This window comes from Actinoallomurus sp. NPDC050550, from assembly GCF_040655075.1.
Lineage (GTDB): Bacteria > Actinomycetota > Actinomycetes > Streptosporangiales > Streptosporangiaceae > Actinoallomurus.
The window spans coordinates 340,887-398,557 of sequence record NZ_JBFAJC010000003.1 but is presented as its reverse complement, the minus strand read 5'-3'; the positions used below and the strand labels follow the sequence as shown (position 1 = coordinate 398,557).

At 69.4% G+C, this 57,671-nt stretch carries 45 protein-coding genes (1 of these 45 only partly in view); 25 read left to right on the top strand and 20 right to left on the bottom strand.

Annotation, left to right across the window (positions count from 1 at the left end; genetic code table 11):
• Nucleotides 1–404, bottom strand: the 5' portion of a protein-coding gene (locus AB0I04_RS06275) for a sugar ABC transporter ATP-binding protein (RefSeq protein WP_360879865.1). It extends 1,213 nt beyond the left edge of the window; only the first 404 of its 1,617 coding nucleotides appear in the window; it begins with the start codon at nucleotides 402–404; the stop codon falls past the left edge of the window.
• Nucleotides 405–417: 13 nt separating this feature from the next.
• A complete protein-coding gene (locus AB0I04_RS06270; protein ID WP_360879862.1) occupies nucleotides 418–1,611 on the bottom strand; it encodes an ROK family protein in 1,194 nt (397 codons plus the stop codon).
• An 809-nt stretch (nucleotides 1,612–2,420) separates the two neighbouring features.
• Between AB0I04_RS06270 and AB0I04_RS06265 the strand changes: the two genes are divergently transcribed.
• Nucleotides 2,421–4,013, top strand: coding sequence for a sigma-70 family RNA polymerase sigma factor (locus tag AB0I04_RS06265; protein ID WP_360879859.1), 1,593 nt, complete (start codon nucleotides 2,421–2,423; stop codon nucleotides 4,011–4,013).
• Nucleotides 4,014–4,110: 97 nt separating this feature from the next.
• Here the strand turns inward: AB0I04_RS06265 and AB0I04_RS06260 are convergent, their stop codons facing one another.
• Complete coding sequence (locus tag AB0I04_RS06260; RefSeq protein ID WP_360879856.1) at nucleotides 4,111–5,067, bottom strand: LysR family transcriptional regulator; 957 nt, start codon at nucleotides 5,065–5,067, stop codon at nucleotides 4,111–4,113.
• Nucleotides 5,068–5,333: 266 nt separating this feature from the next.
• Between AB0I04_RS06260 and AB0I04_RS06255 the strand changes: the two genes are divergently transcribed.
• The 3 genes from AB0I04_RS06255 (at nucleotide 5,334) to AB0I04_RS06245 (ending at nucleotide 10,362) form a co-directional block, all read left to right on the top strand.
• On the top strand, nucleotides 5,334–6,296 hold the full coding sequence (locus AB0I04_RS06255; protein ID WP_360879853.1) for a LysR family transcriptional regulator: 963 nt from the start codon (nucleotides 5,334–5,336) through the stop codon (nucleotides 6,294–6,296).
• A gap of 191 nt (nucleotides 6,297–6,487) precedes the next feature.
• The gene (locus AB0I04_RS06250; protein ID WP_360879850.1) at nucleotides 6,488–8,749 is read left to right on the top strand and encodes a M9 family metallopeptidase; all 2,262 of its coding nucleotides are present in this window, start codon (nucleotides 6,488–6,490) and stop codon (nucleotides 8,747–8,749) included.
• A gap of 182 nt (nucleotides 8,750–8,931) precedes the next feature.
• Nucleotides 8,932–10,362 carry a sigma-70 family RNA polymerase sigma factor gene (locus AB0I04_RS06245; protein WP_360879847.1) on the top strand — a complete coding sequence of 477 codons (1,431 nt, stop codon included), beginning with the start codon at nucleotides 8,932–8,934 and terminating at the stop codon, nucleotides 10,360–10,362.
• A 117-nt stretch (nucleotides 10,363–10,479) separates the two neighbouring features.
• On the opposite strand, the gene AB0I04_RS06240 is transcribed toward AB0I04_RS06245, so the two are convergent.
• The 6 genes from AB0I04_RS06240 to AB0I04_RS06215 form a co-directional block, all read right to left on the bottom strand.
• Nucleotides 10,480–12,291, bottom strand: a complete 1,812-nt coding sequence (locus tag AB0I04_RS06240) for an alpha-L-fucosidase (protein WP_360879844.1) — start codon at nucleotides 12,289–12,291, stop codon at nucleotides 10,480–10,482.
• A 74-nt stretch (nucleotides 12,292–12,365) separates the two neighbouring features.
• Nucleotides 12,366–14,297, bottom strand: coding sequence for an alpha-L-fucosidase (locus AB0I04_RS06235; protein WP_360879841.1), 1,932 nt, complete (start codon nucleotides 14,295–14,297; stop codon nucleotides 12,366–12,368).
• 286 nt (nucleotides 14,298–14,583) lie between these two features.
• Nucleotides 14,584–17,007 carry a ricin-type beta-trefoil lectin domain protein gene (locus AB0I04_RS06230; protein ID WP_360879838.1) on the bottom strand — a complete coding sequence of 808 codons (2,424 nt, stop codon included), beginning with the start codon at nucleotides 17,005–17,007 and terminating at the stop codon, nucleotides 14,584–14,586.
• Between the two features lie 104 nt (nucleotides 17,008–17,111).
• Nucleotides 17,112–18,725 carry a ricin-type beta-trefoil lectin domain protein gene (locus AB0I04_RS06225; RefSeq protein ID WP_360879836.1) on the bottom strand — a complete coding sequence of 538 codons (1,614 nt, stop codon included), beginning with the start codon at nucleotides 18,723–18,725 and terminating at the stop codon, nucleotides 17,112–17,114.
• A gap of 457 nt (nucleotides 18,726–19,182) precedes the next feature.
• Nucleotides 19,183–19,878, bottom strand: a complete 696-nt coding sequence (locus AB0I04_RS06220) for a CAP domain-containing protein (protein WP_360879833.1) — start codon at nucleotides 19,876–19,878, stop codon at nucleotides 19,183–19,185.
• A 259-nt stretch (nucleotides 19,879–20,137) separates the two neighbouring features.
• On the bottom strand, nucleotides 20,138–21,175 hold the full coding sequence (locus AB0I04_RS06215) for a LacI family DNA-binding transcriptional regulator (RefSeq protein WP_360879830.1): 1,038 nt from the start codon (nucleotides 21,173–21,175) through the stop codon (nucleotides 20,138–20,140).
• A 244-nt stretch (nucleotides 21,176–21,419) separates the two neighbouring features.
• Between AB0I04_RS06215 and AB0I04_RS06210 the strand changes: the two genes are divergently transcribed.
• From AB0I04_RS06210 to AB0I04_RS06195, 4 genes are read left to right on the top strand one after another with little or no spacing between them, the layout of a single operon-like run.
• Nucleotides 21,420–22,718, top strand: coding sequence for a sugar ABC transporter substrate-binding protein (locus AB0I04_RS06210; protein ID WP_360879827.1), 1,299 nt, complete (start codon nucleotides 21,420–21,422; stop codon nucleotides 22,716–22,718).
• Nucleotides 22,719–22,737: 19 nt separating this feature from the next.
• On the top strand, nucleotides 22,738–23,694 hold the full coding sequence (locus tag AB0I04_RS06205) for a sugar ABC transporter permease (RefSeq protein ID WP_360879824.1): 957 nt from the start codon (nucleotides 22,738–22,740) through the stop codon (nucleotides 23,692–23,694).
• Nucleotides 23,691–24,566, top strand: coding sequence for a carbohydrate ABC transporter permease (locus AB0I04_RS06200; RefSeq protein WP_360879821.1), 876 nt, complete (start codon nucleotides 23,691–23,693; stop codon nucleotides 24,564–24,566). Before AB0I04_RS06205 ends, AB0I04_RS06200 begins: the two co-directional genes overlap by 4 nt.
• On the top strand, nucleotides 24,563–26,380 hold the full coding sequence (locus tag AB0I04_RS06195; protein ID WP_360879818.1) for a glycoside hydrolase family 35 protein: 1,818 nt from the start codon (nucleotides 24,563–24,565) through the stop codon (nucleotides 26,378–26,380). The genes AB0I04_RS06200 and AB0I04_RS06195 overlap by 4 nt, the downstream gene beginning before the upstream one ends.
• 80 nt (nucleotides 26,381–26,460) lie before the next feature.
• Here AB0I04_RS06195 and AB0I04_RS06190 read toward each other — a convergent pair whose 3' ends face one another.
• The 4 genes from AB0I04_RS06190 to AB0I04_RS06175 form a co-directional block, all read right to left on the bottom strand.
• Nucleotides 26,461–27,264, bottom strand: coding sequence for a neprosin family prolyl endopeptidase (locus tag AB0I04_RS06190; protein ID WP_360879815.1), 804 nt, complete (start codon nucleotides 27,262–27,264; stop codon nucleotides 26,461–26,463).
• A gap of 162 nt (nucleotides 27,265–27,426) precedes the next feature.
• On the bottom strand, nucleotides 27,427–28,362 hold the full coding sequence (locus AB0I04_RS06185; protein ID WP_360879812.1) for a LysR substrate-binding domain-containing protein: 936 nt from the start codon (nucleotides 28,360–28,362) through the stop codon (nucleotides 27,427–27,429).
• A gap of 30 nt (nucleotides 28,363–28,392) precedes the next feature.
• Nucleotides 28,393–29,019, bottom strand: coding sequence for a hypothetical protein (locus AB0I04_RS06180; RefSeq protein WP_360879809.1), 627 nt, complete (start codon nucleotides 29,017–29,019; stop codon nucleotides 28,393–28,395).
• Nucleotides 29,020–29,116: 97 nt separating this feature from the next.
• Nucleotides 29,117–30,394: a DUF2079 domain-containing protein gene (locus AB0I04_RS06175; RefSeq protein ID WP_360879806.1), complete on the bottom strand. Its 1,278-nt coding sequence runs from the start codon at nucleotides 30,392–30,394 to the stop codon at nucleotides 29,117–29,119.
• Between the two features lie 172 nt (nucleotides 30,395–30,566).
• On the opposite strand from AB0I04_RS06175, the gene AB0I04_RS06170 reads away from it, so the two are divergent.
• The gene (locus AB0I04_RS06170; protein ID WP_360879803.1) at nucleotides 30,567–31,238 is read left to right on the top strand and encodes a response regulator transcription factor; all 672 of its coding nucleotides are present in this window, start codon (nucleotides 30,567–30,569) and stop codon (nucleotides 31,236–31,238) included.
• Nucleotides 31,231–32,586, top strand: a complete 1,356-nt coding sequence (locus AB0I04_RS06165) for a HAMP domain-containing sensor histidine kinase (protein WP_360879800.1) — start codon at nucleotides 31,231–31,233, stop codon at nucleotides 32,584–32,586. The genes AB0I04_RS06170 and AB0I04_RS06165 overlap by 8 nt, the downstream gene beginning before the upstream one ends.
• Here AB0I04_RS06165 and AB0I04_RS06160 read toward each other — a convergent pair.
• The 5 genes from AB0I04_RS06160 to AB0I04_RS06140 form a co-directional block, all read right to left on the bottom strand.
• The gene (locus AB0I04_RS06160) at nucleotides 32,561–32,893 is read right to left on the bottom strand and encodes a hypothetical protein (RefSeq protein ID WP_360879797.1); all 333 of its coding nucleotides are present in this window, start codon (nucleotides 32,891–32,893) and stop codon (nucleotides 32,561–32,563) included. The genes AB0I04_RS06165 and AB0I04_RS06160 overlap by 26 nt on opposite strands.
• A 188-nt stretch (nucleotides 32,894–33,081) precedes the next feature.
• Complete coding sequence (locus tag AB0I04_RS06155; RefSeq protein ID WP_360879794.1) at nucleotides 33,082–34,332, bottom strand: PHB depolymerase family esterase; 1,251 nt, start codon at nucleotides 34,330–34,332, stop codon at nucleotides 33,082–33,084.
• Nucleotides 34,333–34,491: 159 nt separating this feature from the next.
• Nucleotides 34,492–35,850 carry a tannase/feruloyl esterase family alpha/beta hydrolase gene (locus tag AB0I04_RS06150; protein WP_360879791.1) on the bottom strand — a complete coding sequence of 453 codons (1,359 nt, stop codon included), beginning with the start codon at nucleotides 35,848–35,850 and terminating at the stop codon, nucleotides 34,492–34,494.
• A gap of 126 nt (nucleotides 35,851–35,976) precedes the next feature.
• Entirely contained in the window at nucleotides 35,977–36,612 is a 636-nt protein-coding gene (locus AB0I04_RS06145; RefSeq protein ID WP_360880007.1) for a 3-oxoacid CoA-transferase subunit B, read from the bottom strand.
• Nucleotides 36,613–36,632: 20 nt separating this feature from the next.
• Nucleotides 36,633–37,370 carry a CoA transferase subunit A gene (locus AB0I04_RS06140; protein WP_360879788.1) on the bottom strand — a complete coding sequence of 246 codons (738 nt, stop codon included), beginning with the start codon at nucleotides 37,368–37,370 and terminating at the stop codon, nucleotides 36,633–36,635.
• A gap of 264 nt (nucleotides 37,371–37,634) precedes the next feature.
• On the opposite strand from AB0I04_RS06140, the gene AB0I04_RS06135 reads away from it, so the two are divergent.
• The 9 genes from AB0I04_RS06135 to AB0I04_RS06095 all read left to right on the top strand — a co-directional run bounded on the left by AB0I04_RS06135 (nucleotide 37,635) and on the right by AB0I04_RS06095 (nucleotide 46,365).
• Complete coding sequence (locus AB0I04_RS06135) at nucleotides 37,635–38,408, top strand: ABC transporter ATP-binding protein (RefSeq protein WP_360879785.1); 774 nt, start codon at nucleotides 37,635–37,637, stop codon at nucleotides 38,406–38,408.
• Nucleotides 38,395–39,090, top strand: a complete 696-nt coding sequence (locus AB0I04_RS06130) for an ABC transporter ATP-binding protein (protein WP_360879782.1) — start codon at nucleotides 38,395–38,397, stop codon at nucleotides 39,088–39,090. Before AB0I04_RS06135 ends, AB0I04_RS06130 begins: the two co-directional genes overlap by 14 nt.
• A gap of 28 nt (nucleotides 39,091–39,118) precedes the next feature.
• Nucleotides 39,119–40,360 carry an ABC transporter substrate-binding protein gene (locus AB0I04_RS06125; RefSeq protein WP_360879779.1) on the top strand — a complete coding sequence of 414 codons (1,242 nt, stop codon included), beginning with the start codon at nucleotides 39,119–39,121 and terminating at the stop codon, nucleotides 40,358–40,360.
• Nucleotides 40,361–40,414: 54 nt separating this feature from the next.
• Nucleotides 40,415–41,278, top strand: a complete 864-nt coding sequence (locus AB0I04_RS06120; protein ID WP_360879776.1) for a branched-chain amino acid ABC transporter permease — start codon at nucleotides 40,415–40,417, stop codon at nucleotides 41,276–41,278.
• Nucleotides 41,275–42,291 carry a branched-chain amino acid ABC transporter permease gene (locus AB0I04_RS06115; RefSeq protein ID WP_360879773.1) on the top strand — a complete coding sequence of 339 codons (1,017 nt, stop codon included), beginning with the start codon at nucleotides 41,275–41,277 and terminating at the stop codon, nucleotides 42,289–42,291. Before AB0I04_RS06120 ends, AB0I04_RS06115 begins: the two co-directional genes overlap by 4 nt.
• Nucleotides 42,292–42,420: 129 nt before the next feature.
• Nucleotides 42,421–43,212 carry a 3-hydroxybutyrate dehydrogenase gene (locus tag AB0I04_RS06110; RefSeq protein ID WP_360879770.1) on the top strand — a complete coding sequence of 264 codons (792 nt, stop codon included), beginning with the start codon at nucleotides 42,421–42,423 and terminating at the stop codon, nucleotides 43,210–43,212.
• Nucleotides 43,213–43,223: 11 nt separating this feature from the next.
• Nucleotides 43,224–45,134 carry a helix-turn-helix domain-containing protein gene (locus tag AB0I04_RS06105; RefSeq protein WP_360879767.1) on the top strand — a complete coding sequence of 637 codons (1,911 nt, stop codon included), beginning with the start codon at nucleotides 43,224–43,226 and terminating at the stop codon, nucleotides 45,132–45,134.
• Nucleotides 45,135–45,377: 243 nt separating this feature from the next.
• The gene (locus AB0I04_RS06100) at nucleotides 45,378–45,713 is read left to right on the top strand and encodes an SPW repeat protein (protein ID WP_360879764.1); all 336 of its coding nucleotides are present in this window, start codon (nucleotides 45,378–45,380) and stop codon (nucleotides 45,711–45,713) included.
• A gap of 88 nt (nucleotides 45,714–45,801) precedes the next feature.
• Nucleotides 45,802–46,365 (top strand): helix-turn-helix domain-containing protein, encoded by a 564-nt coding sequence (locus AB0I04_RS06095; protein ID WP_360879761.1) that lies wholly within the window; start codon nucleotides 45,802–45,804, stop codon nucleotides 46,363–46,365.
• 57 nt (nucleotides 46,366–46,422) lie between these two features.
• On the opposite strand, the gene AB0I04_RS06090 is transcribed toward AB0I04_RS06095, so the two are convergent.
• Nucleotides 46,423–47,160: an alpha/beta hydrolase gene (locus AB0I04_RS06090; protein WP_360879758.1), complete on the bottom strand. Its 738-nt coding sequence runs from the start codon at nucleotides 47,158–47,160 to the stop codon at nucleotides 46,423–46,425.
• Nucleotides 47,161–47,318: 158 nt separating this feature from the next.
• On the opposite strand from AB0I04_RS06090, the gene AB0I04_RS06085 reads away from it, so the two are divergent.
• From AB0I04_RS06085 to AB0I04_RS06060, 6 genes are all read left to right on the top strand, one after another.
• Nucleotides 47,319–48,092: a MerR family transcriptional regulator gene (locus AB0I04_RS06085; RefSeq protein WP_360879755.1), complete on the top strand. Its 774-nt coding sequence runs from the start codon at nucleotides 47,319–47,321 to the stop codon at nucleotides 48,090–48,092.
• Between the two features lie 68 nt (nucleotides 48,093–48,160).
• Nucleotides 48,161–50,248, top strand: a complete 2,088-nt coding sequence (locus tag AB0I04_RS06080) for a hypothetical protein (protein WP_360879752.1) — start codon at nucleotides 48,161–48,163, stop codon at nucleotides 50,246–50,248.
• A 372-nt stretch (nucleotides 50,249–50,620) separates the two neighbouring features.
• Nucleotides 50,621–51,874 (top strand): PQQ-binding-like beta-propeller repeat protein, encoded by a 1,254-nt coding sequence (locus AB0I04_RS06075; RefSeq protein WP_360879749.1) that lies wholly within the window; start codon nucleotides 50,621–50,623, stop codon nucleotides 51,872–51,874.
• 138 nt (nucleotides 51,875–52,012) lie between these two features.
• The gene (locus AB0I04_RS06070) at nucleotides 52,013–53,035 is read left to right on the top strand and encodes an LLM class flavin-dependent oxidoreductase (protein ID WP_360879746.1); all 1,023 of its coding nucleotides are present in this window, start codon (nucleotides 52,013–52,015) and stop codon (nucleotides 53,033–53,035) included.
• A 334-nt stretch (nucleotides 53,036–53,369) separates the two neighbouring features.
• A complete protein-coding gene (locus tag AB0I04_RS06065; protein WP_360879743.1) occupies nucleotides 53,370–54,974 on the top strand; it encodes an ABC-F family ATP-binding cassette domain-containing protein in 1,605 nt (534 codons plus the stop codon).
• 1,040 nt (nucleotides 54,975–56,014) lie between these two features.
• A complete protein-coding gene (locus tag AB0I04_RS06060; protein ID WP_360879740.1) occupies nucleotides 56,015–56,350 on the top strand; it encodes a hypothetical protein in 336 nt (111 codons plus the stop codon).
• Nucleotides 56,351–56,594: 244 nt separating this feature from the next.
• Here AB0I04_RS06060 and AB0I04_RS06055 read toward each other — a convergent pair whose 3' ends face one another.
• Nucleotides 56,595–57,605 (bottom strand): LacI family DNA-binding transcriptional regulator, encoded by a 1,011-nt coding sequence (locus AB0I04_RS06055; RefSeq protein WP_360879737.1) that lies wholly within the window; start codon nucleotides 57,603–57,605, stop codon nucleotides 56,595–56,597.
• Between the last annotated feature and the right edge of the window lie 66 nt (nucleotides 57,606–57,671).

Genomic DNA, 57,671 nt, shown 5'->3' with positions numbered 1-57,671 from the left:
AGCGTGGCCGGCGAGATCTCTGGGTGGCCCAGCCTCGCCAGCATCTCTTCCGTACGGCGCCTGGCCTCCCGCCGTCCAGGCTCGTGGCCGAGGAAGATGTTCTCGGCGACGCTCAGCCCGTCCACCAGGTCGAGCTCCTGGTAGATGGTGGCGATCCCACGGCGTGTGGCCGCGGTCGGGTTGGGGAACCGCACCGGCTCCCCGGCAAGGACGATCTCTCCCTCGTCGGGCCGGTGCGCACCGGACAGCACCTTGATGAGAGTGGACTTGCCGGCGCCGTTCTGACCGAGCAGGCAGTGCACCTCGCCGGGGAGCACCTCGAGGTCGACGCCGTCGAGCGCCCGGACCCCGGGGAACGTCTTGACGATGCCGCGCATGGTGAGCAGCGGGGACGATGTCGACATCGGAGCCTCCGGGTCAGTGGGAGAAGACATGTGAGCTGATCAACTTGGCCGCCCCCACGACCCCGCAGGTGTCCCCGAGCTCGGCGAGCGTGATCGGCAGATTCCCGGTGGCCAGCGGCAGCGACCGGCGATAGACCACACTGCGGATCTCGGCGAGCAGCAGGTGGCCCAGGCCGGCCAGGCCACCCGCGATCACCACCAGACCGGGGTTGAAGAAGCTGACCAGGCCCGCGAGGACCTGGCCGACCCGGCGCCCGCCGTCGCGGATGATCGCGATCGCCACGGCGTCACCCGCCGCGGCGGCCACGCCGACGTCCTCGGCGGTCAGCCGCCCGGCCTGCGCCAGACGCTCGGCCTGCGCCAGACGCTCGGCGAGGTGGCCGGAGGCTCCCGAGCGGGCCGCCTCCTTGGCCTGGCGGGCGAGCGCCGCGCCACCGAAGTAGGCCTCGAGGCAGCCGGCGTTGCCGCACGAGCAGGTCGGGCCGTCGTCGTTCACCCGGATGTGGCCGATGTCGCCCGCGCAGCCGGAGACTCCGCGGTAGATCTCGCCATCGACGACGATGCCGCACCCGATGCCCGTTCCGATCTTGACGAGCAGGAAGTCGTCGACCGTCTTGGCCACCCCGGCGTGCATCTCGCCGAGCGCCATGATGTTGACGTCGTTGTCGATGAGCGCCGGGCAGCCGAGTTGCTGGGCGAGCACGTCCCGGACCGGATACCGGTCCCAGCCCGGCATTATCGGCGGGGCGACCGGGAAGCCGTCGCGGAAGCTGACCGGGCCCGGCACTCCCACCCCGACCCCGTGCAGTTCGGTCGCGATCCCCCGCGAGCGCAGTTTGCCCAGCGCCTCCAGTGCCACCGACAGCACCGCATCGGGCCCATCCCGCACGTCGCACGGCTCCGCCGCGTGCGCCAGGATCTCCAGATCGCCTCCGGTGATGGCGACGTCCACGGACGTGGCGCCGATGTCGATGGCCGCGAACCGCAGACGCTGCGACAGGCGCAGCACCCCGGCCCGGCGTCCCCCGCGCGAGGCCGCCAGACCCGCTTCCTCGATCAGCCCGAGCTCGGTCAGCCGGCCCATCTCCACCGCGAGCTTGGATCGCGACAGTTCCACGACGTCACCCAGCTCGGCCCGGCTCCGCAGGCCGTCCTGTAGCAGATGCAGGAGACGCGCCTGATGAGCGTTCTCCGGTCTCAGCGCCACGCGCTTCACTCCGCCCTCCCTGAGGAAACTGGCTTCTGCCCGGAAATTACATACTTCTCTGTCCGAGCGGAAGACTTCTGCTGCGAATTATCTATCTTTTTCCAGAAAGAGGACAAACTGTTTTTGGGCATGCAGAAATGCAATTCGACGATCGGCTGAAGCGCCGTTATATCCACCGCCACACTGCCGGTGCACTAAAGCTGATCAGCTATCCGACCAGCCCAAACGAGTGAAAGATCTTCAGTGGCGTATTCGATGACCCGCCTTTCGTGCGGTGGGTCGATCTGCTTCCTCCACCGGAACTGGACGGCCGCGCCGTACGGCGGCCTGGCCGACTACCGCGTCGTGATGGGCGCGCACGGGCCGGCCGGCAACCCTGACCGCATTGGCCACTTGTCTCGGCCTCACCGCTGCCCGCCTTTCGGGAAATCTCCGACACTGTGAAGACCCCGCTCGCGGCAGCGGATAACAGGAACTACGCGACCTCGGCCGGGCTTTCGCCGCGAGCCCCGCATCGCATCCGGTCGCGCCCCAGCGGCCTGCGGACACTGCCCGCTCGGCAGCGCGGTCGCCTCGCCGACGCCGTTCGCCCCGGAGCTGACGCTCGATCGCCGTCCAGGACCGCCCACGACCTGCGGCGTCGCAACGGCGACGGCAGGGAGAGGCCTGCGGTCCGGCCGGCTGACCACGATCGCTTCCGGCCGCACACCCGCAGATGGCCGCAAATGGCCTCGAATTTCGTGTAATCGGCGGCGCGTCGCGAGGTCTTCCAGGGAGAGGTCGAACGGATCGGCCCGTGAGGAGGACGGATGCTCGCGGACGTCAGCGAGGAGCTGGTCGCGGCGGCGCAGGCCGGCGACGGGGAAGCCCGGGAACGGCTGGCCTCCGCTTGCCTGCCGCTCGTCTACAACATCATCGGCCGGGCCCTCGGCGGCCACGCCGACGTCGACGACCTGGTGCAGGAGACGCTGCTGCGGGTCATGAACGGCCTCGAGGGCCTGCGGGATCCGTCACGGTTCCGGTCCTGGCTGGTGACCGTCGCCATGAACGAGGTACGGCGGCGCTGGTCGGCGAACCAGAAGCGGCCCGTCGTCGACCTCGAGGCCGTATACGACGTGCCCGATCCCGCCGCCGACTTCGTCGACCTGACCATCCTGCGGCTGGGCCTGTCCGGGCAGCGCCGGGAGATCGCCGAAGCGACGCGATGGCTGGACCCGGACGATCGCGAACTGCTCACGCTGTGGTGGCTGGAGGCGGCGGGACAACTCACCCGACCGGAGTTGGCCGAGGCGTTGGGATCCCCGGCGAGGCACGTCGCCGTACGGGTCCAGCGGATGAAAGAACGACTGGACTCCGGGCGCACCATCGTCCGGGCGCTCGGCGCGGAGCCACGGTGCGCGGGACTGTCCGAGCTGATAGCCGGGTGGGACGGCCACCCCACGTCCGTCTGGCGAAAGCGAATCGCGCGGCACATCAGAGACTGCCGGACCTGTTCAGATCATCGGAAGGGTCTCGTACCCGCCGAGGTGCTGCTCGCGGGCCTGGCCCTGGTGCCACCACCTCCGCACACCGGCTCCGCGCTTCTCCATATCGGGTCCACGTCACTCCACGCCAGCTCCGCGTCGGCCCACACCGGCTCGGCGGCACTCCACACCGGCTCCGGGCCCCGCCACACCGGCACGCACGCCGCCACCGGGAGACATCGCCGGATGCGGCGCCTCGGGTCCGGCCGGGCACCGACCGCGATCGCCGGAACGGCCGCGGCGGCGATCGCCGTGTTCCTCATCTGGTCGATTCCTCACTCACTGGATCTCGAACCGGCGGCGAAACCGGACGCGGCCCGGCCGACCACCAAGAGCAGGCCGACCGTCACGGCAGGGCCGACCACCATGAGCCGGCCGTCCGCTCCGGCACGGCGGTATCGCGCGCCGTCGCCGGTCCAAGGCTCGGTCACGCGTACCCACCGGCCGGTCAGCCGTACCCGCCGCCCGATCTCGCCTCCCGGAAGCGCCTCACCGGGCGGCATCGAGCAGCAGGTCGTCAGCCTCGTGAACACGCAGCGGGCCAAGAGCGGCTGCGGTCCGCTGCACGTCGACGGCAGACTCCACACCGCGGCGCAGAAGCACTCCGACGACATGGCCGCCCGCCACTTCTTCGACCACACCAATCCCGACGGCAAGGGCCCCGGCGACCGCATCACGGCAGCGGGCTATCGATGGAGCGGGTGGGCGGAGAACATCGCCGCCGGCCAGCAGACCCCAGCGGACGTGATGAACAGCTGGATGAACAGCCCCGGCCACCGGGCCAACATCCTCAACTGCGGATACAAGGACATCGGCGTCGGCGTGACGTACGGCAGCGGCGGCCCTTGGTGGACACAGGACTTCGCGACACCGCAGTGACCCGGCCTCGACCGTACAGAAGTTGCTTCCGTGTCGCCCCCTGGCCGACGAGTCGTCGGGCCGATGCCGGTGCTCGGCCGGCTGCCGCCGTCTCGGATCAGACCAGCGGATGGATCTCCGGGTGGGCCTCCCACCAGCGCCGAAAAATCGGATTGTCGTCCACGTGGTCCGTGTAGGCCCGGGCGAGGCTCCGGTAGAGCGCGGCGGCGATGCCGTCACTCAGCCTGTCCCGGCGCCAAGCGACGATCAGTCGTCCGACCTGCGGGTCGCCGGCCAGCGGGCGGACGACGGTGCCGGGCTGGGCGGGCCAGGTCGGGTCGACCAGCCGCACTCCGTACCCCGGCGCGACCAGCGGCTGCGCCCCGCCGCTCGGCGCGTCATATCGCACCCTGGGCTCGAAGCCGGCTGTCCGGCAGGTCGAGCGCAGCGCCGCGAGCGAGCCGTCGTCGGCGCCCGGGGGGCTGATCCAGTACTCGCCCTCCAGGTCGGCCAGCTCGATCTCCGCGCGCTCGGCAAGCGGGTGGGCGGCCGAGAGCGCGACGAAGATCGGGTATCTGGGCACAAGCGTGCGGTTCGCGATCGGCGCCGCCATCGGAATGCCATAGCCCTCGATGACGCCGATGAGCGCCGCATCCAGGTCACCGTGGGTGAGGGCGTCGGTCAGCAGCACGGCCGACGGCTCAATGCGCAGGGACAGCTCCACCTCCGGGAGTTCCTCCGCGACCCGGGGGATGAGGCTGGCGACGCACGCCACGTGTATGGAGCCGAGCCGGATGCTCCGCAACTGCCCGGCGAGGCCGGGCAGATCACCGAACAGGGCGTTCATCTCCGACAGGACGATCCGGGCGCGGGAGATGACCTGGCGTCCCAGCGGCGTCGGCTCCGTCCCGCTGCGCGTCCGCACGAAGAGCGCACCGCCGAGGAGCTCTTCGATCCGGTGGAGCTGGTTCGTCATGGCAGGCTGCGACAGTCCCATCCGGGCGGCGGCCCGCGTGAGGCTACCTGTCTCCGCGATCGCGCAGATCATGCGGAGATGCCGGATATCAAGTTCCATAACTGAGAATTATGCGACAGATTATGGCCGATCGCCGGTCTCCACGTCGACCTTGCCTTGCAGTGATTGTGCGGCCGATATACGCGCTAAAAGTCCATGCATAACCCAGATTTATGTACGGGCTTATGACCGGCAAGTTTCCTTCGCGTTCACACTTCGGACACGCGACGGACGAAGCCTCCGGCTGCCACGATCCGCGACTGATCGGTATCGCGCCCGCGATGTCGGGCTTTGCTGCACCGGCTGATACACGACCGGGAGTATCGATGGAACATCTAGAACTTCGTCATCTGCGGATGCTGTGTGCGATCGCCGACACCGGCGGGTTGGGCAGAGCGGCGACGCTGCTGGGCTACTCTCAGCCGGCGGTCAGCGCCCAGCTAGGGCGGATCGAGGGTTTCCTCGGTGAGCCGCTGTTCACCCGCAGCAAGACAGGGATGGCGCCGACGGCCTTCGGTTTGGAGGTCGTGGCACGGGCTCGCGACGTGCTCGCGCGCGCGAAAGCCATCGAACGCCGCTCAACCGGCACGGTCTTTGCCGCCGGTCAGGTCCTGAGACTCGCGGCGACCAACACTCCGATCCTGCCCGGAACGGTCGCCCGGATCCGTACCGCGCTGCCGGATCTGACGCTGACCATCTCAAGCGTCTATGCGTCCTCGCAGATCGTCGAACTCCTGGAGGGCGACAAGCTGGATGCCGCCATCGGCGTGGACTATCCAGGGCTTGGGTTGCGGCACTCCGATGCCGTTGCGCACCGCGCGATCACCACCGAGCCCGCATTCGTGGCGTTGCCCGCCGACCATCGGCTGGCCCACCGGCCGGAGGTCTCGCTCACGGAGTTGGCCGATGACGCCTGGTTCCTGACTCCCGACGACGGCGCCGGATGGCCCGGGGTGTTCTACACAGCCTGCCAGGCCGCCGGGTTCAGCCCGGTCACCGTGCACGAGTTCCTCGGCGACAGGCTCCAGCTGCAGAACATGATCGCCAACGGTGAGGGCGTGTCAATCGTGCAGGCGACGTTCCTGCCCGCCGACGGCGTACTCGTCAAACCCCTGACAGGCACGCCGGTGTGGCACCGCTTCCTGCTCGCCTGGCGGGCGAGGGGCGTCCGCGACAAAGTGGTCGAGACGGTCCACCAGTCCGCGACCGCCGCCTACCGCGACCTCATCACCGACTCGCCGCACTTCCGGGCGTGGGCGACCCAGACCAACCGCCTGCGCGCGAGTTAGCGCCCGGCGCGAGCCGTCCCCACTTGGGTCTGATTCACGCTGCCATCGCCGGTTCGGCGGGCCGCGACATGTTATGACCTGCCGCGAAATGTCTTATGACATGTGATATTGCACCTGTCCATATGGCTTGGGAAGTTCGGTGGAACGCCTCGCCACCCCGCCTGAGGCGCAGAAACCCCCAGGGAGCAACAGTGCGCCACCGAACCCCCCTGCCCTCCCGAACCTTCGTCGTCAGATTCCTGGCCGTCGCCCTGATCGCCGGTCTTCTGACCGCTCTGACCGGCCATGGGAGGGCGTCCGCCGTGACCGCCGCGGCGGCGCCTCGTACGTCGTCGGCGCCACCGGTGCCTGCGCCGTCCGACGTGGTCGGCACCGCCTCAGAGCGCGACGACGTGCGAGCCAAGCCGCTGACCGCCGACCAGCAGCCTCCGGCCAGGCTTCAGACGGTGAAGAAGCGCCTGCCGTCGGCGAGGCCGAAGGCCGCCGCGCAGTCGTGCACCCCGGGCGACTTCGGCGGCCGGACCGGATCCGCGCTGGCCGACTACGTCCGAGCCTCGACCCACCAGTGCATCGACAGCCTGTTCGGCATCACCGGCACCGACGCCCACGACGTGTTCCGCCAGGCCCAGATGGTCACCGTCGCCAACGCCTTCCAGGCCTACTCGAGGACCTATCCCGGCGACGACTCCACCGGCGTGGACGAACTCATCTACTTCCTGTGGGCCGGCTACTACGTCCAGGAGAACAACGCCTCCGCGGTCGGCCCCTACGACTCGACCTTGACGGCAGCGGTGCAGGCCGGTCTGGACACCTTCTTCGCCGGCCCGCACGCCATGGACGTCAGCTCCGGCAACGGCGCCGTCCTGGGTGATGCCGTCATCGTCACCGACAGCGCCAACGTGCAGGGCCGCTACCTCAACACCTACAAGCGGATCCTCAACGCCTACAACAGCTCCTGGGACGCCGTAGGGAACATGGACTACGCCCTCAACAGCGTCTACACCCCGCTGTGGCGCGGAAACTGGAACCCGGACTTCGTCGCCGCGGTCACCGCCGACCCCAGCATCATCGACACCCTGTACGCCTTCGCCCGCGATCACCTGAACCTGCTGGGTGGACCCAACGACGTCCTGGACTCCAACGCCGGCAACGATCTGGCCCGTCTCCTCGAGCACCCCGCGCTCCAGGCCAAGGTACGGCCGCTGACCAAGAGCCTGCTCGACCTCTCCGCGATCACCGGCCCGACCGCCTCGCTGTGGGTCCACGTCGCCTACCGGGCCAACGACCTCGACCCGGCGCAGTGCTCCTACTACGGCGTCTGCGACCTGACCGCCAAACTCACCGCCGCTTCACTTCCGCACACCTCGACCTGCGATTCGCAGACCGTCTCGCGCACCATCCTGGCGCAGGCGCTGTCGGCCGCCGACATGGCCGCCGTCTGCACGAGCCTGCGCAACCAGGACCCCTACTACCACGGCCTGGTCAGGGACAACGGCCCGATCCCCGGCCAGTACGAGACCAATGTCCGGCTCGCGGTGTTCGCCACCAAGACCGACTACGCGACGTACTCCTGGGCGATCTTCGGCAACAGCACCGACAACGGCGGCGAGACGCTGACCGGGGACATCACCAACCCGAGCAACCAGCCTGTTTCCGTCATGTACCAGAAGCCCGGCGACGACGGCTTCGTGGCCCGGGTCTGGAACCTCAACCACGAATACACGCACCTCCTCCAGTCCATCTACGACATGAAGGGCACCTTCGAGCAGCAGACCGTGCATCCCGACATCTGGTGGATCGAGGGCCAGGCCGAGTACGTCTCCTACAGCTACCGCGGCATCGCCGACACCGAGGCGGTCACCGAGGCCGCCAAGCACACCTACAAACTGAGCACCCTGTGGCAGACCACCTACGGTGACACCACCCGCACCTACCCCTGGGGCTACCTCGCAGTCCGCTACATGTTCGAGAAGCACCCCGCCGACATCTACAACATGCTGGCCCACTTCCGGACCGGCGACTACGACGGCGGCTACGCCGTCTACAACACCGGCATCGGCACCCGTTACGACGCCGACTTCGACACCTGGCTCAACACGATCGCCGGCGGCACCAACCCGCCGGGCGGCTGCCCCTCCACCGACACCCGCGCGCTGGGCCAGAACTGCACCCGATCGAACCAGTCCGCGGCCACCGGCCAACTGAACTACTTCTACATCTACCTGCCGGCCGGATCCGTGACCCTGCACATCACCGCCACCGGTGGCACGGGCAACGCCGACCTCTACTACAACGCCGCCGCCTGGGCGACCCCCACCGCCTACACCGCCAAGTCGACCAACCCGGACAACGCCGAAAGCATCACCGTCACCAACACCGCCGCCGGGTACCGCTACATCAGCCTCTACGCGGCGACCGCGTACAGCGGCGTCTCCGTCACCACGACCTACTGACCCAGCCACCACCAGCGGCACCCGACGCCCTGGACGGATGGTGACGGCCGCCGGCGATGGCCGGCGGCCGTCACCGGACGGGAGCCCGGCGCGCCGGGGTGAGCGATGACCACACCCCGAAAGCCACAGGTCACTATTGGGACAAAACCTAACAATTCTGGATTAGTTGGCAGAATGGCCGGATGACCGAGGACGCGGAGCTGACCCGGCGCGTCCGGGACGGGGACGACCGCGCGGCCGAGGAACTGTACCGGCGCCACCACCGCGCCGTGCTCACCTACGCCGCGCGGTTGTCGCGCGATCCGCAGACGGCCGAGGATCTGGCCAGTGAGGCGTTCGCGCGCACCCTCCGGACGGTCCGCTCGGGCACGAGCGGACCGTCCGGTACGTGGCGTCCCTACCTCTATGCCGTCGTCCGGAACACGGCCTCGAACTGGGCGCACAGTGAGCGACGGCACGTCCTCACCTCCGAGTTCGCCGACGTGCCCGCCGAGTCTGAGGCCGATCCGCAGGACGGCACCAAGGAGCTCGCCGTCCGGGCGTATGAGTCGCTGCCCGAACGCTGGAAGACCGTGCTGTGGCACACCGTCATCGAGGAGGAGTCTCCCGACCAGGTGGCCGGCGTCCTCGGCACCACCCGCAACAACGTCAACGTCCTGGCCTTCCGCGCCCGCGAGGGACTTCGTCGCGCCTACCTGAAGGCGCATCTGACCACCGTCACCTCGCCCGAGTGCCACGCCTTCGCCGACCGCATCGCCGTCGCCGTCCGCAAACCCGGCAACCGCCTCCCGCGCGCCCTCCGGGAGCACCTCGACTCCTGCCCGCGCTGCTCCCGCGCCCACGCCGACCTCCTCGACCTCAACACCACTCTCCGCGCCGCCATCCCCTTCGCCCTCCTGGTGCCCCTCGCCAAGCAGGGCGCCGTCCTCGGCGTCCACAGCGCGCCGGGGGCCACGGTCACGGCCGCGAGCGCGAAGACCGCGGGCGCCACCGCCAAGGGACTGAGCGTCAAGGGCATGAGCGGAGTCGCGGCCGGCGGCCTCACCGTGGCGGTGGCCGTGGGCCTCGCGATATGGCACGGACCGGTGCGCAAGGCGACCCGTCCGCCTTCGGCGTCATCGCCCTCGGCCCCGCGGCCACGGGTCGCCGTGCCGCTCGCCCCGCCGGCGGCAGAGGCATCGAAGGCGCTGACACCAGGGCCGGTCTCCGGCACCCGCATCAAGGCGGCGATCATCGGAGCCTGCGTCGGCGTCAAGGGAAACGCGGCCGTCGCGCTTCCGTGCGGCGACTCCAGGACCGCCTGGCGACGTTCCGGTGACGGCCACTTCAAACTGGTCGACAAGCCGACCGGCCAATGCCTGACCGCAGGCGACCACTACGACCGCGTGTCATTCAACGGCGGCGGCATCTGGGCGGTGCGCATCGCCCCGTGCGCGACCGCCGGAACCTGGTCGGTCCCGGTCTTCTCCGACCAGGTGACGCGCCTGATCAACGACGCGACCGGCGGATCGCTGTCGATCGGGAAGACCTTCAGCGGTCATCCCCCGCCGACCGCGTTCATCCTCTACGGCGCCTATACCGGCTCGTCCGAACAGCGCTTCACGCTCGGCTGAGCAGCGCCGGCTCACTCACGATCGTGGCGGCCCGCGCCGGCCGTTCTCGTGTCCTGGTCGGCCGTGTGTCCGTGCCGCGGCGCGGCACGGACACACTCTAAGACCGGTGGCTTGCACTCATGGGGTGTAGAGCTGCCGCGTCGGGACGATCTGCTGTGGGGTGTTCGGGCTCGACCACAGCAGCTTCATGTAGGCCTCGCCGGTCTGCTCGGTGTGCTCGACCCTGATGGAGTACTTCCGGCCGGCCTGCAGGGTGACGCTGCCCTTGTCGACCTGAGGCTCGTGCGGGGTCGTGTCGCTGACGATGAGCTTGCCGTCGATCCAGACCTGGGCGGTGTCGTCGGAGACGGTGGTGAACTGGTAGGTCTCGCTGTATCGCGGCTGGATGAAGCCGGTCCACCGGGTGCCGAAGTGGTCGCTGGGGATGCTCGGGGCCGGGGAACCGAGGAACCGCCAGGCGTAGTTGATCGACGGGTCGGTGCGGGTGATCTTCGGCGTCCCGGACAGTTGGTCGTTGTCGAAGATCTCGGCCTTCAGCCCGGTCCCGCTGCCCGGCGCCGCCGGGGTCTGGGGGGCGATCGATAGTTTGATCACGGTGGCGGACGGGTTGGTGGCGTTCCCGGACGGGGTGAGGTCGTACCCGTCACCGGCCTTGGTCACGGTGACCTTCTGGCCGCTTCCGAGCACCGCCGCGCCGGTCACGGTGAACGGGACCGTGGCGGTCAGGTGCACCGGCTTGCCGGCGCCGGGCCACTGGGAGACCGAGGCGTACAGATCGTTGCCGGACCGGCTGACCGTCCCCCAGCCGGGTTCGGCGACCACCCCGGGGTAGCCCGCCCGGTAGACCGCGGCGCCCTGGCCGGCCGTTCCGGACCAGTCCCCGATCGCCTTGAGCCGCTGAACGGCTTCGGCGGGGACCCTGCCGAGGCTGTCCGGGCCGACGTTGAGCAGGTAGTTGCCGCTGCGGCTGGAGGTGGTGAGCAGGTTGTGGATCAGTGTCGGCCCGGACTTCCAGTTGGTGTCGTAGCGCGCGTAACCCCAGTGGTCGTTGATGGTCATGCAGCTCTCCCAGAGCTGCCCGTCGACGGGCGCCGCGGGGATCTCCTGCTCGGGCGTGCCGTAGTCGCCGTCGGTGACCCGCCGCTTGCCGACCCGGTTGTTGATGATCAAATCGCGGTCCAGGCCACGCAGGTACGACTCCAGGTCCTCCCCGTCCCTCGGACTCCAGTTGTTGGTGGGATTGTCGGTGTTCCAGTCGCCGTCGAACCACAGCAGCGCCGGATGGTAGTTGTCGACCAGCTCCTTGAGCTGGGCGTACATCCGCTGCTTGTACTTGGGGAAGTCACTGGCGAAGTCCGGGTCGTGCCAGTCCCAGATGGAGTAGTACAGGCCGAGCTTGATCCCTGCTGCGTCGGCGGCCTTCTTCAGTTCGGCGAGGATGTCCCGATTCTTGTCGAAGGACGAGTGGTCGCGCAGGTTCCAGGTGTTCTGCTTGGTCGGCCACATCGCGTACCCGTCGTGGTGCTTGGATGTGATGACGATGTAGCGCATTCCCGCGCTCTTGGCGGCGGCGACGATGGCCTTGGCGTCGAAGTCCTTCGGGTTGAACGTCGACGCCTTCTGCTCGTACTCGGCCATCGGGATGTCGCAGTTGCGCTTGATCCACTCGGCGTCCCGGCAGACGGTCCCGTCGGGCCGGGTGTACTCGCCCTCCCAGTTGGAGTAGTCGCCGAAGTGGATGAACATCCCGAACCTGGCGTCCCGCCACCACGCCGTACGGGCGGAGGTGAACGGATCGTCGAACGCGTAGTTCGTGCCAGGGCCGGGGGCCGCCGCTGCGGCGGACGCCGTCCCCGGTGTGACGGCCAGGCATGTGGCGGTCAGCAGGACACCGGCCAGGGCGAGACCCCTGAGGTGCGTCATGGACATGAACCGCTCCTGTTCTGTGCGGGGTGGGTGGAAGGCAGGACGGCGAGCCTCGAACGACCGCCGTGCTGAGTGGTTCAGGCGGGGATGGCCAGGCCGGCGGTGAAGGGCCGGTCGTAGATCTCGAAGCTGCGGATGGAGGCCCAGGCGCCGGAGGGCAGGCCGGTGACGGTGACGCGGACGTACCGGGCCTGGGCGCTGAAGGTGGCGGTCTGCACCTGGCTGGTGTCGGTCGTGCCGGTCAGGTCGGCGAGGGTCGTCCAGGTGGTGCCGTTGGCGGAGCCTTCGATGCGGTAGCGGTACCGGGTGTTGTCGAACTCCCAGGCGATCCGGGTGCCGGTCAGTGACCTGGTCGAGCCCAGGTCGACCTTGAGCGAGTGCCCGGCGTTGCCATCGGCCGCGCACCAGCGGGTGGCGGTCGACCCGTCGACGGCCTTGGCGGCCAGGTTGCCCGGCGAGATCTCCTCGCTGTCGGCGGTGGCCGTCTTCCCCACCGCGATGTCGGCGGGCCGCACGCTGCGGTCGAGGGTCACCGCGACGATGCTGTCCTCGGGATGGCGGGTGCGGTCGATGCCCGTGATCGTCACCTTGCCGTCGGAGCCGACCTGGTACGGCAGGCCGGCGCCCGCGGCGAGGTCGTGGACGCTGGTCACGCGGGCGTCGCCGACGGACGGGGTGGTGAAGCTCGTGCCGCTGTAGCCGGGCAGCAGATGGATGTAGAACGTGTTGTCCTTGCAGGTGAACCCGTACTGGCCGTCGACGGGGTTCCATGGGCCGCCGCGAGTGGAGTAGACGGACGAGCCGCACGCCTTCATGAAGGTGCCGATCCTGCGGAGCAGGTCCGCCTGGGCGGCGGGCACGGTTCCGTGCCGGTCCGGCCCGACGTTCACGATGGCCGTCATGTTCCGCACCCAGCAGTTGACCAGGATGTTCATGGCCTCGCTGTAGCTCATCACGGCGGCGCTGGAGTTGTAGCCCCACGACCCGCAGACGGTGAAGGCCTTCTCGGTCAGCTTGCCGGTGCGGATGGCGCCGGAGGGGATCGAGCCTCCTTCATCGATGGCGTAGTCGCCCATCCAGCCCGAACGTGGGGTGGCCACGATGTCGGGCTGGTGCTTGCGGACCATGCCCATCAGGCCGAGAGGGCGGCCGCCGGCGTCGGTTTCACCGTGGCCGGTGTCGACCGGCCACTGGTTACTCGTGTCCCGGAGCTGGCCGGGCTCCCAGAAGTACTTGGCGTCGGCGTCGCTGCCCTGCTCGGCCAGCCAGCCGCCGTCCCACCACAGGTCGTCGATCTTTCCGTACTGGGAGACGAGCTCCTTGATGGACTCGTACACCTCGTTCTTCATGACCCGCGCGTTCTCCTTGTGCGCGGGATCGGTGGTGTAACCCCACGGGTTCTTGGCGCAGTTCGTACCGTAGACGTCGTAGTAGCCGGGATAGCGCCAGTTGATCGGTGAGTAGTACAGGCCGACCCGCAGGCCCGCGGCCCGTACCGCCGCCACGTAGTCCTTGACGAAGTCACGCCGCAGCGGCGCCTGGCCCGCGTTGAAGGCGTTGGGCTGGCCGGCGGGCCACAGCGCGAAACCGTCGTGGTGCCGGGTGGTCAGCACCGTGTACCTGGCCCCGAAGTCCTTGGCCAGCTGCGCCCAGGCTGCCGGGTCGTACGCGTCGGCGGTGAATTGCTCGCTCGTGGCGTCGGTGACGAATTTCTGGTAGTTCGCCGGCGTGACGGCCGCGTCGTGCATGTACCACTCGCCCTTGGCAGGGCCGGAGTAGACACCCCAGTGGATGAACATCCCGAGCTTGGCATCCTGCAACCAGGCGATCTTGTCATCCGGCTGCTGCTCCAGGCCTTGATCGACCTGGGGAACGCGCAGCGGAAGGATGGGCAGTGGTGCGGCGGGGGCGGCCTTGGCCGCGAGCGCCGCGCCCGGCCTGGCGACTGTGGCGGCCGTGAGGGCCGCCATGCCGGTCAGCACGCTGCGACGGTTGATGGATTCGTGCATTGTCGACTCCCCGGTGGGTTGCGAGCACGTTACGTCCGCTTTACCGGGATCGTCAATACATTCATCCGATGTCTTTGTCGGGGGCATGCCATCACGCCATTACGACGAAATTTGGGCATGCTTAATTTCGCTGCCTCGATCTGCGAATCAATCAGGGAAAACAGATTCGAGGCGGCCCCTGGATGACTCGATCTTCAATTAGTTCTCGTTCAAGTGATCCGATCTTTGTGCGGGTTTCGGGGTCCCGGCCGCGGGTCGCTCGCCTACCCGCGGCCGGGGACGGACATCAGCTCGGTAGCCTCCACTTCTGGTTGGCTCCGCCGTTGCAGTCCCAGATTTCGAGCTGTGTGCCGTTGACGGTCTTCCACTCCGGGTCGTCCAGGCAGCGTCCGGACAGAACGTTCTTCAAGGTGCCGTCCGGCTGCGGCGACCACTGCTGGTGGGCTCCGCCGTTGCAGTCCCACAGCTGGGCCAGGGTCCCGTTGGCCACCTCTTCACCCGCGACGTCCAGGCACTTGCCGTTGTGGGTGAGCGTGCCGCCCGCCCACGTCCAGACCTGGGCGCCGGTGCGGTTGCAGTCCCACAGCTGCGCGTGGGTGCCGTTGTCGCCGGCGTTCCTGTCGTCGTCGAGGCATTTACCGGCGATTCCCGCGGCGACGGGGCCGGAGACCGGTGACGTGGCCGTGCCCGGGTCGAGCCGGAAGTTGTCGAACTGGGCGGTCTTGTAGTCGGTCACGCCCAGCCCCGCCTGGCCGCCGGCGAACGACGCGTCGGTCGTCTCGCCGACCTTCGTGCCGTCGATGCTCGCCGAGAGTTTCGACCCCTGCATGGTCAGGGAGATCCGGTGCCAGGTGCCTGCGCCCAGCGGCTTGTCCGTCTTCCCGCTCGCGCCAGGGAGCGTCGTCCAGTTCCAGTTGGTGTCGCTCTTCTGGATGGACCACGCGCCGCTGTCGCCGACGAGCAGGTGGTAGGCGTTCAGGCCGTTGTTGTTCCTGCCCTGCTGGCCGACCCGGCCGAGGACGTCGACGGTGCTGGACGATTCCAGGAGCGCGTCGACGGTGACCGTGTAGTTGCTCCAGGTCTGGTCGCCCATGATGGTGTACGGGTTGGGCGACTTCTCATCGGTCCAGTGGATCGGCCGGGTCGGGGCCATCTGACGCAGACACTTTCCGGTACGGCCGCCGCAGGGCACGGTCTGGAAGGCGCCGTTCATGTCGGCGAAGTACTTCGGCGACGTGGTGGTGGCCGCGGTGTCGAAGTCGTCGGCGTAGGGCAGGGCCAAGGACTTGGAAGGCGCGGGCGTCGCGGTGCCCTTGCCGCCGCCTGCCATGGTCGTGACGGTGTAGACGTAGCCGGGCTTCAGCGTCAGGGTGTACTTGCCGCCGGACGGTGTCACGTCCTGCGCGTGGGCGAACCAGTCGGCGGAGTTGTTCGACGTCAGGTTCGTCGCCCAGACGTGGACCTGGCCGGTGGGCAGGCCGCCGGTGACCGTGAACGTGGCGGTCTGGTCGGCCGTCGCGTCCATCGTCTCGATGACGGTGGTGTAGTCGGAGTCGTTCGAGGGCTTCAACGTCACATAGCTGCCGTTGGCGCGGTCCCCGCCGAGGTAGCCTTTCGCCGAATCGACGTAGCGCCAGCCCGGGTGGGTGAACTGGGTGGTGTGCGCGGTGACCCAGGTCGTCTTGCCGATGCGGTAATGACCGGACCACGGCTGGTTCGCCAGCGACAGCCCGTCGGTCTGGAAGTACAGGTTCGGGTACAGCGCCGCGACGACCGGCCAGTTGATGTACGAGGTCATCTGTCCGTCGATGTAGTCGCGGTTGATCGCGCGCGCGACCGCCGGGGCGCCCCTGCCGCTGTCGACACCCGGGGAGCCGTCGAGATCCTCCGAACCGTTCTCACTGGCCCACAGCGGTTTGCCCAGGCTCCGTGCGGTGGGGGTGCTGGAGCAGGAGGTGAACGAGCCGTTGTAGCCGCACGGGTAGTGGACGCCGACGATGTCGACGGCGTTCTTGAACGCCGGGTCGCTCGCCATCGCGTCGGCGACGTTCCAGTTGTTGTCGGCGGCGACGACCTTGATCGATCCGTGCCCCTTGGCGACGAGCGTGGACTTGAGGTTCTCGTACCAGCCGGTGTTCCAGTCCCGTTCGTTCCAGCCGCCGAGGTAGTCGATGTTCAGGTTGTGCTTCGCGGCGCAGCCCAGCCAGGACATCAGGTAATCGATCATGTCCTGGGACCAGAAGCTGCCGCCGCCGATCCACCCGGGAGCGCCCCAGGCCAGGCCGTACAGCTTGATGTTCGGGTTGCGGGCCTTGGCCTGCTCGGCCAGCCACCACTCATAGCCCTGGTCGCAGTCGACGGCGCCCCGGGTGTGTTCGTGGCTGGCCTCGGCGCCGTCGGTCGAGTTGGTGTCGCCGCCGATCTCGATCTTCAGGGTCTGCAGCGAGGCGCCGTAGCCGGGTTTGAACAGGTAGTCCAGCAGTTGGCTGCGCTGCGGCTCGGGATAGTCGGCCAGCAGCCGGGAGTTCCCGCCGCCGCCGCTGATCGCGCCGACACCGTCGAACACCAGCCCCGGCGCTTTGCCGTCGACGGTGATCGACGTGGAGGTCGCCGCGTGCGCGGGAGAGGGCGCGGCCACACCGACCAATACGCCCGGTAGAAGGGTCAGAACCGTCAGGAGGAGGGTTCTCCACCGTGATGCCCAGGTCATGCCGTCTCCATGGGGGCTCTCGGGATCGTGCATCGCTCATCCGAGCGTTCTGGTCCGGCCGTCAGCGGGTTCGTGATACTCCCGCTGACGGCCGGCGTCGGGGGTTATTCGCGGGACCAGCGCTGGTTCAGCCCGGCGTTGCAGGACCAGACCAACGCCGCGGACAGGTTCGTCGTCTTGTGGTCACCGACGTCGAGGCAGTTGCCGTTCGCGGCGAGCGTGCTGTTGCGGTTCCAGGTCCAGTTCTGGCCGGCGGAGCCGTTGCAGTCGTTCATGACGGCATGACTGCCGTCGGTGTCGAGGCACTTGGTCACGCCGGCCAGGCGTAGCGTGACGGGACCTGCGGGAGTGACGGTCCAGGTCTGGTTCAGTCCGCCGTCGCAGTCGTAGATGACGAGCCGGGTGCCGTTGGCGGTGGCGGAGCCGGGGTCGTCGAGGCATCGCCCGCTCTCGAGCCCGGTGAGCTCGGTGCCACCGGCACGGACGTTCTGCTGCGGCGTGACGCGCCACATCACCGCACCATGTCCCGGTATCGCGCCGGAAGAAAAGGTGCCGCCGCTGGTCGAGGTGTTCTTCGACCACAGGTCCTTCACCGTGTAGGTGCCCCCGGCGGGGAAGCCGGCGGTGGTCGACGAGACGCTCGCCGACGCCGTCGCGGTTCCCTTGTTGAAGAAGACGAGCGCCCGGTCGCCGTTCGCCAGCGGCTTGCTGATCACGTCGACGTCGCCCTGGGTGGAGACGACGCGGCCTTGGCCGGCCAGCGGGTCCTGGTCCACCGCGAGGACGTCGGTGTTCTTGAGCGTGTCGATCTCACCGTCGGTCTGCGGGAGGCTGTCGCGCAGGTCGCCGCCGACGTACATGGGTGCGGCGGTGGCCGCCCAGACGCTCATCTGCGAGCGCCACTCGACCGGGGTGGTCTTGGCGCTCTTTCCCTCGGTGATGATGAGCCGGTCGGGGTCGTTGAACCGGCCCGGGCCGGCGTAGCCGGCGAGGTTGCGGGTGACGTTGTACTCGTACAGCCAGGAGGAGAAGTCGGCGGCGACGTCCCCGCCGACGCGCCAGGTGTTGCCCAGGCCGCCGACCCAGCTCATCTCGGCGTTGAAGGCGGAGCTGCCGGCTCCCGCGTACGCCGGGGCGGAGATGCTGATCGCCATCCTCCGCCCCGAGTTCAGCATCGCGGTGTAGGCGCCCTGATAGTCACCGCGCACCTGAGCGGGATCGGAGTAACCGGCGCAATAGTCGATCTTGACGTAGTCGATGCCGTAGGAGGCGAGCAGATTCATGTCCTGCTGCCAGTGCCCGCGGCTGCCGGGGTATCCCTGGCAGGTGGAGGTGCCGCCGTCGAGGTAGGACGCCAGCTTCATCCCCTTGCCGTGCACGTAGTCGGCGAGCCACTTCATGCCGCGCGGGTACTTGACGGGGTCGGTGACGAGGTCGCCGCCCGCATCGCGCGTCTTGGTGGTCCAGCAGTCATCGATGCCGATGTACTTCCAGCCGGCGTCTTTGAGCCCGAGCGCGACGGCCCGGTCGACCTGGCTCACCGTGTCGGCCTGCGTCTGATCGCAGAAGTCGAGGTATCCGACCGTCAGCGGTGGGGTGGGCAACACGCCGGTCAGCGGATCGTCGGGAATGCCGGCACCGGCCGGTCGGCCGATCCCGATGACTGCTCCTGCCGCAGCGGTGACGACTGCGGCAGCCAGAGCGAGAGATCTCCGCATCGAAGACTCCCTTCGTTATGGACAGGGGCGGGAGACGGGATGTGATGGCCGACGTTTCTCCGGTCGGCCGACAGTGATCACGAGGCCGGCATCGGCGAGGCCGCCGTTGGCCTCGGAATGGCGCGCAGAACCGGGTGCGATCGCCCATGGGGCAACGGCCCGTTGGCACGGTTCGGGGATGCGGCGTCAGGGTGCGGCAGCCACGCGAAGGTGGCTTCCTCGGCGGGGAGCGGGGGCGGGGGATCGAGGACGGTGAGGTCGGTCGCCGGCGCCTGGCGGCTTCCTCAGGCGGTGTGAAAGCGACTGTAATAAAATGGCATCGATAACACTAGACCCAAACTTTCGCCTTATTTTCGGCCGGTTATCGATAACAAGACAGTCGGCAACCGGCGGCGCGGGGTGCCTGCCGCCGAACGCAGACACCCCTGCCGCATCCGAGCGGAACGGCCCTGGCGGCCTAGCGATCCGAGCCGAAGTCCTGGGTCCAGTACGGTGTGCCCGAGCTGAAGGCGACGCCGATGCCGATCGCGTGGTAGCCGCAGTTGAGGATGTTGGCCCGGTGTCCGGGGCTGTTCATCCAGGAACCCATGACATCGGCCGGAGTCTGCTGCCCGGCGGCGATGTTCTCGCCCCAGGCCGCCGAGGGGTAGCCGACGGCGGCGAGCCGCTCGCCCGGCCCCTTGCCGTCCGGGTTGGTGTGGTCGAAGAAGTGCCGGGCGACCATGTCGGCGGAATGCCCCTGCGCCGCTCTCGCCAGCTTCGTGTTGATCGTCAACGCGCCGCACCCGTGCTGTGCGCGCTCGGAGTTGGTGATGCTGAGGACCTGGGCGGCGTACTGGGCCGCCTTACCGGTCGGCCCGCCGGCCACCGGCGGGGGCGCGTGCTGGGTCTTGGCCGGTGCAGGCCTGTGGGTCTTCTTGTGCGACGGGCGCGGAGTCGGCTTGTGGGTCTTTCGGTGCGGCTTGCGCTTCGTCGGCTGCGGATTGTCGGGGATGGGAACCGACTCCGGCGAGGTCGTCGCGCCCGCGGCTGCCGGCCGGTGATCGGCCGGCTTCCCTGAACTCCCCGAGCCACCGGTCGCCGCGTACGCGACGCCGACGACGGCGCCGAGCCCGACCGTACCCGCGACCCCGATGGTCGCCCATCGGTGCATGGGAAAGCGGCGCCGCCGACGACGCGCGGTCGTCGAACGCGCCGGATCTGGCTTATCCCAGAAAGCCGCCGTCTCGGACTTGTCGTTCACTTGGGTTCGCCCTTCATGGGTCTGCTGTGTCTGGTCGACACATGGAAGACCCGGCGATCGCCCGTGAATTACGAAAAATCCCGACCCGCTACTGAAGAAGCCGCTCCGCTGTGGCAGTCGCGTCGAACGACGGGTGGATGTGGTGCGCCGGCCTTTCCAGCAGGCCGGATCAGCCGCCGCTCGCCTTGGCGGGTGCGGTGCTGGCGCGCACGATCAGTCTCGGTTCGACGGACGCGGGTGCGGGCGCGGCATCGGCATCCGCGATCTGGCGCAGCAGATGCGCGACGGCCAGCGCTCCCGTCTCGGCGAACGGCTGGGCGACGGTGGTCAGCGACGGCGAGCAGTACTCGGCCAGCGCGATGTCGTCGACGCCGACGACGGAGATGTCCTCGGGCACCCGCTTGCCGAGCTCGTGCAAGGCGCGGATCAGGCCGAAGGCCATCTCGTCGCTGGCGACGAAGACCGCCGTGACGTCCGGAATCCGGCCCAGGACCAGGCCGTTCGCGTAGCCGGACGCGGGCGACCAGTCGCCCTTCAACTCCGGCGGCGGTGTCCGGCCCTCCTCTTCCAGCGTGAGGCGCCAGCCCGTGGACCGGCTGGAGGCGTCCAGCCATTCGCTGGGGCCCGCGATGTGCCAGACCGTTTCGTGCCCGAGGTCGAGCAGGTGCCGGGTCGCCAGGCGTGCGGCCATGGTCTGGTCGACGGCCACGACCTCGGTCGCGTCGGTGCGGGATCCGTCGATCGTGATGGTGGGGATCGAGCGGGTGAGCTCCTCGATCCGCTGGCTCACATGGATGAGCGGGACGGCCAGGATGACGCCCTCGACACCGTGATCGGCAAGCCGCGCCAGGGCGCCCTCGATGGCGGAGGTGTCGAGAGACTTGGTCGTGGCGGCGGTGACCGCGTACCCGGCCTCGTGTGCGGCGTTTTCGATGCCGGACGTGACAGCGATGCGCGAGTAGAAGTCGGTCTGCAACGTGACAAGGCCGATCGTCCGGCTGCGGCCGGACCGGAGCATCCGCGCGGCGTTGTTCTTGCGGTAGCCCAGCTGGTCGACGGCGGCCAGGACCTTCGCGCGCGTCTTCTCCCGGACACTCGGGTGACCGGAAAGGGCTCGTGACACGGTCTGAACGGACGTCCCCGCGACCCGGGCCACGTCGGCCATCGCCGGTGGCCGTCCGGTGGCCTCGCGCGTCCGCTCCTTCATCCGCGCCCCTTCCCCTGCCTGCGTCGCTCGAATGATACCGCTCACATCACCACGATCCCGGCGTTCGCATGGGCATGAACGAATCACGTTAACCGAGTATTGGCATCGATAACATCATGTGTCATAGTTCGGGCACCCGGCAACGCCGGCGTCACGCCGACCGGCCCGCCGAGCACCTGCCGGTTCGCAGCGGTCCATGGGAAGAGCCGGGCCTCGACCCGGCCGACCGCCAGAAGGAGGGCTGATGAGGAAGCCGATCGTCCGCGCCGCAGGAACGGCGGGCGCCCTCGCGCTCGGGCTCATGCTCACAGGGTGCTCCGGAAACGGGCCGGACACCAGCGACGAAGGCCGCATGGCATCGATAACATTCTGGGGCTGGGCGCCGGGATACGCGGACGCGGTCAAGGCGTTCAACGGCAGCCACACCGACGTCCAGGTGCGGTACCAGGCGGTGCAGCCCGGGGCGAAAGGCGGATACCAGAAGATCCTGGGCGCCGTGCAGGCCGGCAACGCGCCCTGCCTCGCCCAGGTCGGCTACGAGACGCTGCCGAGCTTCGCCGCCCAGGGCGCCCTGCAGGACGTCGCACGGTACGCGAACCCGAGCAGGGCTGAGTTCCAGCCGGCGACCTGGAAGTCCGTCTCCCTTGGGAACAACGTCTACGGAGCTCCTGTCGACACGGGTCCGATGGCCCTCTTCTACAACAAGAAGGCGTTCGACAAGCTGGGCCTCAAGCCACCGGCCACCTGGGACGAGTACAGAGCCGACGCCGAGAGGATCCACGCGTCCGATCCACACCGGTTCATCTCCTCGCCGTACCTGGATTACGACTACGCGGGCCTGGCCTGGCAGGCCGGTGCCGGTTGGTTCGGTGTCGACGGCGACTCCTGGAAGGTCACCCTGGCCTCCGACGCCAACCGGAAGGTCGCGGACTACTGGCAGGGGCTGGTGCGCGGTGGCCTGATCAGCAGTGCTCCGATGTACGACCAGTCGTGGTTCACCGGGCTCGGCAACGGCGACATCGTCACGGTCGTCGGCGCCGTCTGGCAGGCCGGCGTCATCAAGGGCGGCGTGAAGAACGGCTCCGGTCAGTGGGCCGTCGCCCCGATGCCGCAGTGGAGCGCGGGCGCCGACCAGGTCGGGAACGCGGGCGGCTCGGCGACCGCCGTGCTCAAGGGGTGTAAGTCGCCGAAGGCGGCGTGGGAGTTCGCGCACTGGATGAGCACGGACCGGAAGGCGTTCGGCGGGCTGGTGGACAAGGCCGGCCTCTTCCCGGCGGCGAAGTCGCTGCTCGACCTTCCGCAGCTCACCGCCGGTGACCCGTACTTCGGCGGACAGAAGATCTACGACGTCTTCGCCAAGGCGGCGCCGAAGGTCAGCACGGACTGGACCTGGGGTCCGATCATGACCAAGACCGCCGCCGATCTCGACGACGCACTCGGCCAGGCCTGGGCGGGGAAGGGCACCATCGGGGGCGCTCTTCAGACCACTCAGAACAAGACGGTGGCCGAGCTGAAGAAGCAGGGTCTGAGTGTCTCGCCGTGAGCACGGAGCCGTGTACGACGTGCCGCGATCATCCGACCCGGCCCTCGTGAACGTCGCCACCGCGACCGAGCATTCGGCCGCCGGCGTTCGCGGCACCGCCGTGAGCCGACGCACGTTGCCGCTGTTCCTCGGGCCGTTCGTGGTGCTCTTCACGGCGATGTACCTGGCGCCGATCGGTTACGCGGCCGTCAGCAGCCTGTCCGTCGTGCACCGGTCCGCCCTTGGACTGACGGCGCCGACGAAGGTCTTCGATCCGATCGGCAACTACACGCGGGCGTTCGGCGATCAGGATTTCACCGCGTCACTGGGTCGGGTGGCGCTGTTCGGCGTCGTTCAGGTGCCGGTGATGCTCCTGTTCGCGCTCGGGCTCGCGCTGCTGATCGATTCCAAGTCCGCCCGCGGCAAGGGACTCTTCCGGCTGGCGAGCTTCCTGCCGTACGCGATCCCCGGCGTGAGCGCCGCGCTGGTCTGGTCGTTCATGTACTCGCCCCAGTCCAGCCCGATCGACCACGTGCTCTCACCGCTCGGAATCCGGATGCCGTTCTTCCACGAGGGCACCGTCCTGTGGTCGGTCGCCAACATCGTCACCTGGAGCTGGACCGGCTACAACATGATCATCATCTATACCGCTCTGCAGGCGATCCCCGCCGAGATCCTGGAGGCGGCCAGGATCGACGGCGCCTCGGCGTTCCAGACCGCCTGGCACATCAAGATTCCCGCCGTACGCGGCGCCCTCATCCTGACCTCGGTCTTCTCCATCATCGGATCGGCGCAGCTGTTCAACGAGCCGACCGTGCTGCAACCCATCTCCGGCGGCTCCGTCTCGTCGACGTTCACCCCGATCATGTCCGCGCAGTCGGCCGTCAACGCTGGTGACTACCCGTACGCGGCCGCGCAGTCGGTCATCCTCGCGGTGCTCGTCGGCGTGGTGTCGTTCGTGTTCTTCAAGCTGACCGATCGGGGTGAGCGGGCATGAGCGCGGTCACCGGCAGGCCGTACCCGATGCGGCCGCGGCGCGACACCACGCCCCTGAGCCGCGCGCTCGTATCGGTGCCGCTGGCCGTCTCCGCGATCTACTTCCTCTTCCCCCTGTGGTGGTTGCTGGTCGCCGCGACCAAGCCGTTCGGGCGGCAGTTCAGCGGCGACGGGCTCTGGTTCGGCGGCTTCGGGCTCTTCGGCAACATCGGCAGGCTCACCGCCCAGGACAACGGCATCTTCTGGCGGTGGACGCTCAACAGCGTCCTGTACTGCGGTATCGGCGCCCTGGTGGGCACGCTGCTGTCCGCCATGGCCGGATACGCGCTGGCCAAGTACGAGTTCAAGGGGCGCGATCACCTCTTCGGGCTGGTACTCGCCGCCGTGCTGGTACCAAAGATCCTTTTCACCCTGCCGCTCTACCTGATGTTCTCCGGCATCCACCTGATCGACGATCCGCTCGCCGTGCTGCTGCCCAGCGTGGTCAGCCCCTTCGGCGTCTACCTCTCCCGGATCTTCGCCACGCAGGCCGTTCCGGACGAAGTGATCGAGGCGGGCCGGCTCGACGGAGCGGGTGAGTTCCGCATCTTCCGGAGTCTCGGCATGCGCATGATGCTCCCCGCCCTGGTGACGATCCTCCTCTTCCAGTTCGTGGAGATCTGGAACAACTATCTGCTGCCCGCCATGGTGCTCAGCGACGAGCACCTCCAACCCGTCACGGTCGGGCTGGTCGGCTGGAACGCCAGTCATGTGGCGGTGCCGCCGCCGCTGGTCGTCATCGGGTCGTTCGTCTCGGTCATCCCGCTGCTCATCGCCTTCCTCGCGCTGCAGCGGTTCTGGCGCGCCGGTCTGACCGCCGGAGCCGTCAAGTGACCCTCTCCCCCACGACGAAACCCGCCGGCCGGCGAGGAGCGATCCTGTCCTATCCCGACGGCCGGCTCCGACGCGACGGAGATCCGCACCGTGTGCTGGCCGGATCGCTCCACTACTTCAGGGTCCACCCCGCCCAATGGGCGGACCGGCTGGAGCGCATCGCGGCCATGGGACTCAACGCGGTCGACACCTACGTCCCGTGGAACTTCCACGAGCGCCACCGCGGGCGGATCCGCTTCGACGGCCGGCGGGATGTCGAGCGGTTCCTGGGGCTCGCCGCCGCCGCCGGACTGGACGCGATCGTCCGCCCCGGACCGTACATCTGCGCCGAGTGGGACAACGGCGGCCTGCCCGCCTGGCTGACCGGCGCACCGGGCATGCGACTCCGCTCGACCTACCAGCCCTTTCTCGATGAGGTCGGCCGCTGGTTCGACGAACTGCTCCCCCGGCTCGCCGGGATGCAGGCGAGCCGGGGAGGCCCGATCGTCGCGGTCCAGATCGAGAACGAGTACGGCAGCTACGGCGACGACTCCGCCTACCCGCGATGGGTGCGCGACGCGCTCGTCGAACGCGACATCACCGAACTGCTGTACACGGCGGACGGGCCGACCGACCTGATGCTGGACGCCGGGACCGTGAGCGGTGAACTCGCGACGGTGACGTTCGGCTCCCACGCGGCCGAGGCGGCCCGCCTGCTGCGCTCACGCCGCGAGGGAGAACCCTTCATCTGCGCGGAGTTCTGGAACGGCTGGTTCGACCACTGGGGCGAGAAGCACCACGTACGCTCGCCGCGCAGCGCCGCCACGGTGCTCACCGAGATCCTCGACGCCGACGGCTCGGTCAGCGTGTACATGGCACACGGCGGCACCAACTTCGGTCTCTGGGCCGGCGCCAACCATGACGGCCACGTCATCCAGCCCACCGTGACCAGCTACGACTCCGATGCCCCCATCGCCGAACACGGTGCGCTCACCCCGAAGTTCTTCGTCCTCCGCGACCGGTTGCAAGCGGTCACGGGTTCGCCGCACCGGCCGCTGCCCGCCGAACCGCCGCTGCTGGCACCCCGTTCTGTCCCGATCACCCGTGGCGCCGGCCTGCTGGCCTCGCTCACCGAGATCTCCGAAGCCATCGAATCGCCGCACCCGCTCAGCTTCGAAGAGCTGGGGCAGGCTTCCGGCTTGGTGCTCTACCGAGCACACCCACGGCTGCCGCGCGGCACGCAGGAGTTGACGGTCCGCGGACTCCACGACCGGGCGCAGGTCTTCGTGGACGGCACACCGGCCGGAGTACTCGACCGGGAGGCCGACTCACTCCACGTCGACGGCACGGGCGACCGCGTACGACTTGAGCTGCTGGTCGAGAACCAGGGACGCATCAATTACGGTGCACTGCTCGGCCAGGGCAAGGGCGTCCTCGGCGGGGTGCAGATCGGACGCCGCCTGGTCCACGGCTGGGCCATGTACGGACTGCCGCTCGATGAGTGGTCACGAGACGATGTGCGCCGCGCCGCGTCCGCCACCGCCCCGGCCGGCGCTCCCGGCTTCGCGACCGCGCGACTCACCGTGGACGAGGTCGCCGACACGTTCCTCGCACTGCCGGGCTTCGGCAAGGGCTTCGTCTGGGTCAACGGCTTCCTGCTCGGCCGCTACTGGGAGATCGGCCCCCAGGTGACGCTCTATCTCCCCGCGCCGCTCCTGTGGCCGGGCACCAACACCATCACCGTCCTCGAACTCGAACGCTTCGGCGACCGAATCGAGCTGCGGGACAAGCCAGAACTCGGGCCGGCCGAGGAGTACGTAGAGATCTTTCCCTAGCTGGGACGCTTTGCTCCCTGGCGGGTTCCTGTTCCGGCGTACCTGGGTCTGTCCGGCTGTAGCCGGACAGACCCAGGCGCTTAACAGGTGCCCGAGCCCTGGCCGCCCAGGTGGAAAGACGTTCCGGTGGTGTTGCCGGAGGTGTATTGGCTGGGGCTGGTCTGCGTGACGCTCCAGTTCGGCGAGGCGGTGGAGCCGAAGAGCTGGAAGCCGCTGAATGAGGAGGACGCGGGGTCTGATCCGGGACGGCCGTTGCCCATGTCGGTGCAGGTGGGGGTGGTGGTACTGGAGACTTCGCCGAATGCTTGGACCTCATTGGCCTGCGTGTAGGCGTTGTTCCACAATGACCCCGGGAAGTAGCCGATCCAGCTGCCGTTGTAGGACAGCCACCAATTGCCGCTGAAATAGCGGATCGCCAGCCGCGCCGAAGTGTTCGGCGCCAGCCGGATTCCCGGCCGGGTCGATGAGGTCGAGACGAAGCCGCAGCCGTTGTAGCAGGTCTCCCCGTTATCGACCCAGTGGTAGACGAACAGGTGCGGAGCGGTGTCCCCGTTGAGCCCTTGATCGATGGTCCAGCCGATCTCGACGATGAAGGCGCGGTCGCTGGTCATCACGGCCAGTTCCTGCAGCGAATGCGCGTTGACGTCGGCGGTATCGACCTCCGGTCGCTCGACGTCGGTCGTGACAGAGGCTCCGGTGTTGGTGGCGTACTGCGTTCCGGCGACGTACTGGAAACACGCGCCGAACCAGCACTTGGGCTGATCCGCCGCGATGCCGGGCGGTACGGCCGGCGGCATGGAACGGGCCGACCGGCCGCCGGCCGGAGCGACCGAGACGAGTGCGGCAGTGGCGATGGCGAAGACCCGGAGCGAGGAGCGGGGCATGGTGTGTCTCCAGCAGATCGGTGACACCGCCGCCATAGCGGCGTCATGCACGCCACTGTGATCGCGAAGCAGCCCAACGTCTCATCCCAAACCGCCATAACACCCGGATGATGGACAAGGACGCCCCAGGTGAAGCGCGTACGGTTTGATCCCGCGGTCCCATCACGTCGGAGTTGTGGGGCGCGGGCCAGGACTGATGTGCGGACAGTCGGCGATCGCCTCACGATGTGCTTCGGCCGCGAGGGCGGCGAGTTCGGCGGCTCGGTCGGCCAGCGGGCCACCGATCCGCCAGGCGAACAGGTGCCGCATGCGCAGCGCGGGGCCGACGAGCGGACGCACGGCGACGCCCGAGGCTCGCGTGGTGCTCTGACAGGGAGCGATCGCGCGGCCTTCGCGGACGAACGCGCGGATGATGTCGTGCTCGCTGGTCACGTACAGGATCTGCGGGGCGAAGCCGGCCTCCTGGCAGGCGGCGTAGAACACCTCGGGCCAGCCGCCGCCGTCGGGCGGGGAGACGAGCCAGTCCTCCCCGGACAACTCCGCCAGCGGGATCTCGACGTGGCGGGCGAGCCGGTGGGCGGCCGGCAACGCGACGCAGATGCTCTCCGTGGCCACGACGTGGGTTCCGACCGCCGGCATGGCCGGCAGCTCGTGTCCGGGGTAGTCGACCAGCGTGGCCGCGTCGAGCCGGCGGGAGGCCAGCAGGTCCAGCAGCAGGCGCGGCGAGTATTCGGTGTGCACGGTGACGCGGGCACCGGGCATCGCGAACAGGCGGTTCAGCAGACCCGTCAGTACCGGAGTGGCGTATCCACCGATCCGGATGCCGGAGGTGCCCAGCTGCTCTTCGGCCCCGATGAGCAGCTCGTCCACGGTGAACAGCACAGATCGCGCCCGGTTCAGCACGAACAGGCCGAAGGCCGTCGGGGTGACGCCGAGTCGGCCGCGTCGGAACACCTCACCGCCCAGCACGGTCTCGATCCGGCGCAACTGGCCGGTGAGCGACGGCTGGGAGACACCCAGCCGGGCCGCCGCGCGGCTCAGGCTTCCCGCGTCCGCGATCGCGCACAGTGCGCGCAGGTGACGTAGCTCGAGCTGCACAACGGCCCCTTTCGGCCCATAATGCGCGGACTATAGCCGATTGGGATTCACCGGGCGAGGTATCGACCCGGCACCGTCAACGAGAGCTTGCAGAACCACCCGCGCCTCGCGAGCGACCCCTTCGTCGAGATCACCGTCGGCCAACTCTGCGAGGCGTTCACGGTATTCTGGCCATGGGGTATAGGAAATCGCCCGCAACGCCCTTCGACGCACCCTGGGCTCGCGATGCTTCGAAGCGCCGACAATCCGATCTTTTACGGAGTCCACCGCCTCCAGCGGGGCCCCAACTCCAAGCCGTACTACAGCCTTCCCCTTGCCGGCAGGATAGATGTTCCCATCGCATTCGAGGATCAATTCGTCAAGAGTCCAGACAGCGATGGAGGACTGAATTTCATCGAGAACTCTCTCGATTTCACTCCATTCCACTCCAGACACAAAGAAATATCTCTCATCTACGTAATCGTCCTCAACGAAGTAGACTCTCGTCACTTCATCGACACGCCAGGTCGCAGAGAAATCTACCTGCCTGTCCACATCCCTCTTTACGTAGCCTTCCAATTCCCAGTTCAGCGACACAACGAGTTTCTCGATGTCGTCCGGCGACACGGAATCCTTGAGGACCAGCCGTCGGCTGACAAGTTCGCTTGCTCTGCCCACCTTTACTCCCTGGAAAACTCATGAGGCGTGATCCGTCATCGTGCCACGCTCGACGTCTCCCCGTGAACTCGTCCTCGCTCGTTTCGAGCACGGCCGCCTACCAGAAACTCGCTGAGATCACCTCAGTGTCACGATCGTCGCTGGAATACCGAATGGTCCAGCGGTAGATGGTGATCCCGGTGGTCCGGGCCACGACGCTGTAGCCCAGTGAGGGCAGTTCCGCGATCATTGACCGCTCGTACGGCGCGTCGGTGGTGACGATCCATTCGGGGCGGAACTGCGGGGTGGGTTCGCTGAGAAAGCGGAACACCCGGCAGCGGCCGGTGAGCTGCGGTGCGATGCGGTTGGCGGCCGCCACGTCGGCTCCGTCGGGGATGATCCTCAATAGTGCTTCAGCGGTCCTGACCTGTTCCGGTACCCGCCAGGAGGTGGGGTTGAGCACACTCCGAAGGGGTTGCGGAACGCACATCGCGATGATGAGGGCCAGGATCGGTGCGACACGGGCACTCCGCAGTACGGCGACGCGGTCGCTCGCACCCATCCGGGCCAGGCCGTCGGCGAAGGCGATGAAAATCACGGGCATCAGCACGGCGTTGTAATGGAACCGCGTACCCCAGAAGATCGGATTGGACGTCCAGAATCGGGCGAGCAAAGATGGAGCCGCGAGCAGCACCAGCGGAGAGCGCAGCGCGAGGAACAGAGTAGGTGCGAGCAATGCCAGTATTGTCTCTTCCTTGGTCACCGGTACCGGCAGAGAGGAAAAGGATCCTGCGGTCTTGCCGTACGGATAGGAATGGTGTGGGTTGAACGCCGGGATGATGATGAGGACGGCGAGCGCGCCGACCGCGACCGCGGCCGCGGTGACGAGCGCGCCGAGGCGGCGGTGCCCCTGCCAGAAGATGTACGCGCCGATCGCCGCGACGATGAACGCCTGGTCCTCCTTTACCAGCAGGAGCGGCAGCGCCCAGCCGGTGGCGGCGTGCGGGCGGCGCCGGGCCAGCAGTTCCACGCTGCGTGCGAGCAGCGGCACCGCGAAGGCGATCTCGTGAAAGTCGAACACGACGGCCTGCTGAATTCCCCATGACAGGCCGTACGCCACGCCGAGGCAGGCGCCGGCGCGGTGGCCGCAGAAGTCGATCGCAAGGCGTGTCACCGGCACCGCCGACAGCGCGAGCAGCGCCGCCTGGAGGACCAGCAACGTGACCGGGCTCGGGAATATTCGATAGAACGGCGCGGCGAGGATGAGAATCGGATGGAAATGATCGCCCAGCAGATCAAAGCCGGGCCCTTTCAGGTCGACGATCGGCGGGCGCAGATGGGCGTATGAGCGGACCGCCTGCTCGAAGATTCCGAGATCATATCCGGTGCTCCGCATTTGACGATGACGGTTCACTGAAAGCGCGGAGTAGGCGGCGAATAGCAGGCAGGTGAGGAGCCGCGGAGAAGATGGCATGGCGGGCAGACTGGCCGACCAGCGCTGAATGCCCGCTGAAGCAACCTGAAGCCGATTTCAGGAATGCACGGTGCCATGCCGCCATAATGGCCCGATGCGGTTGTTGCTGGTGGAAGACGACGAACGGCTGGCGACCACGCTGACCCATGGCCTGCGGGCCGAAGGCTATGCGGTCGACGTCGCCCAGGACGGCCGGGAGGGGCTGAGCCTTGCGCTGACCTACCCCTACACGGCGGTCGTCCTGGACATCATGCTGCCCGGTCTCAACGGCTTCGCCGTCTGCGCGCGGCTGCGCCGGAGCGGCAGCACGGTGCCGATCCTCATGCTGACCGCGAAGAACGGCGAGTACGACGAGGCGGAGGCCCTCGACACCGGCGCCGATGACTACATCTGCAAGCCGTTCTCCTACGTCGTCCTCCTCGCCCGGCTGCGCGCGCTGCTGCGCCGCGGCGGCGCGACCCGCCCGTCGGTCCTGACCGCCGGCGACCTGCGGCTCGACCTCGCCGCCCGCCGATGCCATTACGGCGCGGCGGAGATACGGCTCACCGCGAAGGAGCTCGCGGTGCTGGAGTGCCTGGCGCGCCGGCCGGACGAAGTGGTCGCGAAGATCGACATTCTCGACGAGGTCTGGGACCAGGCGTTCGACGGCGACGTGAACATCGTCGAGGTCTACGTCCGTACCCTGCGCCGCAAGCTTCCGTCCGGGCCGGCGACGATCCAGACCGTGCGCGGCGCCGGCTATCGGCTGGTGACCGCCCATGGTTAGGCGGCTCAGATCGGTGCGGGTACGAGCCGCGCTGAGCGCGGCGCTCGCGGCCGCCGTCGTTTTCGGCGCCGGCGGCTGGTGGCTCCGCGACATCGTCCGCGACCAGTGGCTGACCGCAGCGCGGGAAAAGGCGACGCGCGACGCCTTCTCGCTGACCTACAGCTTCGAATCGGGGGCGGCCATGCCGCGCGGCACCGACTTCTCCTACGCCGTCGTCCTCACCGATGGGCGACGCGCCATGGTGGCCGGTACGGACTTCGGCGATGATCTGGATAGGCCTCTCCCCGGGTTCCCGCCGAGGGTCGGGTGGGGCATCCATACGGTCCCTGGAAAGGGCCGGTTCGTCGTCGGCACCACCGACGTGCTCCCCGCGAACCGGATCGAGAAGCTGACTGGCAGCGGCGGCCGACCGGCGCAGCGCCTGACGGTGTACGTGCTCGTTTCGCCGGCCGACGCCAAGACGGCCGTCGCCACGATCGATCGCCTGCTCGGCTTGGGCCTGCCGCTCGCCGTCCCGTTCGTCGGCCTGATCGCCTGGCTCGTCACCGGCCGGGCCCTGCAGCCGGTGGAGGCCATCCGGGCGAAGATGGCCGCCATCAGCGCCCACGCGCTCGATCAGCGGGTCCCCGTACCGGCCACCGACGACGAGATCGCCCGCCTTGCCCTGACCACCAACGAGACCCTCGACCGGCTCGAACACGCCCACCACCGGCAGCAACGCTTCGTCGCCGACGCCTCCCACGAGCTGCGGACACCGCTGACGGGCCTCCGTAACTCGCTGGAGATCGCGCTGGCCTACCCGGACCGAACGGATTGGCCCATCACGGTCGCCACGGCGCTGGCCGACGTCGACCGCCTGCAGCGCCTGGCCGAGGATCTCCTCTTGCTCGCCTCACCCGCCCAAGCCGCATCGACGGCCTCGGACCTCGCCGGCATCGTCGAGGAGCAGGTGGCCGAACGCGCCCACACCCGTGACGGCCCCGCGTTCACCGCACGCACGACCTGCCCCGCCCTCGTACGCGAGAGCGAGACCCGACTCGCCCGGATCGTACGCAACCTGCTCGACAACGCCGCCCGGCACGCCCGTACGAAGGTGACGGCGACCGTCGCCGTAACCGACGGCAACGTTACGCTGACCGTCACCGACGACGGACCGGGCATCCCGCCCGAGGATCACGAGCGGATCTTCGAGCGCTTCGTCCGCCTCGACGACGCCCGCACCCGCACGGACGGCGGCGTCGGACTCGGCCTTACCATCGTCCGCGATCTCGTCACCGGCCTGGGCGGAACCGTCCGCGTTACGGGCCGCTCCACCTTCGTCGTCACACTTCCCGGCGACCAGGCGTGATCGCGGCGGCATGGGGTTCGATCTGGAATGACTGGAGATCAGCAAGGCAGGTAACGGCCGGTGCCCGTTGCGGCAGCCGCGACCGCTCGTCATGGTCCGCGGCCGGCGTCTGGGGGGGCAGGCGATGGTCACCTCGCGGCCGGCACAGCAGGGCGCGGCCGCGTTCGGGCGTGAGCGTGTCGGCCAGGACGGGGGCGGTGAGCAAGGCGACCGGGGCGATGTGGTCGATGGATCTGGGTCGCCAGCGAGGCAGCGCCTCACCGATGGCACACCACAGCGCGTCCGGATCGGCGAACAGCTCCGACAAACCGCTGACACCGCCTCCACAGCGGCCACGAAGGTGCGGTCCTGGGCGACCGGATCGCCGGCGGCCGGCCCTCCGCCGTCAGGGTCCACGCTCCAGTCGAGCACTCACTCGGGTGCGGGCCGAGCGGCACGCTGATCCAACACGTCGCGGCTCATGTCGGCCCGCCCCGCAACACTTCTGGCGACCGGTCAGCAGCTTCCATCGGTGCGGGCCCAATAGCCGGGTCCGGTCTGGCGGAGCGTGCGAACGGTGAAGGTGTTCCACAGGCCCAGTGGGTCGCCGGAGCCGTTGGCGTAGGCGTAGCCGCCGGACTGGTGGGCGCGCCCGGCCGTGGTGTGGGTGTAGTTGTCGGCCGTTACACAGAGCGGTGCCGGCGACGGGGTGGGGGTGGGCGCGGGAGTGCCGCCGGTGGGGCCGCCGCCGAGGGCCCGCACCATGTTCATGATCGTTTCGAGCTGGGCGCCGCCCTGGGCGTCGTAGGCGGTGTCGCCGAGATAGCCCCACCAGTTCCAGCAGCCCTGCGGGTTGCCGGAACTGACCGCGGTGGCCTGCGGATACAGCACGATCATGTGGTTGGTGTCGGCGTACTCGTTCAGGCCGGCGTCGGCCAGGAACCGGTCGCCGACCGCGGCGTTGTCGTAGCTCTGCAGGCAGCCGTGCAGGGCGACCATGAGGACGCAGCCCGTCCCGCCGTCGCAGCCGGGGGGCACGTAGGCGAACCCGGTCGAGCCCATGCTGATCGAGGCTGGGTCCGTGCCGTCCGGCACGTAGGCCTTCTGGGAGAAGGAGACCAGCGTGCCGACCGGAGCGGAGGCGGGAGCCGCGACGGACCCGAGGAGGGTGGCCAGCATCTCCCCTTCCGGGTCGTCGCCGCAGTCGTTGAGGTATGGGGTGTAGCTGGAGGTGCAGGGGTTCGGGCCCAGCGGGCTGACCCAGGCGTGCGCGGCCGGGGAGGTGTGGTCGTAGGTCACGGCGGCGCCGAAGTGGGTGTAGAAGGCGGCGAGGTCGTCGGTGACCGATCGTTGCACGGTGGTGTCGTTGCCGCCGTGGAAGACCCAGACCTTCTGGCCGGACAGACCGCCGATCGGGTCGATGCGTCCGCTCGCGGACCGGTCGGCGGCGCTCTGCTCGAGGCGTGGCAGGTCGTCGGCGGTGCTGTTGCCCGAGCAGGCGGTGAGCGCGGTGGTCAGGTTTCCCTGGGCGCAGCCGTAGGGCCCGGCGGCGAAGATCGCGGCGCCCTTGATGGTGCCGGAGTAGGCCACGTGCAGCTGGGTGGCCATGTAGCCGCCGGAGGAGACGCCCGACACGTACGAGGCGGTGATGGTGTGCCGGGTCAGGGTGCCCGGCGTCGGGGTGGGGACGGCCGCCGTCGCGGCCATGGCCGAGGCCGCGACCAGGCCGGCCGCGGCGAGCAGTGATGTGACCCGGTGGAATCGCATGGGAACCTCCTGGGGCGGCGGGGCCCGCCGCCGGGCCGGGCGGCGGGGAGTGCGGAGAACGCGGCGGCGCCCTGCCGGGTCGCCGGTGGCCGCGTGGGGAACGGTGGTGCTCGACGGCGGGGAGTGCGGAGAAGGCGGCGGCGCCCGTACAGGCCGGGCTCAGGTGAGCGCGCAGGTGTTGGCCGGGTCGCCGGTGGCCGCGCGGGGGACGGTGGCGCTCGGCGGCGGGGTCGTCCCGTGACCGGTCCAGTCCTCCAGGGCCGCGAACGCGGTGTGGAAGCACGGCAGGATGGGCCGCAGCAGGTCCGGGTGCGCGTCGTACAGCCCGTCGACATGGTTGCCGCCCACGATCCGGTAGTACCGGTGCAACTCGCCGCGCCCCCGGGCGCGGATGAGCCGGTCGTACACGTCGGAGTCGCGGGCGATGGGCAGCAGCGTGTCGAGGGTGCCGTGCAGGGTGATGAGGGGCCGGCCGATCCGCCCGGTGAGGGCGACGCGCCGTACGGCCTGGTGCACCGAGCGGGGCCTGCTCGCGTAGTCGTAGTCGGCGTCGCAGCCGGGGGTGCCGGAGGCGCAGTACGGTGTGCCCGCCTCGACGGGCGCGCTGAAGCCGGGGTCGAACTCCTGGCGGTAGATCCGCTGGGTGAGGTCCCAGTAGACCTTCTCGTGGTAGTCCCACAGCGGCTCGGAGCCGGCCGCGAACCCGGCGCTCAGCAGCGCGGCGTGCGCCCGCGGGTCACCGGTCGCGGCGTAGCGGGGGTACTCGCGCAGCGCGGTCGGCAGGAAGGTCAGCGGGTTGGGACCGCTCGCCCGCCACAGCGTGCCCTCCCAGTCCAGGCCGCCGTCGAACAGGCCGGGGTGGTTCTCCAGCTGCCAGCGCACCAGGTAACCGCCGTTGGACACCCCCGCGGCGAAGGTCCGGACCGGCGGGCGACCGTACCTGCGCGCCACGACGGCCTTGGCGGCGACGGTCAGCTGGGTGAGTCGCCGGTTCCACTCGGCGACGGCGTCGCCGGGCCGGGTGCCGTCGCGGTAGAACTGGGGACCGGTGTTGCCCTTGTCGGTCGCCGCGTACGCGTAGCCGCGCGCCAGCACCCAGTCGGAGATGGTGAAGTCGTTCGCGTACTGGCGGCGGTTGCCCGGGGATCCGGCGACGACGAGTCCGCCGGTCCAGTGCTCGGGCAGGCGGATGACGAACTGGGCGTCGTGGTTCCAGCCGTTGTTCGTGTTGGTGGTGGAGGTGTCGGGGAAGTAGCCGTCGATCTGCCGGCCTGGCACGCTGCGGGGGTTGCGGGCGCCGGCGGGCTGCAGGCCGGCCCAGTCTGCGGGCACGGTGTGGCCGGAGGCCACCGTCCCGGCAGTGGTCAGGTCGTCCAGGCAGGCGGTGACCTGCCGCTCCGCGCCGGGGACGGTGATCGCGGGACACGCGGCGGCGTGGGCGGGCGCAGCGTGGGGAACGGCCATGACCGCCGTCACAGCGATCGTCGCGACGGTCACGGCGAGGAGCTGACGTGGCATGCGTGCCTCGGTTCGTCGGAGTCGGGAAGCACCGTGCCGTCATGGTGGCGGCGCGTGCTGGGCCGGTCGACGGGGCGGGCGGCCACAATCGCCGGCCGCGATGTGTCGCCCGCCCCCATGCCGCGTCTAGACGCGCATCGCGGCGGGTGGCCCGTCGAGGAGCATCGGCGCGGCGGTCGCGTCGCGGACCTGCCCGGTCGTCACGCCGGGCGCGGTCTCACGCAGCACCAGCCCGTCCGGTGTGACGTCGATGACGGCCAGGTCGGTGATGATCCGGTCGACCACGCTCCGCCCGGTCAGCGGCAGCGTGCACCCCTGGACGATCTTCGGTGTCCCGTCGCGGGCGAGGTGTTCCATCAAGACGATGACGCGGCGCGCCCCGTGGACCAGGTCCATCGCCCCGCCCATCCCCTTGATCAGCTTGCCGGGGATCGTCCAGTTCGCCAGGTCGCCGCGGGCCGACACCTGCATCGCGCCCAGGACGGCAGCGTCCAGGCGCCCACCACGGATCAGCCCGAATGACAGGGCCGAGTCGAAGAACGACGCGCCAGGCAACGCGGTGACCGTCTCCTTGCCCGCGTTGATCAGGTCGGGGTCGACCTGATCCTCGGCCGGGTACGGGCCGACGCCGAGGACGCCGTTCTCGCTGTGCAGCACCACCTCGACCCCGGCGGGCAGGTACTCGGGGATCAGCGTCGGCAGCCCGATGCCGAGGTTGACGTAGGACCCGTCGGCCAGTTCCCGCGCTGCGCGCGCCGCCATCTGCGGCCGGGTCAGGCCCCTCACGACACCCTCCGGCGCTCGATCGGCTTGGCCGTGTCGCCGACGTGCACGACGCGGTCGACGAAGATCCCTGGCAAGTGCACCTCGTCGGGCGGCAGCCGGTCCTCGAACCGTTCGACCTGGGCGATCGTGACCCGCGCGGCCATGGCGGCCAGAGGGTTGAAGTTACGGGCGGTGGCGTGGAAGGCGAGGTTGCCGTACCGGTCGCCGCAGGCGGCGTGGACGAGTCCGACGTCGGTGGTGATCGCCTCTTCGAGGACGTGGTCGCACCCGCCGAACTCTCGGATCTCCCGGGCGGGCGAGGCGACCGCGACCGTCCCCTCGGGGGTGTGCCGCCAGGCCAGGCCGCCGTCGGCGACCTGGGTGCCCACCCCTGCCGGGGTGTAGAAGGCGGGGATCCCGCAGCCGCCGGCGCGCAGCCGTTCGGCGAGCGTGCCCTGCGGCACCAGCTCGACCTCCAGCTCACCGGCCAGGTAACGGCGCGCGAACTCCTTGTTCTCCCCCACGTACGACGCGGTCATCCGCGCGATGCGGCCCGCGGCCAGCAGCACGCCCAGGCCCTGGTCGTCGACGCCGCAGTTGTTGGAGACCACGCGCAGATCCGTGGCGCCCTGGCGCAGCAGCGCCCCGATCAGCTCCATGGGGACCCCGCACAGCCCGAACCCCCCGACGGCGAGTGAGGCCCCGTCCGGGATGCCGGCCACCGCCGCATCCGGGGTGCTCACCTGCTTGTCCATGCTTCACCTCCGTGTCGGAGCCCGACCGTAGGCGGCCAGGAGGCGGGCGGGTACGTCGCCGGCGCACATATCCGCACGTCGCGATATGTGCCCCGCGGCCGCCCAGGCCGCCCGGTGTGGCAGACCGCCACGGGAACGCCGGCGAATGTGGTGCCAGGCCACATGGATCCGGCCCGAACGGCTGCCTAGTGTTCCGCGTCATCTGCACCGGCGAACCGACCGAAACCAGCCGGTGACCGGCACGACACACGCCAAGGAGGGCGAATGGGCGCTCCCGTCCCCGGGCCCCCGATTCTCACGGCACGAAGCCTGGTGAAGGACTTCCGGGGTTTTCGCGCGGTGGACGGGGTCGACCTGGACGTCGCCGAGGGCGCGGTGCACGCGCTCGTCGGCCCGAACGGCGCCGGCAAGACGACACTGTTCCACCTGCTGACCGGCTTCCACCGGCCCAGTGCCGGCAGCATCCGGCTCGGCGGCCGGGACCTGACCGGCAAGAGCCCCGAGCAGGTGGCCCGGCTCGGTGTGGCGCGCTCGTTCCAGATCACCAGCCTGTTCGCGCAGCTGACCCCGCGCGAGCACTTGGAGCTGGCGTTGCAGGCCGGCACGAGCCTGGGCTGGCGGTTCTGGCGGTCCGACCGGGCCCTGGGCCGGTTCTCCGACCGCGCGCTGGAGCTGCTGGAGCAGGTCGGGCTCGCCGCGCACGCCGACGAGCCGGCGGGCGCGCTCGCCTACGGCCGCAAGCGCGCCCTGGAGTTGGCGCTGGCCCTCGCCCTGGATCCGCGGGTACTGCTGCTGGACGAGCCGACCGCCGGGATGGGCACCGAGGACATCGACCGGACCGTCGCGCTGATCGAGGAGGTCCGCGCGGGCCGGACCGTCGTCATGGTCGAGCACAACATGAGCGTCGTGGCCACCCTCGCCGACCGCGTCACGGTCCTGCAGGCCGGGCGGGTGCTGGTCGAGGGTGCCTACGCCCAGGTCCGCCACGATCCCCGCGTGATCAGCGCCTACCTGGGAGACGCCCATGCTGCGCATTGAGGACCTGTCGGCCTGGTACGGCGAGGCGCGCGTGCTGCGCGACGTGTCGCTGAACGTCGCCGCGGGCGAGATCGTCACGCTGGTCGGCCGCAACGGCGCGGGCAAGACGACGCTGCTGCGCTGCGTCATGGGCCTGCACACCGCCCGCGCCACCGGCGCCGTCGGCTTCCTCGGCGCGGACCTGGCGCGCCTGCCCGCGCACCGGCGGGTCCGCCGCGGCCTGGGCTACGTGCCCGACGACCGGGGCGTCTACGCCACGCTCACCGTCGAAGAGAACCTGACGCTCCCGCCGCCCGTCGGGCCGCGGCCGTGGTCGCTGGAGCAGGTGTACGAGACGTTTCCACGCCTGCGGGAGCGCCGCCGCTCCCCCGGCACGAAGCTGTCCGGCGGTGAGCAGCAGATGCTCGCGCTGGCCCGGGTGCTGCGGATGGGCGCGCGGCTGCTGCTGTGCGACGAGCCGACCGAGGGGCTGTCGCCGCTGATCGTCCAGCAGATCGGCACGATCCTGCGCGACGTCAAGGACCAGGGCGTCACCGTCCTGCTCGTCGAGCAGAACCTCCACTTCGCCGCCACGGTCGCCGACCGGCACTACCTGCTGGCCGAGGGCCGGATCGTCCGGTCGCTGGGCAACGACGAGATCCGCGCGCGCGAACACGAGCTGCTGGAACACCTCGGGATCTGAAAAGGCCCCATCACCGATGAGGAGACACATGAGAACTCTGAGCGCCGCGGCTGCGGTGACGGTCGCGGGAGCGTTGCTCGCCGGATGCGCGGGCGGACCCGGCGGGGGCGGAGGGAAGATCAGCGGCGGCAAGGTCGTGCTGGCCGTCCTCAACGACCAGTCCGGCATCTACTCCCAGCTGTCCGGCCAGGGCAGTGTCACGGCGGTGCGCCTGGCCATCGCCGACTACCAGGCCCGGTACGGCGCGAAGGCGGTCGCCAAGAAGATCGACGTCGTCTCCGCCGACCACCAGAACAAACCCGACATCGCCAACAGCAAGGCCCAGGAGCTCTACGACCGGCGGCAGGCCGACGTCATCCTGGACGTGCCGACCTCATCGGCCGCGCTCGCCGTCGCGAACGTCGCCAAGGCCCGCAAGAAGCTGTTCTTCGACGTGTCGGCCGCCACCACCGAGCTGGAGGGCGCGCAGTGCAACAAGTACACCTTCCACTACGGCTACAACAGCTACATGCTGGCCAACGGGACCGGCGGCACCGTCACCCACGACGGCGCGAAGAACTGGTACATCGTCTACCCGGACTACGCCTTCGGGCAGGACATGAACAAGAGCTTCACCACCGCCGTACGCGGCGCGGGCGGCACGGTGGTCAAGAGCGACCCGGCGCCGTTCCCCAACGACAACTTCTCCTCGTTCCTGCTCAAGGCGCCGTCCCTGAACCCGAAGCCGCAGGTGCTGGGCGCCATGCAGGCCGGCGGTGACCTGGTCAACCTCGTCAAGCAGTACAACGAGTACAAGCTGCGCGACAAGGGCATCGGCCTGGCCGTGGGCCTGATGTTCCTCACCGACATCCACTCCCTTGGCCCGGACGCGCTGGCCGGAACGAAGTTCACCGACCCCTGGTACTGGAACGCCGACGCCACCAACCGGGCGTGGGCCGACAAGTTCCAGGCCAAGACCGGTAAGCGCCCCACCTTCGCCAACGCCGCGAACTACTCGGCGGCCCTGCAGTACCTGGACGCGGTCCAGCGCGCCGGCACCGACAAGTCCGACGCCGTGGTCAAGCAGCTGGAGGGCGCGAAGGTCGACGACGCGTTCACCCGCGGCGGCACCATCCGCGCCGCCGACCACCTGCTGACCCACGACGTGTCCCTGGCCCAGGTCAAGGCGGGCAAGGACGTCACCGAGCCGTGGGACTACGAGAAGGTCCTGTCCACCGTCCCGGCCGCCCAGGCGTTCCAGCCCCCGTCCCCCGCCTGCCGGCTCGGCTGAGCCGGCCCGCCGCCCTGTGGCCCGGCCGGCCACGGGCAGACCCAGGAGGTCACTGTGTTGCAACAGGCCTTCAACGGCCTGGTCGGCGGCGCGTTCTACGCGCTGCTCGCCCTCGGCCTGTCGGTCATCTTCGGCATGCTCGGCGTGGTCAACTTCGCCCACGGCGCGTTCTACATGCTCGGTGCCTTCGGCGCGTACGTCCTGCTCGACTCCTTCGGCGTGAACTTCTGGGTCGCGCTGGCCGTCGTGCCGCTCGTCCTGGGCGCCGCCGGGGTGCTGGTCGAGCGGGTGTTCGTGCGGCGGCTCACCGGTCTCGATCCCCTGTACGGCTTCTTGTTCACGTTCGGGCTGGCGCTGATCCTGCAGGACGCGGTCAAACGCGAGTACGGCGTGCAGTCCCAGCCCTACCCCAGGCCGGCGGCGCTGTCCGGCTCCCTGGACCTGGGCCTGTTCGACTATCCGGTGTACCAGGTGTTCGTGCTGGTCCTGTCGGTGCTGGTGTGCGCGGCGACCTGGCTGGCGATGACCCGCACCCGGGTCGGGGTGATCGTACGGGCCGCGACCGAGCGGCCGGAGCTGACCCGGGCGCTGGGCATCGACGTGGGCCGCTGGGTCGCGCCGGTGTTCGGGTTCGGGATCGCGCTGGCGGGCCTGGCCGGGGTGCTGGCGGCGCCGATGCGCGCCGTCAACCCGCTCATGGGCGCCGATCTGATCATCACCGTGTTCGCGGTCGTGGTCATCGGCGGCCTCGGATCGATCTTCGGGTCGGTGGCGGCCGGGTTCGGGATCGGGCTGGTGTCCGCGCTCGGCAACCTGTACGTGCCGGCGCTGTCCCAGACGCTGGTGTTCATTGTGATGGCTGCCGTCCTGCTGTGGCGTCCGGCCGGGCTGTTCGGCCGCGAGGAGGCCGCCCTGTGATCATCTCCCGTCTCGCGGCCCGCCCGGTGCCGCTCGTCGCCGGGCTGCTCATCGCCCTGGCCCTGCCCTGGATGATCTATCCGCCGGTCGCGCTCGACATCGCCTGCTGGGCGCTGTTCGCCGCCGCGGTCGACCTGCTGCTCGGCTTCACCGGGCTGCTGCCGTTCGGCCACGCCGCCTTCTGGGGCGGCTCGGCGTACGTCACGGGCCTGATCGCCCTGCACGCCGGGCTGCCGTTCCCGGTTGCCGTGCTGGGCGGGGCCGTCGCCGCCGCCGTGCTGGCGGTGCCCATCGGATACCTGTCGGCCCGGCTGCGCGGCATCTACTTCGCGATGGTCACCTTGGCGTTCGCGCAGGTGGTGTACTTCGTGGCCAATCAGTGGCGCGGCCTGACCGGCGGGGAGAACGGCCTGCAGGGCATCCCCCGCGAGTTCTTCGGGATCGACCTGTCCGACCCGTTCTTCTTCTACTACGCGGGACTGCCGTTCGTGCTGGCCGGGCTGCTGGCCGCCTGGCGCATCGTGCGCTCCCCGTTCGGCCGGGTCCTGGTCGCCGTCCGCGACAACCCCGCCCGCGCCCAGGCCCTCGGCTATCCGGTGGCCCGCTACAAGCTGGCCGCGTTCGTGCTGTCGGCGGCGCTGTCCGGGCTCGCCGGCGGCCTGTTCGCGATCGGCCACGGGTTCGCCTCGCTGGACGAGGTGTACTGGACCACCTCCGGCCAGGTCGTGATGATGGTCGTCCTGGGCGGGATCGGCACCTTGTGGGGCGGCGCGTTCGGCGCCGCGCTGATCATCGAGCTCGACGACTACCTGTCCACGGCCGGATTCCAGGAGATCGGCCTGGTCACTGGCACCATCTTCGTGGTGATCGTGCTGGTCTTCCGCCGCGGCGTGTGGGGCACCGTCCGCGACGCCCTGCGGGCCCGCGCCGCCCGGCCCGCATCCGGACCGCCGCCAGAGGAGCCGCGGACGGCGGCCGAACCGGTGGACGCGCCGGCCCGCCCCGCCCGGTAGCCGCCGGCCCGCCCGGTAGCCGCTGCCTCGGACGTCCGGCCCTCGACCCGGCGGCCGGCCTCCGCCCCCTCCCCTCCCGACGACCCCGCGCCGCGGGCAGCCCGCGGCGCGCACCCCAAGGAGCATGACGTGGCCGTGCCCACCGACACTGTGATCTCCAGACCGTCCGGCGATCCGGACCTGTCCGGGCGCCGCGCCCTGGTGACCGGGGCCGCCAGCGGCATCGGTCTGGCCTGTGCCCGGCGGCTCGCCGCCGCCGGCGCCGACCTGCTCATCGTCGACGTGCGTGAGGACGCCGCACGGGCTGCGGCCGCCGAGCTCGGCGGCCGGGCCCTCAGCGTTGACCTGTCCGACCCCGAGGCGGTCGAGGACGTCGACTGCGACGGCGTCGACATCCTGGTCAACAACGCCGGCCTGCAGCACGTCGCCCCGGTCACCGAATTCCCCCCGGACACCTTCGCCCGCATCCAGCGAATCATGGTGGAGGCGCCGTTCCGGCTGGCCCGCCGCGCCCTGCCCGGCATGTACGAACGCGGCTGGGGACGCATCGTGAACATCTCCTCCATCCACGGCCACCGCGCCTCCCCGTACAAGGCCGCCTACGTCACCGCCAAGCACGCCCTGGAGGGCCTGTCGAAGGTGATCGCCCTGGAGGCCGCCCCGTACGGCGTGACCGCCAACTGCGTCAGCCCCTCCTACGTCCGCACCCCGCTGGTGGAGGAGCAGATCGCCGACCAGGCCGCCGCTCACGGCATGGACTCCGGGCAGGTCATCGACCAGATCATGCTCGCCAAGGCCGCGATCCGCCGCCTCATCGAGCCCGACGAGGTCGCCGCCCTCGTCGCCTACCTGTGCTCCCCGGCGGCGGCCATGGTCACCGGTTCGTCCCTCACCATCGACGGCGGCTGGACCGCGCACTGAAAATGACCGCCATGAGCTGTGACGTCTTCCTCGACCTGCTGGCACGCGAGGCCTCGGCCGCCGAGTTCGAGGCGCCCCTGCTGGAGGCCCGCGTGGCCGGGGCGGACCCGGGCGTGCTCGCGGAGCTGGAGACGACCAAGCTCGCCGCCCTGCGGGTACGGTCGCTGCTGGAACACCGCGCCCGCCGGGAGGCCGAACTCGCCGCCCTGTTCGACACCGCCAGCGACCTGGCCGGCCTGCGCGGCCTCGACGCGGTCCTGGAGGCGATCGTGCGCCGCGCCCGCCGGCTCCTGGGCGCCGACGTGTCGTACATGACCCTCACCGACGACGACCGCGGCGACACCTGCATGCGGGTGACGGACGGATCGGTGTCGGCGGCGTTCCGCTCCCTGCGCATCCCCTTCGGCGCGGGCCTGGCGGGCCTGGTCGCCCAGACCGGCACCCCCTACAGCACCCCCGACTACTTCGACGACCAGCGGTTCCGCCACCGCACCTACATCGACGCGGCGGTGCAGGAGGAGGATCTGGTGGCGATCCTGGGCGTCCCGATGCGCCTGGGCTCACGCGTCATCGGTGTGCTGTTCGCCTCCAACCGCAGCGCCCGCCCGTTCGTGCCCGAGGAGGTCGCGCTGCTGGGCTCCCTGGCCGCCCACGCGGCCATCGCCATCGACAACGCCCGCCTGCTCGACGAGACCCGCGCGGCCCTGGAAGAGCTCAGCGCCGCCAACGAGCTCATCAAGGCGCGCAGCGCGGCGGTGGAGCGCGCCGCCCAGGCCCACGACCGGATGACGACCCTGGTCGTGCGCGGCGGCGGCGTCCAGGACGTCGCGGAGGTCATCATCGACGTGCTCGGCGGCGCGCTGCTCGTCCGAGACGCCGAAGGCCGCCGGTTGGCCGCCGTCGGCGCGATCGGCGAACCCGACGACGACATCGTCGCCGAGGCGGCGGCCGCGTCCCGGGCCCTGGGCCGCGCCGTGCAGCGCGGACGGCTGTGGATCGCCTCGATCGCCACCGGCGCCGAAACGCTCGGCACCATCATCCTGCGCACCCCCGAAGCCGGGGAGCTGTCAGCCAGCGACCAGCGGATCCTCGAACGCGGCGCCCTGGTCACCGCGCTGCTGCTGCTGTTCCGCCGCAGCGTCGCCGAGGCCGAGGGCCGGGTCCGCGGCGAGCTGCTGGACGACCTGCTCACCGGCCGCGCCACCGACGTCGACGCGCTGCGGGCCCGCGCCCGCCTGGTCGGCGTCGACCTCGGCGCCCCGCACGTCCTGCTCGTCGTCCGTCACGACGGAGACCGGCAGCGCGCCGCGTTCTGGGCCGCCTCCTACGCCTCGGCCGCCGGCGGGCTGGCCGCCGCGCGCGGCGAGGAGATCGTACTGCTGCTGCCCGGCCTGGATCCGGGCGCCGCCGCCCGCCGCGTCGCCAAGGAATGCGGCACCGCCCTCGGTACGACGGCGACGGCCGGGGCAGTCGGCCCCGTCCAGGAGGCGGCCGAGGTCGCGGCGGCCCATCGCGAAGCGGGCCGCTGCGCCGACGCGCTCCTCGCCCTCGGCCGCGCCGGGCAGGGGGCCGACGCCGCCGAACTCGGCTTCGTCGGCCTGCTCGTCGGCGACGGCAGAGACGTCACCGGCTTCCTGACCTCCGCGCTCGGCCCCGTCATGGACTACGACGGGCGTCGCGGCACCAAGCTCGTGCGGACCTTGGAGGTCTACTTCGAGGCCGGCGGAAGCCTGTCGCGGGCGGCCGAGCGCCTGCACGTCCACGTCAACACCGTCACCCAGCGCCTGGACCGGGTCGGCAAGCTGCTCGGCGAACGCTGGCAGTCCCCGGAGCACGCGCTGGAGATCCAGCTCGCGCTCCGACTGCGCCGCCTCACCGTCCCCGGCGACGCGGACGGCAACCGGGACGGCGCCTCGGGGTGAAGGCGGCTCAGGCCGCATGCAACGTGCCGCCACGCTCGCCGCCTGGGGGCGCGGTCCGGCCCTGGCGGCGGCTGTCCGTCGGTCACGGTCCGGCTACCGACCGTTTCTTAGCACTACTTTGCCACACAAAACTATCTATCTCACTTCTCTCATATGTCCGCTCGGGTCCGATTGACCGGGCGGTCAGTCAGGGAATTCTTGAAGGGACAAGACCTCCACATCGGACCTCCCGGAGGCGGCCCAATGGGTAAAATCGCTTGGCAGAACGCGGTCGCGTTTCTGGCCGGACTCGCCGTACTACTCGCCCCCGGCCTGTGGGCGGACAACGCGGGCAAGCAGCCCCTCATGGTGCTCGGCGCCCTGCTCACGCTCTCGGGTCTGTACGCGCTCCTGTCGGCGGCGGGTCCTCTGCCGTGGACGACAACGGCCTTCGCGGCGCTGATCTTCATCTCGCCGTGGGCCTTCGGATTCACCGGTTCGGACGCCGCGGCCTGGACGGCATGGATCGCCGGCGGTGTCGCGACTATTGTCGGCGTGTGGGATGCGATCCAGGTTCGGAGCACGTCGGCGGCGACATGACCCAAGGCCCCGAGACGGCCCCTGGGCGCACCCGCTCAGGGGCCGCGACTCTTTTCGGCGGTTCCACGAAATAACACCGGGAGGGCGTATGAGACGGTCACATGACGTATCCGCCGATACACGCACCCGGATTCTCGACGCCGCCGAGGAGCTCTTCGCGGAGGCCGGTTACAACGGCTCCTCCACCGCGGGGATCGCCAAGCGGGCCAAGGTCCCCAAGGGGCTGGTCTTTCACTACTTCCCGCAGAAGATCGACGTCCTGACCGCACTGATCCACGAGCGAACGTTCGTCGAGGAGGTCTCCGACGCCGAGACCGCGCACAGTGACCCGGCCGATGCGCTGTCCGGGCTCGCGCGGCGGTTTCCGCTGCAGGCCTCGCCGACGATGCGCCGCATCCTCTTCCGCGAGGCCGACACGCACGGCTCGGCCCGTGAGCGCCTCAGGCGGGTCAACGCCGAGGTCGTACGCCGCGCCCGCAGCGCGCTCGAACTCACCCTGCCCGGCGGCCGCGGCGACGCCGCTCGCCTCGAGGCCGCCGCGGCCACGTTCGCCACGGTCCTGCTCTACCAGGAGGGCCTCCAGCACCTCACCGGCCAGCACATCGATCCCGACGCGGTCGCCGAGCTCATCGTCCACGCCCTCGGCGCGTGACTTACTACCTGGGCGACACCGGCAGAGCAACCGGGCCCGGCGGTCGGGTCGGTGCGGTCAAGAGCAGGCGGTCGTGAGCGGGCCGCCGTGGAGAGCCGACGAGATGAGCCGACGCATCGCCATATCGTCGAGTTCCTTGGCGTGCTCGACCGCACGTCCGGGGCAGAATGACTGGACGCTGGCGTTGGTCGCGCCCGGAAGGGACACCTTCTCTTCATTTCCGTTGTCGCTGAACAGGTGGAAATAGGGGATCGTGCCGGGGGTCGGATCTCCTGCGTTCAGCTCATTCAAGAAGGCGGAGTCGGGCACCATGTCGGCGCAGCCCTGCCAGATGACGGCGCACAGGACCGCCACGACGACGCCGTAGTTCGGCGTTCCCACGTCGATGAAGGTGGCGACTCGATCGAGCCCGTGAAGGTACTTGACGTAGTAACGCCCGGCGAGCCCCCCTTCGGAATGCGCGACGATGTCGACCCGCGACGCACCCGTGGCTCCGCGGATCCGTGTGACCGCTGAGGCGACGACGGCCGCAGCCTCCTTTATCGCCGCAGTCCCGGGGGGAGAACCGGGCAACTGCATGGTGTAGACGGTGTCCCCTTCGGACCGGAGCCACGACGCGAAGGCGTCGAGAGAGGTCCGTTGAGCGTCGAAACCACTGATGAGCAGGACCGGCTCTCGGACCGCGGCGCGCGCGGGGAGGGCGAAGACGAATCCGATCAGCGCGAGCAGGGCGGCGAGCCCGGAAACCAGCGCGGATCTCGCACCCGGCGGGTGAGGTGAATCCGGTGAGCGCACGATGCCCCCCCTTCCTCGAGCGAGGAAATAGGTCGTGACGCACTACAACGTACCGTTGTCCAACGGTACGTTCAATGATGGCTCGCTGATCATTGGCCCGTAATATCGCGGATCGATACACTCGCGACAATACGACTGATCGGCGCGAAAGATGAGCAATGACATCGTCTGTCGAGTACACGATCGATGAATTGGCGCGTATAGCAGGCGTCACCGTCCGAAGTGTTCGTGTTTACCATGAGCGTGGTGTTCTCCCGCCACCACGGGTCCGTGGCCGTACCGGTTACTACGACACGGCACACCTCGCTCGGCTCCAGGCGATCGGCCGTCTCCTGGAGCGCGGCATGAAACTCGCCGGGATCAAGGAGCTTTTCGAGGCATGGGAGCGCGGCGAGGGGCTGGCGGAGGTGCTCGGCCTTGTCGATCAGGTCGCGACGCCGTATCACGCGGAGACGACCGAGACCGTCTCCGTCGAGGAACTCGGGAAGTACGGCACCGCCACGCCGGAGAATCTGCGGCGCGCCATCACGCTCGGTGTCTACGAACCTGCCGATGACGCCGGAACGTACCGGGTGCTCAGCCCTCGTCTGTCCAGGTTCGGCGCCGCGCTGATCGACGCCGGTGTCCCGGTGGAACGCGCCCTCGCCGAACTCGAGCGACTCACGGCCGACTGCGACCGGATCGCCGCGCGTCACGTCCGGCTCTTCCACGAGCTGATCTGGGAGCCCTACAAGCGTTCACCGCGCACACCCGACGATCTCGCGCAGGTCACTCGATACCTCGCCGTGACCCGGAACATGTCCACGGAGGCGGCCGCCGAACTCATATCTCGTGCGTTGCAGCGCTCGCTCGAAGCCGACACGCCCGAACTGCTCGATGCGGTACGCGACGTGGAGACCGGCCACTCCATACGCGATGCCGGCCTGCGATGAACCAACGCGCGAGCCCGACCACAGGGCCGCGCACCGGACCCCGTCCTGCCCTTGGGAGGCGTGAAGACGTGAGCGTGTTCGGACATTGGACGCGAACCGAGGGCCTTCCCGCCTTCGCTTACCGGGATGCCGGCACGACCTGGGACCCGATCATCGACCCGCCCGCCACTGGGCACCGGGTGCACCTGGGCAACCGCCGGATCACCCTGGCGGCGGACACTGAGGGGCGCAGCGGCCTGTGGGATGAGCACACGGGATGCCGGTGGATCACCGAGCGGACCGGGGTGTCCCGGCTGGGCGGGCTGTCCACTGAGGGCGCACACACGGGAGTGTTCGGGCCGACCTTCTCGCAGGTCCGGGTGGCGGACGAGGACGCGACGCTGGAGCGCACCGTGTTGTGCCCCGAGGGAGAGGCGCCGTGGGTGCTGATCCGCATCGAGGTCGTCAACCAGAACGACGCGGCGATGCGCCGCGCGTTGACCGAGGAGTGGGTGGTGCGCCCACGCCTGGTCGACCTGGAGTTCGGCCCGCGCCAGAACGGCACCGAGGCTGAAGGCCAAGCCGTGCTGCTCGAGAACGTCGGCGGCGAGCGGGTCACCGCCGAATCGGGACCGCTGGCCCTGACGGTCGAGGTCGATCTGCCGCCGGGCGGAAGCCGGACGCTGTGGTTCCGGTTCGGGCTGGACGACGGCTGTCCGCCCACGGACCCCGCCGCGCTGTATTCCGGCAGCCTGACCGCATTGCGGGAACGGCTCCCGTCGGCGTCGGCGAGGCGGGCACCGGAGGCTGCCGCCGAGGTTCCGTGGCACGCGGCCCTCCTCACCGGAGGAGCATGCGTCGACGGGGTCCTCGGAGGCCACACTCTCGACCAGGGCTCGGCGTACTCGTTCCGGCACGGTTTCAACGGCGCGGCGCGGGACCCGCTGCAGCACGCGCTGCCACTGGTCTACGTCGAACCGGACCTCGCCCTGTCGGTGCTTCGTAACACCTGCGCATGGGGGAGCCCGGACGGCGACCTGCCTTACGCGCTCGACGGTCGAAAACGGCCCTGGACCGATCTGTTCCGGCCGTCCGACCAGAACCTGTGGGCGCTGTGGCTGGCCGCCGAGTACGCCGCGGCGACCGGAGACCTCGATGCCTTCGCGCGTCCGGTGCCGTATCACCCCTGCCATCGCGCCGATCCGGTACCGCTCGAGGAGAACCTCCGGCGGCAGTTCCGGTTCTTCATCGACGAGGTGGGCGTAGGCGAGCACGGTCACGTGCGCATCCTGAACGCGGACTGGAACGACCTCGCGCTCGGCGAGACCGGGATCGACCGGGAGGTGATGATCGAGCACGGCGAGTCCGTGCTCAACTCGGCGATGGCCGCATGGGTGCTCCCGGTGTACGCGGGACTGGCCGAGCGGCTCGGTGACACCGCCACCGCCGTGGAGGCCCGCGCGTACGCGGCCGACCTTCGTGAGCGGGTCGCGAGTGAATGGAACGGCCGCTGGTTCCGGCGCGCGTACGGTCCCGGCGCTGACCCGGTCGGCGACAACGACCTCTGGCTGGAGGTGCAGCCGTGGGCGATCCTGTGCGGTGCGGCCGACCCCGCGCGGGCACGGTCGCTGCTCACCACCATCGACGAGACCTGCCGGGCAGGGTCACCGCTCGGCGCGCGGGTCCGCCCGCCGTCCCGCCAGGGGGATCGCGGTTCTGTGTGGTTCTCCATCAACATGACCCTGATCTGGGCGGCCGCACGCCACGATCCCGACCTCGCGTGGGACGAATGGCGGCGCATGACCCTGCATGCGCATTCGGCGGCCTATCCCGGCACGTGGACGGGCACGCTCTCCGGCCCGGACGCCTACCTCGCTCCGGAGAGCGATCGTCCCGGGGAGACGTGGGCCCTCCCGGCGCTCGGCGTCGCGATGCAGGCATACCCGGTCGCCAACCTGCACAGCCACGCCCAGCCGTTGCTGGGCTACCTGCGGCTGCTCGGCGTGGAACCCACCGCTGACGGGCGGATGCGATGCGGCGGGGACGGGCACTTCGAAAGCCGCACGCTCACGGTCCGTCCTGACGGTTCGGGACGGCTTCGGGGCGTCGGGACGATCGGAGTGCTCACTCGGGACGGCCACACGGTTCGCGGCACGGGCGAGCTGACGTGGCAGTGAGTCCCGCCGGTGTCGCCGGCGGCCGGAGCCGCCTCGTGGCCATGACCTGTCTAAGGCATGCGCGTTGATGGACGGTGCCGGGCTCCGGACCCGCGTTCCGCGTCGCGTGGACGTCGCGGCCGAGCGCGGGGCCTGGCGGCATCCCGCACGCTTCATTCGTTTGCGAGCGGAGTTGCATCCCATGCAGGTGCCCGACGATCTGGAGCTTGGGCAAGTAAGGAACCGCCTCACTCGAGGGCCGGATAGGCAGGACCACCCTGCTGGGCCGTTGAGCAGACCGCCTGAAGGCGGGCATCGCCGTGGATCGCCACCGCCTGCCTGGACAAGCGTCCCCAGGCGCGGCCGACCGTCCCCCAGATCCAGGCCGCCGTCGTGCCACCGGTGATGGTCGCCCCGACCCTCGTCGAGCAGAACCCGACCCTCGTCAAGCAGACCGACACACGTGTGGCGACCAGAACCCTGCCTGTGCCATCCGGGCTCAGCCGCCGGCGCGTTCTGGCCGCCGGAGGTGCGGCCGCTGTCGCCGTGACCGCCGCAGTGACCTCCCCCGCGCTTCTGACCGGCAGCCGGAAGAAGCCCCGTACGAACGGCCCCAGCCCGGCTCCGGTCGACACGCGCCCCGTCAACCCGCCACGGACCCTCTGGCAACTGACCGTCACCACCGAAGTCAACGCCGTCGCCACCCGGGATAAGGTCTTGGTGGCCGAGAATGCCGAGACGGACGATGGCGAGGTCAACGCGACGCTGTCCGGTCTAGATCCCAAGAACGGCGCGCGCCGTTGGAAGTGGACCGCTCCCGGCATGTCGGCGATCCGCGCGGTCGCCCAGCATCACAACACGCTCTACGCGGCCACCGAGTCCCGGCTCTACGCGCTCGAGGAGTCCAGCAGGAGGCGGCTGTGGTCCGCCGAGGCGCCTTTCTCGGTGTTCGACGTGGTGGACACGGCGGTGGCGGGCTGGGCTGATGACGGTTCTGGCCCCTCGACCTTGATTTGCTTGGATCGGGCCGGCGGCCACCGGCGATGGACTTACAGCGCCGGTGCCGCCGACACCGAGTGGATCAGCGTCTCCGACACGACCGTGACCTTCGCCGACGGCTCGGATATGACCGCTCCGAACGTCTACGCCATGGACACGGTCACGGGCAAGCAGCGCTGGCAGTTCGCCGCCGGCAGGTATTTCGGCCATCCGCTGGCCACCAGCGACGCCGTGTATGTGGGTGGTCAGGGATCATCGCCGTTCTGTGCGCTCGACGCCAAGACCGGTCACGTCCGCTGGAAGGCCGCGTTCGGGCAGACCGACGCGGCACCGGTGGCCGACCAGTCGACGGTGTACGTCATCGACGGCAGCGCCAACACCCTGCACGCTCTCAATATCACCGACGGCTCCGAGCGGTGGAAGTTCGAAGGCACGCGGTTCCTGGGCGTGTGGGGTCCGTTCAGCGGCATCGTCTACCTGACCGGCTCCTACGACATGACCTACGCCCTGCATGCCGAGACCGGACGCCTCCTGTGGAGCTACCACGCCATCACGCCCGAGCAAGTCGCCACCACCGGAGACAGCACTCTCATCCTCACCTGCTCCCCGGCCGTGGGGAAGATCACCCTGTACGGCCTACGCGCGTAGCAGGCCCGTCGCGGGTCACCAGCCGCTCGCCAGCGTGATCCGTAGACACGCCGGCCGTGGGTTCCTGCGGCGCGCGATCGCCGCGTAGTCCGCACGACGCGCCGGAATCAAACGTGGCCGCTGCGCGCTGGAGTCCGTGTGAAGAAGCTTGGTTTCCTCTCCTTCGGGCACTGGGCGCCGAACCCGCAGTCGCGAACCCGGACCGCCAGTGACTTCCTGCACCAGTCCATCGACCTCGCGGTCGCGGCCGAGGAACTCGGCTTGGACGGGGCGTACTTCCGTGTGCATCACTTCGCCCGCCAGGCGAGCAGCCCGTTCCCGCTCCTCACCGCGATCGGCACGCGTACCTCGAGAATCGAGATCGGCACCGGCGTGATCGACATGCGGTACGAGAACCCGATGTACATGGCAGAGGACGCCGGCGCGGCCGACCTCATCGCAAACGGCAGGCTGCAACTCGGCATCAGCCGCGGCTCCCCCGAACAGGTGATCGACGGATGGAGCTACTTCGGCTACGCCCCCGCCGAGGGCGAAACGGACGCCGACATGGCCCGCCGACACGCGGAGACGTTCCTCACGGTGATCGAGGGCAAGGGCTTCGCGCGGCCGAACCCACGGCCGATGTTCCCCAACCCGCCAGGTCTGCTGCGGCTCGAACCGCACTCCGAGGGCCTGCGCGACCGCATCTGGTGGGGCTCCGGGTCGAACGCTACCAGCGTGTGGGCCGCCAAGCTCGGCATGAACCTGCAGAGTTCCACGCTCAAGGACGATGAGACCGGTGAGCCGCTGCACGTCCAGCAGCGCAAGCAGATCGAGGCGTTCCGCGAGGCGTGGAAGGAGGCCGGCCACCAGCGGGAGCCGCGGGTATCGGTGAGCCGCAGCATCTTCGCCCTCACGACCGACCTGGACCGCGCCTACTTCGGAAACGACCACAATTCACAGGATCAGATCGGCATGATCGACGAGACGACCAGGGCGATCTTCGGACGGTCGTACGCCGCCGAGCCGGACATCCTGGTCAAGGAACTCGCCCAAGACGAGGCCATCCAATCCGCGGACACCCTGCTGCTGACCATCCCGAGCCAGCTCGGTGTCGACTACAACGCCCACCTGCTGGAGAACATCCTCAAACACGTCGCACCGGACCTCGGATGGCGCTGAACGGCGCCCCGCAACAGGCGATGCCGACGGTTGGTCACCCAAACGCGGACTACCTTTTTTGACACGGTAGAGGTCACTGGTTCAATCCCCGTATTGCCCACCACATCAATGCAGGTCAGGCCATGCGCCTGGCCTGCATTTCGGTTTCGGGTGCTAATGATCGGCCGGAGTCCCGCCCATATCCGCCCGGCTTTTCCCGAGTGCTACGGCGAAGCCGGCCAGGAGGGGTGAGCCGCCTGTTACCGTAGAGGCATGTCTACGCCCCGAGTCTCCTAGCTGAGGACCCGCTTCCACGCCAGAAGTGTGTCTTTTTGCTTTCTCGGAGCGTCATCTCATGATTACTGTTCGCGATGTCGAGCTGCGCGCGGGTGCCCGCCTGCTGCTCTCGAACCTCTCCTTCACCGTCTCCCCCGGCGACCGCATCGGCCTCGTCGGCCGCAACGGCGCGGGCAAGACCACCTTGATGACCGCCCTCGCGGGCAGGGCGAAGCCTGCCGCCGGGACGATCATCCGTACCGGCACGGTTGGGTTCCTTGCGCAGGACTCCCGCGCCGCCGACCCGGCCGTGACGGTCACCGACCGGATCCTGTCCGCCCGTGGCCTGGATGCGGCGCTGGAACGGCTGCGTACGGCTGAGGCCGCGATGGCTGCGGCGGCCGGGCCCGCCGCGCTGGAGCGGGCGATGCGCGCCTATAGCCGTGCCGAGGTGGCTTTCCAGGCCGGCGGCGGGTACGCGGCCGAAGCCGAGGCCGCCCGCGTGGCGGCCGGGCTTGGCCTCCCCGAGCGGGTGCTGACCGAGCCGGTCGGCAATCTCTCGGGCGGGCAGCGGCGCCGGGTGGATCTGGCACGGATCCTGTTCGCCGGGCACGACGGTGCGCTGCTGCTGGACGAGCCGACCAACCACCTGGACGCCGATTCCGTCACCTGGCTGCGCACCTTCCTCCAAGGCCACCAGGGCGGCCTGGTGGTGATCAGCCATGACACCGCTCTGCTCGCCGAGGTCGTCAACCGGGTCTTCCACCTGGACGCCACCCGCGCGACGATCGACCTTCACAACACCGGCTGGGCCGTGTATCTGACCCAGCGTGAGGCGGACCGGCGACGGCGCGAGCGGGAGCGGGCGAACGCCGAGCGCAAGGCCGCCGCCCTGCACGCCCAGGCGGACAAGATGAAGGCCCGCTCGGCCACCGCGGTCATGGCCCGCAGCATGACCCGTCGCGCGGACCGCATGCTCGCAGAGCTGGAACCGGCCCGCCGGACCGAGAAGGTGGCCCGGATCCGGCTGCCCGAACCAGAGCCGTGCGGCCGGATGCCGCTCGGCACGGTTGGCCTGGCCAAGTCCTACGACGGCCACCAGGTCCTCAACGGCGTCGATCTTGCCGTGGACCGGGGTAGTCGCCTGGTCGTGCTCGGCCTCAATGGCGCGGGCAAGACCACCCTGCTGCGCCTCCTGGCTGGCAAGGAGCGCCCGGATGCCGGACGGGTGGTGCACGGGCACGGGCTGCGGCTGGGCTACTTCGCCCAGGAGCACGACACCCTCGACCCCGCCCGTACGGTCCGGCAGAACCTGTCGGACGCCGCGCCTCACCTGACGAATGGAGAAGCAAGGCGGGTCCTGGGCGCGTTCTTGTTCAGCGGGGACGACGCCGACAAGCACGCCGGGGTGCTTTCCGGCGGGGAGAAGACTCGTCTGGCACTGGCCGGGCTGGTCCACTCCGGAGCCAACGTGCTGCTCCTAGACGAGCCGACCAACAACCTCGACCCCGCCTCCCGCGACGAGGTCCTGGCTGCCGTCGGCTCCTACCCCGGCGCGATCGTGATGGTCACCCACGACGAGGGCGCCATCGACGCCCTCCGCCCCGGCCGCGTCCTGCTGCTGCCGGACGCGGACGAGGACCTGTGGAGCGAGGACTACCGCGACCTGGTCGCCCTCGCCTGACACCGCTCCCCTCACCCCGGCCGGCGTGGCTCCTGGGCCCGTCGGCCGGGTGGTGGGGCGGCTCGTTCCACGGGCTGCTCCACTCCACGGCAGCCGTCACCGCTCACCGTGGAGCGTGCCGCATCTTCCTGTATGTACCGAAGGGCACCGTGCTGTCCACTACCCTGCGCGGTGCCAAAACAGCGGATGCTGGTCCTGATGAGTGCTTGGTGACCAGTCGGCGGTGCCAGGCCAACAAAATGCCCGGCGTCACGATCCGACGGAGCCGAAGCCACGTGGGCAGCAACCGCGCCAGCGCGGCCGGCAACGCCCGATCGGCCCAGTCCGGTCTCGGCCGGGCGACCTGACGGCGCAAGACGGCGACCTCGTGACGCAGCACCAAGATCTCCACCCCCTTGGAAGCGTCGCTTCGCGCGAGCAGCGTCAACCAGCCGAACAACCGGACCATCAGCCGATACAGGAGGCGTAGAAACACTAGCGCTGAGCATAGGAGGCCAGATCACATGCTGTGGAGGAGTCATGGCACCGCACAGGGGGACCGTCCATTGTACGGACATAACTGACGAGTGGTTACGAGATTAGTAATGACCGGAGTTTCCGACGGTCCGAATCAGCCGCCGACAAACCTCTCCCACGCCACACAACATCGAAGAGTAGTCACGAAAATGAGCCCCGTAGTCGTATTCTCGGAGCGCACACGCAGATCCATCACCACAACATGGGAGAGCGCATACATACCGCCGCCCCCGACTTGGCCGCACCGCGCCCGGCCGTCTTCTCGCCAAAGCTGCAGGAGGCGTGGCGGCGGCCGGGCTGCTGCTCGCCACGGTCCCCGCCCCCGCCCCCGCGGCGACCCAAGCCACCCCTTGTGCCGGGCCGGCTGTGGGTTGAGTACCGCGTTGTTGATCAGGCCGGTGGTCAGTTAGGCATTCGGCCCTGACCGAAACCTGCGCGAAATCGACCTCCTGAACGCGCGTCCCGGCATGTGAAGGTCGAGATGACGGGCGGATGCGGATCCGCTACCGAAAGAAGGAGGCTGCATGAACAGCTCAGACCAACGTCGCCGCAGGAACCGCAGGACGCTGCTCGGGACGGCGGCCGTCGTCCTTGGGCTGGGCGCCGGCATGGCACTCGCCACACCGGCGGACGCGACCGTCCGGCCCAATTCCCTGCCGGTTTGCCATTCCGGTACCGACGGCGGCCGACGAGGGATGTTGGACTGTTCCGGTGGCGCGGGCCACGTCGAACTCATCACCCACTGCTCCTGGTCAGCGTGGGCCTACAGCGGCTGGCTGTGGGACAACGGTGGCAATTTCCACTACGAGAACACCTGCACGTTCCACGCCGACGACACCGAGAACCACGTCAAGCCCTAAGGCGAGGGCAGGGTGCCGGCACTTCGGAGCCGGCACCCAGCCCGGCACGGTGGCGGCCAGGCCGCCGAGCGCGCCGAGGCCACGGCCGCGGCGGCCCGCGCCAACGCAGCTTGATCAACCCCAGCCCGTCACCCGACGGACCCTTTCCCCGTCCGCCCACCAGACCCGCTGTCCGTCCGGGACGGTGAATCCCGGGAGCATCGGATGCTGAATTCCCGAGGGGGCCGGGTCGGCGAGGCCGTGGTCAGGTTCGCGGGGGGCCGGCGGAGTCGCGGATGACGACGTGGGTGCCCATCTTCAGGTACTGGCCGCTGGGGTGCTCGCTGCGCTGCAGCGCCATCCGGACCGCGGCGCGGCCGAGTTCCTCATGGGGCACGTGCACGGTGGTCAGTGGGGGGTAGAGGTCCTCGGCGAGGGGGATGTCGTCATAACCCACGACCGAGACGTCGTCGGGTACGCCGACCCCCGCCTCGCGCAGTGCGAACAGCGCACCGGCGGCCACCATGTCGGTCATGGCGAAGATGGCGCTGAAGGCGACCTTGCGGTCGAGCAGATCGCGTGTCGCGGCGTACCCGAACTCACGGGTGAAGGTGCCCTTGACCATCAGCTCCGCCTCGGCGGTCAGTCCGCGCCCGGCCAGCGCGCGTTCGTAACCGTGCACACGGGCGGTGGAGGTCGGCATGCCGGCCACCGTTCCCAGCAGCACGATGCGCTCGTGGCCGATCGACAACAGGTAACTGGTCAGCGCGAACGCACCGCCTTCGTTGTCATACTCCACGACGGTCTGGGGGACGTCCGCCTCCAGAGCGGGCCGCCCGCACAGGACCAGGCGAGAACCGCTCGCCTCCAGCGAATGAGCGAGCGTGACCATGCGCTGGAGATACTCCGGGGTCTCCGGCACGCCACCGACCAGGATCACCGCCTCGGCGCGCTGTTCCCGCATCAAGTTGATCACGGCGAGCTCACGGCCGGCATCCCCGTGGGTCGTGCAGACCAGGCACAACCTGCCCTCGGCGGTGGCCTGCTCCTCCACACCACGGGCGATGTGGGCGAAAAACGGCCCGGTGATGTCGTTGACAACGAAGGCGACCGTGTTGGAGGTGGCCACGGCCAGCGCGCGGGCGTTGGCGTTGATGACATAGTCCAGCTCACGCATCGCCCGCCGTACCCGGGCGCGCGTGGCCGTCGCGACCGGATAGGTGCCCCCGATGACCCGCGAGACCGTCGCCGGAGACACTCCCGCACGAGCCGCCACGTCCTTGATCGTACGACGTTGAAGCGATTCACCCTCGGCGGCCGAACGCCTCGCCATCGATCCTCC

Bases quoted from the DNA above. Each gene is read 5' to 3' on its own strand.
- AB0I04_RS06265 (WP_360879859.1), top strand. From the start codon at position 2,421: ATGCTCGCGGACGTCAGCGAGGAGCTGGTCGCGGCGGCGCAGGCCGGC.
- AB0I04_RS06260 (WP_360879856.1), bottom strand. From the start codon at position 5,067: ATGGAACTTGATATCCGGCATCTCCGCATGATCTGCGCGATCGCGGAG.
- AB0I04_RS06255 (WP_360879853.1), top strand. From the start codon at position 5,334: ATGGAACATCTAGAACTTCGTCATCTGCGGATGCTGTGTGCGATCGCC.
- AB0I04_RS06245 (WP_360879847.1), top strand. From the start codon at position 8,932: ATGACCGAGGACGCGGAGCTGACCCGGCGCGTCCGGGACGGGGACGAC.
- AB0I04_RS06240 (WP_360879844.1), bottom strand. From the start codon at position 12,291: ATGTCCATGACGCACCTCAGGGGTCTCGCCCTGGCCGGTGTCCTGCTG.
- AB0I04_RS06235 (WP_360879841.1), bottom strand. From the start codon at position 14,297: ATGCACGAATCCATCAACCGTCGCAGCGTGCTGACCGGCATGGCGGCC.
- AB0I04_RS06230 (WP_360879838.1), bottom strand. From the start codon at position 17,007: ATGACCTGGGCATCACGGTGGAGAACCCTCCTCCTGACGGTTCTGACC.
- AB0I04_RS06225 (WP_360879836.1), bottom strand. From the start codon at position 18,725: ATGCGGAGATCTCTCGCTCTGGCTGCCGCAGTCGTCACCGCTGCGGCA.
- AB0I04_RS06220 (WP_360879833.1), bottom strand. From the start codon at position 19,878: ATGCACCGATGGGCGACCATCGGGGTCGCGGGTACGGTCGGGCTCGGC.
- AB0I04_RS06215 (WP_360879830.1), bottom strand. From the start codon at position 21,175: ATGAAGGAGCGGACGCGCGAGGCCACCGGACGGCCACCGGCGATGGCC.
- AB0I04_RS06210 (WP_360879827.1), top strand. From the start codon at position 21,420: ATGAGGAAGCCGATCGTCCGCGCCGCAGGAACGGCGGGCGCCCTCGCG.
- AB0I04_RS06200 (WP_360879821.1), top strand. From the start codon at position 23,691: ATGAGCGCGGTCACCGGCAGGCCGTACCCGATGCGGCCGCGGCGCGAC.
- AB0I04_RS06190 (WP_360879815.1), bottom strand. From the start codon at position 27,264: ATGCCCCGCTCCTCGCTCCGGGTCTTCGCCATCGCCACTGCCGCACTC.
- AB0I04_RS06175 (WP_360879806.1), bottom strand. From the start codon at position 30,394: ATGCGGAGCACCGGATATGATCTCGGAATCTTCGAGCAGGCGGTCCGC.
- AB0I04_RS06170 (WP_360879803.1), top strand. From the start codon at position 30,567: ATGCGGTTGTTGCTGGTGGAAGACGACGAACGGCTGGCGACCACGCTG.
- AB0I04_RS06165 (WP_360879800.1), top strand. From the start codon at position 31,231: ATGGTTAGGCGGCTCAGATCGGTGCGGGTACGAGCCGCGCTGAGCGCG.
- AB0I04_RS06155 (WP_360879794.1), bottom strand. From the start codon at position 34,332: ATGCGATTCCACCGGGTCACATCACTGCTCGCCGCGGCCGGCCTGGTC.
- AB0I04_RS06150 (WP_360879791.1), bottom strand. From the start codon at position 35,850: ATGCCACGTCAGCTCCTCGCCGTGACCGTCGCGACGATCGCTGTGACG.
- AB0I04_RS06145 (WP_360880007.1), bottom strand. From the start codon at position 36,612: ATGGCGGCGCGCGCAGCGCGGGAACTGGCCGACGGGTCCTACGTCAAC.
- AB0I04_RS06140 (WP_360879788.1), bottom strand. From the start codon at position 37,370: ATGGACAAGCAGGTGAGCACCCCGGATGCGGCGGTGGCCGGCATCCCG.
- AB0I04_RS06135 (WP_360879785.1), top strand. From the start codon at position 37,635: ATGGGCGCTCCCGTCCCCGGGCCCCCGATTCTCACGGCACGAAGCCTG.
- AB0I04_RS06130 (WP_360879782.1), top strand. From the start codon at position 38,395: ATGCTGCGCATTGAGGACCTGTCGGCCTGGTACGGCGAGGCGCGCGTG.
- AB0I04_RS06125 (WP_360879779.1), top strand. From the start codon at position 39,119: ATGAGAACTCTGAGCGCCGCGGCTGCGGTGACGGTCGCGGGAGCGTTG.
- AB0I04_RS06105 (WP_360879767.1), top strand. From the start codon at position 43,224: ATGAGCTGTGACGTCTTCCTCGACCTGCTGGCACGCGAGGCCTCGGCC.
- AB0I04_RS06100 (WP_360879764.1), top strand. From the start codon at position 45,378: ATGGGTAAAATCGCTTGGCAGAACGCGGTCGCGTTTCTGGCCGGACTC.
- AB0I04_RS06095 (WP_360879761.1), top strand. From the start codon at position 45,802: ATGAGACGGTCACATGACGTATCCGCCGATACACGCACCCGGATTCTC.
- AB0I04_RS06085 (WP_360879755.1), top strand. From the start codon at position 47,319: ATGACATCGTCTGTCGAGTACACGATCGATGAATTGGCGCGTATAGCA.
- AB0I04_RS06065 (WP_360879743.1), top strand. From the start codon at position 53,370: ATGATTACTGTTCGCGATGTCGAGCTGCGCGCGGGTGCCCGCCTGCTG.
- AB0I04_RS06060 (WP_360879740.1), top strand. From the start codon at position 56,015: ATGAACAGCTCAGACCAACGTCGCCGCAGGAACCGCAGGACGCTGCTC.